Source organism: Domibacillus robiginosus, from assembly GCF_000966195.1.
In the GTDB taxonomy this organism is placed as follows: Bacteria; Bacillota; Bacilli; order Bacillales; family Domibacillaceae; genus Domibacillus; species Domibacillus robiginosus.
Genome location: NZ_LAHL01000041.1, coordinates 57,672 through 103,550, shown reverse-complemented (window position 1 = coordinate 103,550; position 45,879 = coordinate 57,672). Strand labels below are relative to the sequence as shown.

Below are 45,879 nucleotides of genomic sequence, written 5' to 3'. Positions count from 1 at the left end.
ATGGCACCAGCGCTTGTATACGGCAACACGATCGTGATGAAGCCGGCAACAGAAACAGCGGTTACAGCGGCTAAAATTATCGAGTGCTTCGAAGAAGCCGGATTCCCGGCAGGGGTGGTCAACATGGTTACCGGACCGGGCAGAACCATCGGCCAGGGGATCGCCGATCATGAAGACATCAACGGCATTACGTTTACCGGCTCTAACGGCGTTGGCAAGCAGATCGGCCAGGCAGCGCTGGCACGCGGTGCAAAGTACCAGCTTGAAATGGGCGGAAAAAACCCGGTGATTGTGGCTGCCGATGCTGATCTTGACCTGGCAGTAGAAGCCGTTGTAACCGGCGCTTTCCGTTCAACGGGCCAAAAATGTACGGCAACCAGCCGGGTTATTGTGGCAGCTGAAGTGTTTGATGAATTTAAAAACATGCTTGTTCAAAAAACAAAAGAGATTACCATTGGCAACGGTCTTGACAGCAGTACGTGGCTTGGGCCATGTGCAAGCGAAAACCAGCTGAATACGGTTCTTTCTTATATTGAAAAAGGAGTAGAAGAAGGCGCCACGCTTCTGATCGGGGGCAAACGTGCGGAAGAAGGCAGCCTGGCAGACGGATACTATGTGGAACCGACGATTTTTGACAACTGCACGCCGGATATGGCCATTGCCAGGGAAGAAATCTTTGGCCCGGTCATTGGCCTGTTAAAAGCAGAATCGGTGGAAGAGGCACTGAAGATTGCGAACGATACCGAGTACGGCTTAAGTGCTTCTATCTTTACAACGAATATCCAGCATTTGTTGTCCTTCGTTAACGATATGGAAGCGGGACTTATCCGGGTAAATGCGGAAAGTGCCGGGGTTGAACTTCAGGCTCCATTCGGCGGTATGAAGCAGTCCAGCTCGCATTCCCGTGAACAGGGAGAAGCCGCGAAAGAATTCTTTACTTCGATTAAAACCGTTTTTGTAAAATAAAATAAACCATAAAAAGAGCTGCTCCGGCATGAGCAGCTCTTTTTCTTATTTTAAATCATCAATAGAATCAATATCCAGATAAGCTGGTACAAGCCGGCAAATTTTTCTTTTGGCGGACTTCTCTTAATCTTGCAGAATTCATTTTTACAATATCCTCATCTTCAATCAGGATTTCACCAATTGTAGGATCAATCAAACGGTTAAACATACGAATCAATGTAGACTTCCCGCTCCCAGATAGCCCCATAATCACAAAAATTTCACCAGGGTAAATATCGAAGTTTACACTATTTATACCAACGGTTTTTCCTGTCTCATTTAAAATTTCCTCCTTGAATTTGCCTAGCTTTAGTAAATTAATGGCGGCTTTAGGAGATTTGCCAAAAATCTTTGAGACATTTTTCACTGGTACGTATGGATCCATCAAATTACCTCAATATATTATTGCCAATAATTATATTCCGTTTTGCCGGTTTCCCCTGTTTTATGCTTATGAAAAAGCAGGAACCTTGTAAGAGCCGTTTAAAATCTTAATTCATAATAAATGCTTAAAAAAGACGTCTAAATACAGCGATCATTTTAGGATAGGCTGATCGTCTGCAGGAAGCAGTATTTTGGGTTGAAACAACAATTGTCCTGTAAAATGAAAGGTTTGTGATTATATGAGCATTTCCAGCAGGAAAGAGAGGTAAAATCACAAAGGAGGGAACGAACAGGTACGGCATATAAAAATTGGTTTTACTCTCAAAGTTTGAAATAAACAATAATCTAAACGTTTCGTTTTGAAAGTCCTTATAAATATTAACAAAATGTTTATTAAATTCAAACGAATAAGATAAAAATCTATAAGACCATAAATATTATATTTAAAGTAATTTTATAAAAACTGATTTTATTGAATCATAAATTTAAAAAATGTATGTATGTATTTTGAAGAGAATTTTAAAGAGAACAAATTCCGTTTAAAAAAGGTCACAACAGAACAAAAAAGGACTTAAAAAGTAGAAAGCTGACTACAGAGTGATCTCCGCAGTCAGCCTGCTATAAAAAAAGGTATCATCTGCCGCTGACTGACTAATTCTCCATACAAACTATTTCTTCAAAGTAATCCCAGGTATCAATGGTTCGTTGTTTTCCAATATTCGTTAATCTATATCCATAGCCTCTTCTGTTTGAAGAGTGTTTAGAAAGATGAATTCTTTCTACGATAAATTCTTCATACATAGATTGAACGACTTTCCGGATTTTAGATACACTAATCTGCAGTTGACTTTCCAATTCTATTAAAGAAAGGGGACAATTCTGTTTTTTTAGGGCTTCAACAATTTTAAATTCCAATAAGCGTGAAATATGATATTCCCATGTTTCATCATCGCGTAAAAAGTAAATAAGACTTTCGTTTTCTGCATATTCACTATGACGACGGCGGCAGACCTGTCCTTTTTTAAATAATTCCAGCATCACTTCTTTTAACGTACGAATAGAGATCCCGCTAACCGACGATATGTCTTTTAATGTACCGCCCTTACTTGGCAGTTTATCCATTCTTTCAATAATGTAGGAAGACTCGCGTTCTGAATCTTCTTCAATAACGTAAAGATATCGCTTTCTTTTACCGGAGTATTCTTTGCTTCTAGAAAGGTAGCCCTTTTTATACAAGCGATAAAGAACCGTGGCCGTACTGGTTGGGGCAAGATTTAACAGGGCCGATACCCGTTCAGCTGAATACTTTTGTCCGGTGGACTGAAACAATTGATAGACCTGTGCCATTAATGGAGACAGTTCCTCCTGCTGGGACTCTGTATAAGCTTCTACGCCGTAATAAACGTAACGGGTGATCATTCGGCCGTTTGCTTTAGAAGTTATCTTGTGCCGTTTAACTTTCCTTTCCTGCATTAATAAATGCAGAATACTGTTTGCAGTTGCTTCTCCTGTATAAAGCAGGTTTGAAATCTCTTTTGTTGTATAAGGATGATCCGCTTCCCATAACAATTGCCAGATGGCTTCTTTTAATTTTTTAGACGATGAAACATTGGAGGTGGGTGTGTAGAATTGTTTGTTTTCCCAATTTGATGACTTGCTCATAATCCAATATCCTCCTTGTTGTTTAGCCAAGCTGTCAAACAAGCTAAAACAAACTGACGAATAACTGGCTGAATAATTATTTCCTGCTTCGTTTTGCTGTTTAAACACAGAAAGCAGCTTTTGTTTATTTACCCTTTTTTTGCTAACTTAACGCCCCTACTCTAATATAGTTAAATATAATCACTTTAGACGTTTGACTCCGGCTGGATTTTAGCAATGGTTTCCTTGTCGCACATGACGAAAAGGCGTGCCTCAATTGGAATTGGCTCGTCTAACTTCTGATTAATATGAAGGTTGGTGTGATCCGCGACAAGTGTAGCTCCCTCATCCAAAAGGTCCATAAAAGCATCCCGATATGTCATCCATTGGGGGCGTTTGTCAATTTCATAAATACTTTCTCCAACCTGCCGGCTCATTAATTCAGAGTAAATATGGGTAATGCCATGGGAAAATAGTGACCGTACTGCCGCATGGGAGATCATTTCATTCGTTGGAATAAATTCATCCACCTTTACCCGTTCAAATAAACGAATATGCTGTTGATGAACGACTTCAGCTGTTACGTGAATAGAAAGGTTCATCTGTTCTTCAAGAGAGGTAATGGCTGTTGCAATAAGCAGCGTTTTGCCGTCTACAAGAAGGGGATCTTTAGCAGCATCATTTACCTGAGGTGATTCTTCAGCGAAAATGATAACACCTTTGGCTTCCGGCAAATTTGCCCGCATTAATGTTTGTTCATCGGTTGCATCTCCTCTTATATAAAAAAGGTGTTCATCTATTAAGGGGGATTTTTCCATGTGGTCAATAAGAACAATATCTACCGTTTGGTCTGAGCGGATAATTTCCTGCACCGCAGCTTTCGATTTTTCATTCCATCCAATTAAAATAATGTGATCATTTCCTGTATATTTCATTTTTCCCCCAACCTTTAATTTTTCGATGCGGTACACAGTTTCGATAACATTTCCAATGAACACACTGACCATCCCGATGCCTGTAACATAAAGAAAAATTGTAAAAGCTTTCCCAGCATCGGTAACAGGAGCATAATCTCCAAAGCCGACTGTAGCCAGAGCGGTCATTACCCAGTACAGGGCTGTTAAATAAGAGCCAAAGGTTTCAGGCTCGATCATCAAAATGATGTATGAAGTAATCAAGATATATAGAAGAAAAAAAGGGAGAAAGATTCGGCTCCTTAATTTAATCAAGTAATAAATGAATTTTTTTAGTGACAGTCTCATTTTGCTCGTCCTTTTATTTCTATTCTGTTTTTTCCTTATGTTTCCCTTATTTATTGGCTGCTAAAACATATTCAATAATAGATTTCTTAGGGTTTACATTCTGTATAAAGCAATGTAATTTAAAAAATAATATGTCAGATAATATAACATGTATTTAGACAGCATCTTTTATTCTTTTTATAATACGGGATATCTACTGCTATTGAGGGGGATTTTACGTTGAATAAAGAGAGAATAGTGCTAATTGGAAATGGGATGGCCGGTGTCCGGTCGATTGAAGAAATATTAAAAATGAATCCGGATCGGTTTCATATTACCATTTTTGGAGAAGAGCCTTACCCTAATTATAACCGTATTCAATTATCAAAAGTTCTTCAGGGAGATACCACGATTGCTGATATTACGCTTAACGACTGGAACTGGTATGAAGACCACCATATTCAGTTATATCCGGGTGAAGCAGTTGCACGTATTGATACAGAAGCAAAATATATTCATACCACAAAAAAGCGGGCCGTCGAGTATGACAAGCTTATTATTGCGACAGGCTCCGTTCCCTTTATCATCCCGGTGCCGGGTCACGAAAAAGAAGGCGTGACGGCTTTCCGTGACATTAAAGACTGTGAAAAAATGATCGATGCCTCCAGGCAATACAAAAAAGCATCCGTGATCGGCGGCGGCCTGCTTGGCCTGGAAGCGGCACGCGGGCTTTTAAATCTTGGAATGGATGTAAACGTGATTCACCTGGCTGACTTTTTAATGGAGCGCCAGCTTGATGAAACAGCCGGCAAAATGCTGCAGAAAGAGCTCGAAAAGCAGGGCATGAATTTCCTGATGAACAAGCAGACAGCCGAGATTTTAGGTGGAGAAAGAGTAGAAGGCATCCGCTTTAATGACGGGGAAGAAATCGAAACGGATCTTGTGGTTATGGCAGCTGGTATCCGCCCGAATACGTCCCTGGCGAAAGAAAGTGGCATTGCCGTAAACCGGGGTATCCTGGTCAATGATTATATGGAAACGAATATCCCCGATGTGTATGCAGTTGGGGAGTGCGCAGAGCACCGTGAAGTGGTGTATGGTCTTGTTGCACCGCTTTATGAACAGGGCAAAGCGATGGCGGCACATATTTGTGGTACAGTAGCTGCCGGCTATGAAGGTTCGGTTCTATCGACACAGTTAAAAGTCTCGGGTGTAGACGTATTCTCGGTCGGTGAAATTGTCGAGGACGAGGAAACAAAGACCATTAAAATGTTTGATGATTGGAAAGGCACCTACAAAAAGGTTTTAATCCGCGACGGGAAAATGGCCGGTGCTGTTTTATTCGGAGACACAAGTGAAGGAAACAAGCTGCTTCGCTTAATTAATAAGAAAGCGGATGTGGAGGATTACATTGGTGCGGCAGAAGAAACCGCCGGCGGTGAAAGTCTGGTGGCATCAATGGATGACAGTGAACTGATCTGCGGCTGTAATGGTGTATCCAAGGGTGACATTGTGTGTGCCATTAAAGAAAACGGCTTAACAACAGTGGATGAAGTGAAAGGGTGCACAGGTGCGTCCCGCTCATGCGGCGGCTGTAAACCGCTTGTAGTTGACCTGCTGGCGCATACTCTTGGCGACAGCTTTGACACCTCTATCCAAAAAGAAGCGATCTGCGGCTGCACAACGCTGTCCCGCGACGAAGTGGTCGAAGCGATCCGTGAAAAAGGCCTGAACCATACAAAAGAAGTCATGAATGTGCTTGGCTGGGAAACAGACGGCGGCTGCTCCAAATGCCGTCCGGCACTGAACTACTACCTGGGCATGATTAACCCGACAGAATACGAAGATGAAAAAGCCTCTAAGTTTGTGAATGAGCGCATGCACGGAAACATTCAAAAAGACGGCACGTATTCGGTAGTGCCGCGTATGTATGGCGGCGTCACATCAGCGGATGACCTGCGGAAAATTGCCGATGTAGCAGATAAATACAGCGTGCCGCTGATCAAAGTAACCGGCGGACAGCGGATTGATCTGTTCGGCGTGAAAAAAGAAGATCTGCCGGGCATGTGGGCCGATCTGGATATGCCATCGGGCTATGCGTACGGAAAAACATTGCGAACGGTGAAAACATGCGTCGGTGAAAGCTTCTGCCGCTTCGGCACCCAGGATTCTATGAGCATGGGGATCCAGATGGAAAAGAAATTCGAGCGGATCGGCACACCGCATAAAGTGAAAATGGCTGTATCTGCCTGCCCGCGCAACTGTGCGGAATCGGGCATCAAGGATATTGGCGTCGTTGGGGTAGACGGAGGCTGGGAAATCTACGTTGGCGGAAACGGCGGAACACATTTGCGGGCAGCAGATCTTTTCTGCAAAGTAAAAACGAACGAAGAAGTAATGGAAATGACTGGCGCGTTCATGCAGTATTACCGGGAGGATGCAGTATATCTTGAGCGGACGGCAGCCTGGGTAGAGCGTGTCGGCCTGGATCACATTAAAGAAGTGCTGTCCGATAAAGCGACACGGGACGCGCTGAATGCCCGTATTGACGAAGCGCTGTCTGTTACGAAAGAGCCGTGGAAGGAAGTTATCGAAAGCGAAAAAATCCGGAAAGAACTATACGAAACAGAGCTTGTGAGCACAACTAAATAAAAGGGGGACATGAATATGGAAAAAACACTGGAAAAAGTACGGATCGCCTCGATTCATGAGCTTCCGGAGAGAATGGGCAAAACCGTCCGAATTGGAGAGCTGGAGCTGGCGGTGTTTAAACTGGGCAATGGCCAGGTCCGGGCCATTGAAAACCGCTGCCCGCATAAAGGCGGGGTGCTCGCTGAAGGAATTGTCAGCGGCGAGCACGTTTTCTGCCCGATGCACGACTGGAAAATTTGCACAGCCGATGGAAAAGTGCAGGCGCCGGATACCGGCTGTGTGTCTACGTATAAAACTGTTATTGAAGACGACGATGTGTTTCTTCTTATATAAAAAGGAAGCTATTTTAAGAAGGGGATAAAGCAATGAGTTTTGTGAAACCCGAACAGGTTGTAGAAAATATGATTAATGCTGGAAAGGTAAAAGTGAATTTATCGGTAAAAGATTTGCTGATCCGCAGTGCACTTTCCGGTTTGTTTTTAAGCTATTCTGTCACATTTGCTATGACAGCAACTCAACAGACAGGAGCTGGAATTATTGGGGCATTGCTTTTTCCGGCCGGATTTGTATTAATCATTTTACTTGGCTTGGAATTATTGACCGGTAATTTTGCACTGATTCCACTTACCGTAATTGAAAAAAAAGCAACATTCCAGCAAATGTTATCCAACTGGTCCTGGGTATTTATCGGACATTTACTCGGTTGTTTATTTTATGCTTCTCTTTATTATGTGTCTTTTCACCATGCGGCGGACCAGTCAGTGATTGAACAAATTATTAAAACAGCAGAAGCGAAAACAAATGGATATGCAGCACTTGGAGCATCAGGACTTGCCATTGTGTTTACAAAAGCCGTTTTATGTAACTGTATGGTAGCACTGGGTGCCGTGATGGCCATGACATCCAGCAGCGTAGGAGGAAAAATTGTCGCCATGTGGCTGCCGATTTTCATCTTTTTCGCTCAAGGGTTTGAGCATGCAGTTGTTAACATGTTTGTGATCCCGGCAGGCATACTTTTTGGCGCCAATATTTCGCTTGCCGATTGGTGGTTATGGAACCAAATCCCTGTTACGTTAGGCAATATTGTAGGAGGATTTTTGTTTACTGGGATGGCTCTATATACAACGCATAGGAATAAAAAAAGCTCCCTTTCGCCTGTTCTGCTTGCGAAATCGGGAACGAAATAAAGAAGATTGGCTGGCTTGTACTTTTATTTACATACAAGCCAGTCTTTTTTTGCTGAAAGAGCGAAATGAGCAGCTTAAAAAGAATTAAATTTTTATCAAAAAGTGGTTGACGAATAGCAATTGACCATTTATTATAATTCTTATAGAATTAATCGGATATAACATCCGTTAATAAACTTTATATGAACCGTGCTGATCAGACAACTGAAAGCACACGCCTTTTCAAAATGGCGTGTGCTTTTTTTGTTGCACTAGGAGGGACTGATGAAAATGAAAAGCGACTGTCACATGGTAGAGGGACAATTGAATAAAAACTGATTGGACAACCGAAGGCTCTCTGTTTTTTCTGGCAGAGGGCTGTTTTCTTTTAAAGAGGAGGAGCAAAATGAGTGTCTTAATACGAGTAGAAGAAAAAGCGTTTGGAATAGCAGATAAACGCACAGTGGTGCTTGATGATATACATTTGGACATTAATGATGGTGAATTTTTAACCATTATCGGGCCAAGCGGGTGCGGTAAAAGTACACTATTAAAAATTGCTGCAGGGCTGGATACAGAGTACACAGGCAGTGTGAACATCCATGGCCGGGAAGTTAAGAAGCCCGGTATTAGTCAGGGATTTATTTTTCAAGAACATCGCCTGTTTCCGTGGCTGACCGTAGAACAAAACATTGCGGCAGACTTGAACTTGCGTGATCCAGATGTGAAAGCAAAAGTTCAGGAACTAATTGATATTGTCCGGCTGACAGGAAATGAGAAGGCGTACCCAGTTGAATTGTCTGGAGGCATGTCGCAACGTGTGGCTATTGCACGAGCACTGCTTCGTGAACCCGAAGTTCTGTTGCTTGATGAGCCATTTGGTGCACTTGATGCGTTTACTCGTAAGCATCTGCAGGATGTGTTGATCGACATTCGGCAGCAAAAAAAAATCACAATGATTTTAGTGACCCACGACATTGATGAATCAATTTACTTGGGAACACAGCTGGCGATTCTACGGGCTAAACCTGGCCGTCTTCAAAGGTGGCTGCCCATCGAGTTACCTTTTCCACGAAACCGAACGGATACATCGTTTCAATATTTACGTCAAAAGGTATTGGAAGAATTTGAAAAAACAGAACATTCTGCTTATACAGAGGGTGCAGGAATTTAGGAGGAATGATCATGAAGAAATGGTTGTTTTTGATTATATCATCATTACTTTTAGCGGCGTGCTCTGCGAAAACGTCAGGAGAGCAAGAATTAAAAGAGATTAATATTGGTATTCAACAAAGCCTTAGCCCGCTTTGGATTGCAAAAGAAAAGAGCTGGTTTGAAGAAGTGTTTGAAAAAGAAGGTATTAAAGTAAAGTGGACTGAATTTCAAAGCGGGCCTCCTCAATTTGAAGGGCTGGCAGCAGGCAAGCTGGACTTTTCACAGGTCGGCAACTCTCCTGTTATTGGCGGTCAGGCAGCGGATGTTCCATTTAAAGAAATTGCCCTTTCACAGGATGGACTCAAAGCCAATGCGATCTTAGTGAAGAAAGAAAGTTCCGTTCAATCGATTGAAGACTTGAAAGGAAAAAAAGTAGCAGTGGCGAAAGGAAGCAGCGGCTTTGACTTTCTTCATAAAGCATTAAAAGAAGCGGGTGTATCACCAGACGATGTGGAGATCATTCAGCTCCAGCCAGATGAAGCAATGCCGGCATTTGAAAATGGGGCAGTGGATGCCTGGTCAATCTGGGAACCATTTGTCTCACTGCAAACCATTCAAAATGACGCGGAGATTTTAGCGAATGGTGAAACGCTGCATTTGTACTCACCGAGCTTCACTCTTGCGAGAAGCGGATTTGCTGAGGAGCATCCAGAAGAAGTTGAGCGTTTCCTTGATGTTTACAACAAAACGGTTGATTGGCAAAAAGCAAACAAAGAGGAAGCCATCTCTATTTACTCCGAAATTAAAGAGCTAGATAAAGATGTAGTGGAAAGCGTACTGAATAATACAGAACCACTGAATGAACCCATCACAGAAGAGATTATTAAAGCACAGCAGGAAACAGCTGATTTTCAATATGACCTTGGCGTGATTGACAAAGAAATTGATGTATCTGAAGTAGTGGATAATCAATTTATTGAAAAAGTGAAGAAGGAGGGGACGGAATGAAAACAGCAGCTTATGTCGGAGTAAGTGGACAGGAAAAAACAGCAAAAGTAAAAAAAACAAGGACCATTCCACCGTGGCTTAAAGGATTCGTTGTGCCGATCATTATGTTGGCTTTATGGCAGTATGCAGGAAGTGCCGGATTAATTTCTGAAACAGTGCTGCCAACACCGCTTGCTATTCTCGCGTCGTTTTATGAGCTGGCAGTATCAGGGGAACTGGCTGACAATATGAAAATCAGCATTGCCCGGGCAGCAGGTGGGTTTCTGCTCGGCGGAGGACTGGGTCTTTTATTTGGCATTCTGGTTGGATTTTCAAGAAAAACGGAGTCCTATCTAGATCCATCTCTGCAAATGCTTCGCACAGTCCCGCATTTGTCTGTGACACCGCTCTTTATCTTATGGTTCGGGTTTGATGAATTATCTAAAGTGCTGTTAATTGCACTTGGTGCGTTTTTTCCTATCTATATTAATACATTTCTCGGTATTCGGAGTGTAGATGCCAAGCTGTTTGATGTGGCACGTGTGCTGGAATTCGGCTGGCACCATCAAATTACACGCCTCATTCTACCGGCTGCACTGCCAAACATTTTACTTGGTGTTCGGCTGTCTCTCGGTATTGCCTGGCTAGGCCTTGTCGTGGCAGAGCTAATGGGATCGAGTGCTGGTGTCGGCTACATGATCATGGACGCCCGCCAGTTTTCGCAGACAGAAAAAGTATTTGTCGGAATTATTATTTTTGCGGTTGTTGGCAAATTAACAGATTCATTCGTTCGTCTGCTTGAACGGAAATTATTAAAATGGCGCAGCAGCTTTCAAGGAACTAATTAATAAAGGAGAGAGATAAATGGAAATTTTATGGTTTATTCCAACACATGGTGACGGTCGTTATTTAGGAACAGATATTGGTGGAAGAGAAGCAGATCATACGTATTTTCGACAGGTGGCCCAAGCGGCCGATCGGCTTGGCTACACAGGTGTACTACTTCCAACTGGAAAATCATGCGAAGATCCATGGCTGACTGCAGCTGCACTCGCAGCAGAGACTACAAGGCTGAAGTTCCTGGTAGCACTGCGCCCTGGTTTAATGCAGCCGTCTGTTGCTGCACGCATGACGTCTACATTGGACCGTTTATCCAACGGACGTGTGCTTATTAATGTTGTTGCTGGTGGGGATCCTGTTGAACTTGCAGGAGATGGCCTGTTTCTTAAACACGATGAACGGTACGAGGCGACGGATGAATTTTTAACGATTTGGCGTGGCCTGCTGGGGGGCAAGACGGTAAATTATGACGGAAAATATGTAAAATCAGAAGGCGGCGAATTATTGTTCCCACCCGTTCAACAGCCGACACCACCTGTTTATTTTGGAGGCTCCTCACCTGCTGGTCAGCAGGTAGCAGCTGCCCATTCAGATGTATATTTAACATGGGGAGAACCGCCGGCTCAAGTTAAAGAAAAAATTGATAGTGTACGCCAGCAGGCTCAAAAAGAAGGACGCACAGTCCGGTTTGGCATTCGCCTTCATGTAATTGTACGTGAAACGAATGCGGAGGCATGGGCGGCGGCAGAACGATTAATTTCTCATTTAGATGATGAAGTAATAACAAAAGCCCAGCAAACGTTAAGTCGTTATGATTCAGCCGGACAGAGCAGGATGGCTGCGCTTCATCAAAAAGGAAAAGAAGCAGATCTTGAGATCAGCCCGAACTTGTGGGCAGGAATTGGGCTTGTACGCGGTGGTGCAGGCACAGCACTTGTTGGTGATCCAGAGACGGTTGCAGCTCGTATCAAGGAATATCAAGACCTCGGAATTGAGAGCTTTATTTTTTCTGGATATCCTCATTTAGAAGAATCCTATCGATTTGCGGAGCTTGTCTTCCCGCTGCTTTCATTTGGCCAGGGTGAAGATTTAGGGCGTTCAAGAGGAAACATTGGAGAAACGATCGGCAATAGCATTTTAGCGCGTAACATAAAGAAAGAGGTAGTTCTTCATAAAAACGAATAAGATACATTAGTATTCGCTGGTATTTTAATATGAAAGCCGTCTGGACTACTAGAGGCCTTTTACGTGAAGCACATTTGTTTCACCTAAAAGGCTTCTTTTATTTTAAACGAAGGAAAGGATGGATAAAATGACAAAAGCAGTAATGATCTATGGAGGAAACAGCAAGCAGTCCCGTTTAAAAGGAATTTTGGATAAAGCAGCATCTTATTTTAAAAAAGAGAGCGTTGATACAGAAACCATTTTCGTTCATGATCTGCCAGCAGAAGATTTAATTTTAGCTAATTTCAATAGCGGACCGATTTTAAAAGCAAATAAGATAGTAGAAGAAGCTGACATTGTCGTGGTGCTGACACCTGTCTACAAAGCCGCATACACTGGCATTTTAAAAACATACCTTGATTTGCTGCCTCAAAAAGGGCTGGAAGGAAAAACGGTTCTTCCACTTGTACTCGGTGGTTCTTTTGGACATCTTTTGGTAATTGACTACGCATTAAAGCCCGTTTTGTCTGCACTTGGTGCTACTACTATTTTAAACGGTGCATACATTCTCGATACACAGGTAGAAAAAACAAAGGATTTACGATATATACTGGCTCCTGAAATTAGTGGGCGGCTCGATCGGGTGCTGTTGTTAGCAAAAGAAGAAGCAAGTCGTTCCCTGGCTGTACGTTAAAAAAAGGCTGCATAAGCGCAGTCTTTTTTTATGTACACTTTTCTACATAGTGAATATAATTTAAATAAAACAAATTGGAATACTTGGTTATGAAGGGGTGTAAGAATGAAGGTATCCAGCCGGGGAGAATACGCATTAAGAGCATTACTTGTGCTTGGACAAAAAAACGAACTTATGTCGATCAGTAACATTTCAGAAGCTACTCTTGTCACTGTAAAGTACTTAGAAAAAATTCTACTTAGCCTTAAAAAGCTTGGGTACGTTGAAAGTAAACGCGGCATCCAGGGAGGTTACTTTTTAAGCAAGCGGCCGTCAGAAATTAATATTGGCGAAGTGATTCGGCAAATAGAGGGTCCACTTTCTCCAATGAGCTGTGCCAGCATTACCGCGTATGAACCCTGTCAGCTTGAAGGAAGCTGTTTATTAAAGCCGCTCTGGGCCCTGGTAAGAGACACGATTGCTTTTGTGCTCGAACAAACAACACTGGAGGACCTATTAAAAGGACAGCTGCGTCCTATTATTCCTGTTTAATTCCAAAAAATATTTTTTGAAAAAACAGGTAGACATCATTTTCTTAATAGGCTATAATCCAATTAATCAAATAAAACAAACCGAAATACTTGGTTATAAAAAACTACATACTAAGCTGATCAGACAACTGAAGGCTCCTTGTAATCTCTATCCAATACGTTTGGCCTGAAGATGCAAAGGAGCTTTTTTTGACCAAAAGTCGACTGAAAAGGTCGAGATTAAAAAATGGAGGGATGCAGCATGGCGGAAAAACAGATTGACGAACAATGGATTGAGCGGATCGTAAAATCACTGCAGGGAATTGAATACGGGTCAGTGGAAATTATGATTCACGATTCACAGATCACTCAAATCGACCGACTGGAAAAACAGCGGTTCCCATTAAAAAAAAACCAAGTGTACGGAAAACCGAAACAAGTAAAAATTCAATAAATGCCGATCAGACAAACTGAAGGCAGACTCTTCTAACGATTTTTTGTTAGAGGCAGTCTGCCTTTTTTATATGAACATTTATTTATGAGAGAGAGGTTATAGAGATGAAACAAAAACCAATTGCTTTTAAATTATTTGCAGGAATTACGGTGACAGCCACTATTTTAGCAGGATGCAGCGGCAGTGCGGAGGAGGGAAGCGGTAATCAAGAGTCTTCTTCGAAGGAGCCGGTCGAACTTTTGAATGTGTCTTACGATCCAACACGAGAATTATATGAAGAATTTAATAAAGAATTTGCCGGTCATTGGAAAGAGGAAACAGGCCAGGATGTATCTATCCAGCAATCACATGGTGGTTCAGGAAAACAAGCTCGGGCTGTCATTGACGGACTTGAAGCAGATGTCACTACATTGGCACTCGCAGGAGACATTGATGAAGTAGCGAAGGCAGGATTAACAGCAGAAGATTGGCAAACACGCCTCGATGATAATTCTACACCCTATACATCAACAATTGTCTTTCTTGTCCGGAAAGGAAATCCGAAGCAGATCAAAGATTGGGATGATTTAGCGAAAAAAGGCGTATCGGTTATTACACCAAACCCGAAAACGTCCGGAGGCGCACGCTGGAACTATCTAGCTGCCTGGGCGTATGCGGACAAAAAGCTTAATGGAGATGAAAAGAAAATTAAACAGTTAGTCGGGGATATCTATCAAAATGTTGAAGTACTTGATTCAGGAGCTCGCGGCTCTACGACTACCTTTGTAGAACGCGGAATTGGAGATGTTTTGATTGCCTGGGAAAATGAAGCGTACCTTTCTCTAAATGAATTAGGGAAAGACAAATTTGAAATTGTAAATCCGTCTTTAAGTATTTTAGCGGAACCACCAGTAGCCGTTGTCGATAAAGTGGCTGATAAAAAAGGAACCGAAAAAGTTGCGGAAGCATACCTGGAATATCTGTATACAGAGAAAGGCCAGGAAATTGCGGCTGAAAACTACTACCGGCCTCGCAATGAGGAAGTACTAGCGAAATATGCAGACCAGTTTCCGGATATTAACCTTGTCACCATTGATGATGAATTTGGCGGCTGGAAAGCTGCACAACAAACACACTTTGATGACGGTGGAACGTTTGATGAAATTTACCAGCCAAAGTAAAGCATTCAAAGCGGCTGGCATGTGCCTGCCGCTTTAGCTACCTCTAAGAGAGATGCGGGTGACATAATGAGAGTGAAAAGATGGAAAAAACATAGTATACTTCCTGGGTTTGGATTATCCCTCGGCTTTACAACGTTATACGTAAGTTTGCTTGTTTTGCTGCCGCTGGCCATGATTTTTGTAAATACGGCTTCCATGAGCTGGGCCGGTTTTTGGGCAGCTGTTACTGAGCCTCGGGTGCTTGCTTCTTACCGGCTAAGTTTTGGCGCGTCGTTCGCAGCAGCGTGTATCAACGTTGTATTCGGCGTATTGATTGCCTGGGTGCTTGTTCGATATTCCTTCCCTGGTAAACGTATCATTGATGGATTAGTCGACCTTCCGTTTGCGCTTCCTACCGCTGTAGCCGGTATCGCACTTACCACTCTTTATACAGAAACAGGATGGGTTGGACAGTTTCTTCCGTTTAAAGTAGCGTTTACCCCGATCGGAATCATCATTGCTCTGACTTTTATCGGCCTTCCCTTTGTCGTCCGAATGGTGCAGCCTGTTTTACAGAATTTTGATCAGGAAACAGAGGAAGCTTCCGCTATTTTAGGTGCCGGCCGGCTGCAAACATTTTGGAAAGTGATTGTACCGGAAATTATACCAGCGGCGCTCACAGGATTTGCGCTGGCGTTTGCCCGGGCGCTTGGAGAATACGGGTCCGTTGTATTCATTGCCGGAAACATGCCGATGAAAACAGAGATTACCCCGCTAATGATTATGACAAAGCTTGAGCAGTACGATTATGAAGGTGCCACGGCTATTGCAGCGGTAATGCTGATCATCTCGTTTGTGCTTCTGCTGTTTATTAATGGCGTACAGTGGTGGACAAATCGCAAATACACACATTCTTAAGGAGGAACACAATGGCTGGACACATTTCACTGCAGTACGGCAGTAAACAAGTAGATAAAAAAACCGCTCGTGAGCCGCTCCTTGTACGGATCCTATTAATTACCGTGGCACTTGCTTTTTTGTTTTTGTTTCTGTTGCTGCCGCTTGCTGCTATTTTTATAAAAGCATTTGAACAGGGAATCGGGCTGTATATAGCCTCTATCACTGATCCTGACGCTGTCTCCGCTATTAAACTGACGCTGCTCGTTGTTGTATTGACGGTTCCGCTGAATGCCCTTTTTGGTATTACAGCTGCCTGGGCTATTACCAAGTTTGAATTCAAAGGAAAAAGCCTGTTAGTTACATTGATTGACTTGCCATTTGCGATATCTCCTGTGATTGCAGGTCTTGTTTTTGTTCTTTTATTCAGTACACATGGGCTATTTGGAGATTTTCTATTCCAGCATGACATTAAAATTTTATTTGCTGTGCCGGGTATTGTACTGGCCACTTTATTCGTTACGTTTCCTTTTGTTGCACGCGAACTCATTCCCCTTATGCAGGCACAGGGTTCCGCTGAAGAAGAAGCGTCGCTTACACTTGGGGCAAACGGCTGGAAAACATTCTGGCTTGTTACACTCCCAAATATTAAATGGGGCTTACTATACGGGGTTATTTTGTGCAATGCTCGGGCAGTTGGAGAATTTGGAGCTGTCTCTGTGGTGTCCGGTCATATTCGCGGGTTAACGAATACAATGCCGCTGCATATTGAAATTCTATACAATGAATACCAGTTTTCTGCTGCATTTGCTGTAGCGTCGTTAATGTCTATTTTAGCTATTGTGACGCTTATCTTGAAAAATATTGTGGAGTGGAAATCCGGCCAGCATGGCTGAAGGAGGAGCAAAGGGTGAGTATTCAAATTAAGGAAGTATCCAAAACATTCGGCTCATTTCAGGCGCTGAAAAATATTAATCTTGATATTCAAACAGGGGAACTGGTGGCACTGCTTGGACCATCTGGATCCGGAAAAACATCACTTCTTCGTATTATTGCAGGTCTTGAAGAAGCAGATAATGGTGTAATTTTGTTTGGAAATGAAGAAATGACCCATATTCGTACGACCGAGCGGAAAGTCGGCTTTGTATTTCAGCATTACGCTCTTTTTAAACATATGACCGTTTTTGATAATGTAGCATATGGACTAAAAGTACGGTCTAAAAGGGAGCGCCCATCTAAAAAAGATATAAAGAGAAAAGTAACGGAGCTTTTATCACTTGTAAAGCTTGAATCTTTTGCAGATCGATATCCATCTCAGCTGTCAGGAGGTCAGCGCCAGCGTGTAGCGCTTGCGCGGGCCCTTGCTGTAGAACCAAAAGTATTGCTTTTAGATGAGCCGTTTGGTGCGCTTGATGCAAAAGTGCGCAAGGAACTTCGCCGGTGGCTGCGCCGCCTTCATGACGAATTTCATATTACTAGTATTTTCGTTACCCATGATCAGGAGGAAGCATTAGATGTTGCGGATCGGATTGTTGTTATGAATGAAGGACGAATCGAACAGATTGGCAGCCCGGAAGAAGTGTATGAACAGCCGAACAGTCCGTTTGTTTATGATTTTCTAGGCAATGTCAACGTATTTCACGGCAGGCTTGAAAATGGAAAGTGGAGAAATGGGGACCAATCAGACGCTGAACAACAAGCACTCGCGTATGTCCGGCCGCATGATCTCGTGATTGAGCGGGAAAAGCCAACAGAGGATGCTGTACAGGCAAGGGTCATGCACGTTCATGCGGTCGGCCGCACGGTGCATATTGAATTAAAAGAAGAGGGAGCAGAACGGTTTTTAGAAGCAGAGCTGCCGAAAGAACAATACCGGGAGCTCGACCTTCAAACGGGAGAAACGGTTTTTATACGGCCAAATCAATTAAAAGTTTTCATTCCGGCAGACTATTCCATTTGAATTTTTGATCTGAAAAAAAAAAAAGAAACAAACCAGCCGGCCCGTTTCTTTTTGCTAACTTTATAATCAGCTTGTAGCGATGGTTCCTTCTACAGAAGGAGCCGCTTCTTTTTCTTTCACCGAATGGTTGCTTGCACCAATCTTCTGTTTGAAATGGCTGATAATACTTGAAGTCACCATTATAGATAAAACAGAAAGAGCACCATTTAAAATACCAATCGAATAAAAGCCATATAAAACGACAACAAAATCAAAAAGGAAATTTAATTTTCCAGGATTCCAGCCCAGCTTTTTCTGAAGAATGAGCGCGACAATGTTAGAGCCGCCAAGAGAAGCGCGGTTCATAAACATGATAGATACCCCAAATCCAATAAAAACTCCCCCAACAACCGCTCCGACAGACATAGGAATTTCAAAAGCAGGCAGCCATTTATCCAGCCCTGTAATCGCAGACAGCAGAGTGACTGACAAAATCGTGGAAATAGTAAAATTCCAGCCCATAAAGATAATCGATAACACGTAAAAGGGTACATTCACAAGAAAAAAGATCAACCCAAACGGAAGATCAGAGGCATAGCTTAAAAGCAGGGCCAGTCCTGCAGTGCCGCCTGTCATCACTCCACCATGCTGTAAAATTACGGCACCGATGCTTGTGAGCAGGCAGCCTAATATAATGTATAGAACTCTTTTCATTTCTTTCTCCTTCTCATACAGTCTCATGCAAAGTAGTTACCTTCATGATACAATCTGAATAAGGATTTATATATGCAATAATGAATATATTTGATCAAAGATATTTACAAATTGAATCGATTTTAGAGATGAAATATTCATTTTGGAAAGGAGAAGAGATGGACAAAATTGATATTGATTTGCTGGCGCTTTTGCAGGAAGATGCCCGCATGACGATTAGTGAGCTTTCAAAAAAGCTGGCTTTAAGCCGGCCGAGCATTACTGAACGGCTGCACCGGCTGCAGGAACAGGGTGTAATCAAGGGTTTTGCAGCCCGGGTATCACCGGAAAAAGTAGGGAGAGATACGCTGCTGATTGTTCAAATTAGTGACTTGAAAGTGTCAGCCAATGAATTTGAACAAATGATTTCCAGGGATTTCGATGTGATTGAATGTCACCGGGTAACAGGCCATTTTGGTTATTTTATTAAAGCGGCAGTGTCCAGTATGGATGATTTGAGAATGCTTGTGGACAGACTGATGCCTTATGGAAATGTTCATACGTCTATTATTCTTACTTCTCCCGTCACGTTTCGGCCGATTCTGCCTAAACCACAGGAGTCATAAAAAGTATGAACTTCTCAGGAAGAAGCCTCTAATAAAAACATGATTAGAACAGGTCGTTTATTGACATTTTAGTTTGTGGAAATTAACATGAAAGGGAACTTCAAAAGAAGAATGTGAGAACAGTGGTTCATTTTGAAAATAGTAATGCGTAAAACATAATATGATATGGAAATAGGTGCACGAAGAGCGTTCAGCTCTATGTGCTTAAAAGGGAAGCCGGTTTGAATCCGGCACGGACCCGCCACTGTATGGGTGTATCAGCCAAGCTGAGTCCTTTCAGAAAAGCCACTGGTTAAAACCGGGAAGGCCTGAAAGAGATATCCCAAGTCAGGAGACCTGCCTGTTTTAACATCACTGCTCGACCTACGGGATTTAGGAAGGTGGTTAGGGTGCTTACGGCCTGCTGTGTCAATCTTTTCTTTAAGGTTGAAGTCAGGTCCTTCCTTTCTCTATAAAAAGCATTTCTGACCTCCTATACGGTCAGAAATGCTTTTTTGTTTTCGCCGCTTACTACAAACACAGGAGGTGCTGAAAAAGTGAGAAACAAAAAACAAAAATGGATGCTTTTTTTGTGTGCAGCCATGATTGGAACCTTAATCTTGTCCGGATGCAGCCAGGAAAAAGGAGCAGATGCAGAAACAGCAACAGCGACAGTTGCTTTTCCGTGGAGTCCGTCTAGTCTTGATCCACATGGAAGTGACAGCTGGGAAGTCATGCGCTCAGGTACAGGAGAAACATTGATGAAGCTGGATAACGAATTAAATACAGTACCCTGGCTGGCTGAAGAGTGGAAGCGGGAAGGAGCAGCCACATGGATTTTTCAGCTTGAAGAGAATGTAACCTTTCACAATGGAAAATCAATGGATGCAGCCAGTGTGAAAGCTTCACTGCTCCGATCGATTGAAAAAGATGCAAAAGCCAAAGATTTGCTGAAAATTAAAGCGATAGAAACACCGGCCAAAAACCAATTGAAAATCGAAACAACTGAGCCAAATGCGGCTTTGCCTGCTCATTTAGCGGATCCATCGGTTATCATCGGAGATGTAGAAACCCTGGGGAAGGAGGATACGTATCCTGCTTTAACAGGACCCTTTCAAATCAAGCAATATCAAAAAGATGAGTCACTTGTTGTAAAAAGGTACGAACCGTATTGGGGAGAAAAAGCGCTTCTTTCGGAAATCACTATTCAGTTTATTCCGGAAGGCAATACAAGGCTGATGGCACTGCAATCGGGAGATGTAGACGCCGCAGTTGACATTCCGATTGACAACATCGCTGTTCTTGAAAAAAACAATCAATTTCAGGTGATGACAGCCCCATCACTTCGTACGCATATGATGCTGTTTAATTTTGATTCTCCCTTGTTTAAAAATAAAGCACTGCGAGCAGCAGTGGATGCTTTGATTCCGCGAGACGAAATAGTCGAATCTGTTATGAAAGGAAAAGCAGCAGCAGCCATTGGGCCATTTCCTGAATTGCTGCCGTTCAGCCAGGGAGAAGAAGGGAAAGCAGCAAGCTCCTTTGCAGCTCTGATGAAAAATGAAGGATGGCAGAAAAATGAAGAAGCTTTTTGGGAAAAAAACGGCAGTATGCTGGAAGTGAATATGCTGACGTTTCCACAGCGCCCGGAACTGACGGTGATGGCTGAAATCATTCAAAGCAGGCTATTGGAAAATGGAGTCAAATTGAATCTTCGCCAGGTAGAAAATATTGATGAAGCACTGGTGAAGGAAAAATGGGATGTAGCAATGTACAGTATGCTGACAGCTCACACTGGTGATCCACAATATTTTTTAAACCTGTTTTATCGCTCAGACAGCGGGTCAAATCCTAGTCATTATGCATCGCCTGCTCTTGATGGACTGATTGGCCAGTTGAACGGGACAGATAATAAAGATAAGCGCAACGAACTGGCACGCGATATACAAAAAATCATTAATAATGACCTGCCGCAGTCGTTTATTGTTCACCCGGAAACGGTCTTTGCACTGAAAAAAGGCATGACAGGGTTTTCGCCGCATCCAATCGAGTACTACTACATTACTGCTCAAATGAATATGACAAGAGAATGAAAAACATTGTTCGTTTTGGATTTGAACGTGTAGTGCAGTTGATGCTTGTTGTTTTCTTTGTTTCCTCTCTTACTTTTTGGCTGCTGCGGCTGGCGCCGGGAGATCCAGCATATTTGCTGCTGAGCGCGCATAATATACCGGTTTCCAACGAAGCGCTGACGAATCTGCGGGAAGAGCTTGGACTGACAGACAGCTTAGCGAGCCAGTATGTCAATTGGCTGCAGGATGCATTTACCTGGCAATGGGGCACTTCCTATGTATCGAGAGAACCTGTCATAAATGAACTTCTTCACCGGCTGCCAGCTACCCTGGAGCTGGCTGGAGCGGGTCTGCTTGTCATGGTGCTCGTTACGTTTTTGATGGGAATGGCTACAGCATTTTACTCCAGTGGATGGCTCAACAAAATAGGAAGAGGAGCCGCTCTTTTAGGTTCATCGATTCCTTCTTTCTGGCTGGGGTTCCTGCTTATTTATTTGTGCTCTGTCCAACTCGGTTGGCTTCCTTCGATGGGCCGCGGTACACTGGCACATCTGGTTCTGCCGGCTCTTACGCTTGGGTTAGGGCTTGGCAGCGTTTATGCCCGAGTTCTGCGTAGCAATCTGCTTGAGGCCATGGATCAACCGTTTGTTCAAGCAGCAAAAGCAAGAGGATTATCCAAAAGACGCATTTTACTTTTTCATATATTAAAACACGCTTTCCTTCCTGTCGTCACCATGATAGGAACAAGCTTTGCTTTTATGATAGGCGGAAGCATGATTATAGAATCGATTTTTTCCTGGCCTGGTTTAGGAAAATACATAATAGAAGCGATTAACAAACGGGATTATCCTGTGATTCAGGGTTATGTAGTTCTGACCTCATTTTTATTTGTTTTGATTCATATCGTCGTTGATATTCTTTACAGGTTAGTGGATCCAAGAATGCGTGTTCAGTAGGAGGAGCAAAGATGAAACATAGCGTTTATTTAAGCAACAAAAGTCTTTTAGCGGGAGTCGGATTTCTTTTGCTGATTGGTTTAGCCGGTTTTTTGGCTCCCTGGCTCGCTCCACATGATCCGCTCCTGATCAATCTATCAAACCGGCTGGCTCCTCCGAGCTGGTCTTATCCGTTTGGTACGGATCATCTGGGACGCTGCATTTTGTCACGCGTTTTATTTGGCTCACGTATTAGTGCTTTGTTTGCTTTATTCATTGTTGTTTGCACATTCGTCATCAGCCTTCCTATCGGCCTGTTCACTGGATACGTACGCGGCAGGGGAGATCATTTCTTTATGCGCTTGATCGATGGGACGCTTGCAATTCCTGATATTGTATTAACCATTGCCATTGTCGGTGTCCTTGGACCCGGGCTGATACATATGACGCTTGCGATTGTACTGGTGCGGTGGGCTGGATATGTGCGTTTTATCCGCAGTCTCGTACGAAACGCCTCCCAGACGGACTATATTTTATCCGCCAGAATGTCAGGGAATAATCATGTACGTATTATGAGGCGCTACATTCTTCCCAAGGTTTTTCCACCGCTTCTTGTTTATGGTGCACTGGATACTGGAAAAGTGGTCCTTTTAATGGCGGGCTTGTCCTTTTTAGGATTAGGTACACAGCCGCCAGCACCAGAATGGGGTGTGATGCTTCATGATGCGGTAGCTTATTTTCAAGTTGCCCCGCACACAATCATTTTTCCGGGTCTGGCCATCATGCTTTTTGTATCAGCCTGCCAGCTGATTGGTGAAGCACAAAACAAAAGCCAATTAATAGCAGGCAAACGAATAGCATGATATAAACAAGAAATATACCTCTCTGTCCAGTTAGCGTTTGTGCAGGGGCCGCTCGCATAATGACTACTACAATATAAAAAATACGATTCATGTAGATGGGGAGAGAATAGATGAAAACGCAAATAAAAAAGGATTACGATTATATTGAGCTATGGCAGGAGTTGATGAAGGAGCAGAATGGGACGATACCGAGGCGGTTAAGGGATGATCAGGCTGAAGAAGACTTTTGGTCTTCTATGGTGAAGAAAAAAGCATCGCATAAACCCGATCCGTATTCGATGGTCGTGCAGCAGGAGCTTATTCCTCTTTTAAACAGCAACGATCATGTGTTGGAAATCGGACCTGGATGGGGCAATTATACCTTTGCGATCGCCGATAAGGTTCAAAAGCTTACCTGTATCGATAGTTCCAAAAGTATTGTGCAATTTTTAGCGTCGCAGGCTGCTGCTAAAGGTGTAAATAATATGGAGCTGGTTTGTGGCAAGTGGGAAAGTGAAAAAGAAAGTGAAAGGTATGATGTCGTATTTGGATTTAATTGTTTTTATCGTATGCATGATATAGGAAATGCCTTGTTAAAAATGAATAAGTCCGCAAACCGCCTAGCCATTACAGGGATGACAACGGGTCCAGAAAAGCCGCATTATATGAAGCTGCACCAGATGGGCTATAACATTAATCTCAGACGCCGGGATTACATTCATATCTTACAAATCCTGCATCAGCTTGGTATTATGGCCAACTGCCAAATAGTGAAATTACAAAGCAAAAAAACCTATTCTTCCCATGAACAGCTAATAAAAGATAACACCACAAAGATTTTAGATCCACATTACAATGAGCAAGAAGTAAAAAGGATTATTAATCAATATGTGACAGAACAAGAGGGTGTATACGAATATACATATCCATTTCACGCTGCTTTAATGTATTGGAGCCCGATTATAAATGAGTAAAAGTAAGCAAAAGGAAAAAGACACGATCTTTTTCACATGTTGATGTTATTCAATATTAACAAGAAGGTCTCCTCTTCAGCAGACAAGTAAGAGGGGCATTCAATATGTTATAGAGGACTTGATAATAGAATGAAGCAGCCGCTATTACAGGTGGAGCGTCTGGAAATCTCATGTCGGGAAGCTGGCCGGACAAAGCCGCTTGTTCAAAACATTTCATTTAATTTGTACAAAGGAGAAATGACGGCATTAGCGGGACCAAGCGGGTGTGGGAAAAGCGTAACAGCTCATGCCATCGCCGGCATGCTGTCAAACAACTGTGTGATCAGCAATGGTTATATTTGCTACGAAGGTCAAACGATTACCAGTGGAGACGAGGCGAGCTGGCGGAAGCTTCGTGGCAGGGAAATTGCTCTTCTGATTCAGCATTCGATAAATGGGCTGGATCCGATTCGTACGGTGAAAAAGCAAATGCTAGAGACGCTGAACCAAACGAAAAAGCGGCCGAAAAAGGAGGCAGCTGCTTATCTGTATTCTCTTTTAGAACAGGTTGGTTTTGATGAGCCGGAATTTATCCTGTCGGCTTATCCATTTGAACTAAGTGGAGGAATGCGCCAGCGGGTTTTGCTCGCCATGATGCTGAGTCTGGAGCCTAAAATTTTAATCGCCGATGAACCGACTACGGCCCTGGATGTGATCAACAAAGAAAAAGTATTGACGCTGCTTAAAAACCTCCAATATGAATTAGGGTTGACGGTTTTACTCATTTCTCATGACCATGACAGCATTGACCTGTTTGCCGATCATGTGATTCAAATGAAAGAAGGAGGGGTACCCCAAAAATGATTCTTGAACTTGAAGAGGTGACGAAGAAATATCCAAAACGGACAGGACTGTTTCAAAAAAATATCTCGTTTACAGCGGTTCATTCGGTCAGCTTCTCGATTGCAAAAGGAGAAAGCGTCGGGCTGGTTGGTGAGAGCGGCTGCGGAAAAAGCACACTGGCGAAGCTCATTATGAATATAGACTTTCCGACATCTGGTTGTATACGTGTAAATAAAAAGCTGATTGAAAAAAAGACTCATGACAGGGCGTTTTATAAACAGATTCAACTAGTTTTGCAGGATTCTTCCTCTTCTTTATATCCAGGAATGTGTGTAAGAGAAATAATAGAAGAACCAGTCAGGAACTTTTTTGGGCTGAAAGGAAAAAACAGCCTGGCTTCTGTTAAACGACTGCTCGAGCTGGTCGGTCTTGATGATTCTTTTTTGCGACGCTTTCCACATGAGCTGAGCGGCGGCCAAAAACAGCGGATATGTATTGCAAAAGCGCTAGCAGTCCAGCCGGATTTAATTATCTTTGATGAAGCAGTTGCCAGCCTTGATCCACCCGCTCAAAGAGAGATCATCCATATGCTAAAAAATATTCAAAAGCAGAAAGGGCTTTCGTATTTATTTATTACTCATGACCTTCGGTCGGCACATCAGCTTTGCAGCCGTATCATGGTCATGTATCAAGGAAAAATAGTTGATACCGTGAAAGCAGACAATCATCAGCCGCCTGTACATCCATATGCTCGTTTGTTGTTTCAATCCCTGCTAAAGAAAGAAGCTAAACAGCTTATGTGAATATTAGGGGAAGTTGTACGTTTCACTGAATAGTTTGAGAAAACTCGGATTGAAATGAAAGCAAGAAGAAATGCGAAAAATCTTTACAGATGAATAAACTTTCTCCTGAGGGATAGCTGTGTATAATAGAGGTGAAATAAGGAAACACACACAAAACGGAATTCATACTTTGAATTCCTTTTTGTGTGTCCATAATCTATTATCCATGTTGTTTAATAAAGCTAACCTTTAAAGAGAAGCAGGATAAAGAATAGTGAATTCATACAATCCAGTTTTTTATTCGGCTTTCAACTATTACGCCTCATAATGAGAGTGCTTCTCGTGAAAAACATGGTCATCTAAATACTTATGGAAGAACCATTCTCCTGCTGCGATAAAGAAAGCAGAAAGAAAAGCCGCTGTTAATACATCTCCATCATTAATAAAGAGAGATTTTCCCATAAGCCAGACGACTAAAAAAGCCAGCACCGCATCTGACACAGTTGCGATTGTATTGCGCTTTACATAGTCTGCACTTGGACCATCATTATCACCGGTTTTACGGAAAAGCATTAAATCGCCAAGGATATAAGCGACAATGGTAAGAACAACACTAATTAGAAGTGTATCCCCAAATTCACCACCATAAATGCCGGTAAGAACAATGCCTAAAACAGCTGTAATCATCACAAACTTAATTAAAATCGCTTTTACATGTTCCAAGGTAAACACCTCCTTTTACGTTTGTTCTCAAAATATACCCGGGTGTTGAGAGCTTAAACAATTTTTGTTAAATCATTATGGAAACCCCACTTTTTTCCTGTGTATGGATGATGAGAAAATAGGGGTATTTTATCATTCTTGGCGAGAACACTCCCACTTTAAGTTTGCTACGTTAAGGATGAATCGCTGCTTTTTCAGTGATTCTTTTTTCTTGCTAAAAATTCGGTCAATAATCTGTTTTCTAAAGCACATATAAAAAATGATATAATGGTTAGCAAAATTAGCTTTATTTAACAGCAGGAAAGGGTTGAAAGTTGTGAACCATTTTATTTGTGAAACATGTGGAATACAGTATGAGCTTACAGACGCTCCGCCCGAGAGCTGCATCATTTGCACTGAAGAAAGGCAATATGTAAATCCGAACGGACAAGTATGGACGACCATGGAGCAAATGATAGAAAAGGGCCGCTACCAAAATGAATGTTTGCTAGAAGAAGAAGGACTGTATAGCATAACCACAACGCCAAGCTTTGGAATTGGACAAACAGCTTATCTTATACAAAATAAAGGGTTCAACTTACTGTGGGATTGCTTAACATTACTTGATGAATACACTATTAAAAAAGTAAAGGAATTGGGCGGACTTCATGCAATTGCTCTGTCTCATCCCCATTATTATTCCAGCCAGGTTGAGTGGGCAGAAGTGTTCGATATACCAATTTATATTCATAAAGATGATGAAAAATGGGTTACGAGACCAAGCGAACGAATCATCTTTTGGTCTGGGGAAACACTTGAACTGACCAAAGAGCTTGTTCTTCATCGGCTTGGGGGGCATTTCGAGGGCGGTGCGGTATTGGAATGGAAAGAGGGCTGCGGCCAAAAAGGAGTATTACTTACAGGGGATATTATTCAGATAGTGCCAGACAATCGATGGGTAAGCTTTATGTATAGTTATCCAAACTTAATTCCTTTGCCTGCAGCAAAAGTGCAGGAAATTGCCGATACAGTAAAAGGGCTGAACTTCGACCGCATGTATAATGCATTTCATCGTGTTATAAAAAAAGACGCCAATGGAGCTGTTCAAAGGTCAGCCCAAAGATATATAGCAGCACTTAACGGCACTTTATTTCATACATAATGTTGTTCATGATATAAAAAGAATCCATTTTGATCAATATGTACAAAATGGATTTTTTTATTGGAAGTAATTTCTTTGTTATATAGCATCTGTGTTGATCGATGTTTTGTTCAAAGAAACATTTGTCAAAGCTTTTTCTGCCTGCAGGCACATAAAAAAACAAAGAAGGGAAAGCGGGGTGCATGACCAAACAACCAAGTAACCACCGTGAGAATAAACGGTAAAAAAGATAAAGCTGATGTTTAACAAGTAAAGTGAAAAAGCAAAATACATAATCATACATCCTTTATAAAAAAAAGCCGCCTGAGCCACATCCGTTTCTTCTCTGCAAAATATTTTATGATGAAGAGTAAAGGAACGTATAGAAGTTAAAAGAAAAGCAGCAAAGACAGGCAAAATATAAGCATATATATCAGGCTGCAGCAGACAAACGTACAAGCTGACTAAAAGAGCTAATCCGGCAAAGGTCAAAAAAGACGCTACATCATAAAGACCTGTATGTTGTTTGGAAAGGTTCATCATATTTCCTCCTTTTATAATCAGTTCGCTGTCTTTATATACTGTCCCATTTTAATCATGTTCATAACTTTGTCACATTTTCACAAACATTTTGATCAGGAAATCATATAGAAAAGAGGAAGTTGTTCATAAAAAGGCTGCCAGATCTACAGGCGGAGGAAGAAGGTCAAAAGCCTTTTTTATGATGTACTTTTACTTCTTAAATGGATAATAAAGAATAGAAGCAATAAATGAACAGAAAAGTGGATATAATGCAAAGAAAGCGCTTTTAAGTATTTGATGAGAGGAGGTTAAAAATGACTATAACAATCGATGAAGCACTGATTATTATTGATGAAGAGCTGCTAAATCAAAAGCCAGCCTGTTATAGGATCGAGCGCAAGGACCATTATCCTAAAGTAAGGGAAAATGACGTGCTGGTCAGTCTTGGCTGTTTAGCAGCTGAATTAAAAAAGACTGGTATTAGTCCTTTTCAGGATGCAGGCTATTTACATCTTTTGCGGCTGGCGGAACAAAAATTTGAAGTAGAGTTTCAATTTGGCGGTGTGAAGCTGCCAAAAGAAGTATAAGGCAGCTGTTATTTATTTTCGATGACCAGAAGAGCCTTTAAAAGGCCTGCTTTTTTCTTAATAATATAAAAAACAGGCCTATTACAACTGCTCCGTAGAGAAAAATCCAGCCAAATTGCCAGTAAAAAAGAGAAGGTATAGATGTGATGGTATCTTCCACACTCATCATATCTAAAGAAAGGTGAAGCGGCGGCATGAACCAAATGAACGCCTCAGGCAGTATCGATTTTTTCAGCGTCACGACTGCAATGGAGAGTACCAGCACAAAAAGAACACCCCACCATGTATTTTCTTTTTTTCTCACTATTCCCCTGGTAAAAAGAACACACAGAGAAATAGAAAGCGTAGCCAAGCTGAAGTGAGCTAAAAAGCCAAGTAGTCCATGTATGGGAGAAACAGATGCGCCAAATGTATCAAAAACGATCGGATAAGCGGTGGATAAAACACTTAAACAGAAGGCTATAAATAAGCAGACAAAAATCAAAGATACATGATAGAGTGTTTGACTTTTCGCGTGCATAAGTGTGATTTGCTGCTGTCCCATGTCCTCCGCATGAAAAATTGTGATGGTGAACCAGCCCATCAGCAAAAAAAGCATCAATGCAGTAAATGAATAGCTGGCTATGATCGGATTTGGCTTATAAGCGTAATTGACAACAAGCGTTAAAATGAAAAGCGTAAGCGGGGGGATATAGCGATGTGATCGTATGTAGCTGCTCCAATGATAACGTAGTAACCCTGTCATATTCGTTTGATCTCCTTTTTCGTTAAAACTGTTGATAAAAAGCTTCCTGACTGCGGCTTATTGGAACGAGCTGTTTAATCGACGCATCATTGTACAAAAGCTCTTTCAACACATGGTCGGTATATTCCTGGTGAACGATAGCTTCTATCTTATACAGGTCCTCTTCTAGAGGTGTTTTTTGTTGAATCATTATATATTTCAACAATACCTCAGTTAGTACCTGTGCAGACACCTCAAAGACCAGCCGGTTTTTGTAGTTTTCCGTGTTTTGTAAAAAGTTAGTTTCTTTCACCTCTCCGTCTTTAATAAGCAGCACCTTATCAGTTGCTTGTTCTAGCAGGTTTGTTTCATGACAGGTTAAAACAACACTGACTCCTTTCTTTTTTAATGTGACAAGCACTTCCTCCACATCTTTTTGTGCTTTTAAATCCAGCCCGGATAAGGGTTCATCCAATAGTAAGACATCGGTTTCAAGGAGCACCGCCTGCATGATCGTCACTTTCTGTTTCATTCCTTTTGAAAATGAATTAATCTTCATCTGACGAACGTCATCCAGCTGAAAAAGGTCTAGCAGCAGATCAATGCGGTCGAGGAGCTGTTGTTTACTTATCCCGCTGATCGTGCCCATGTGAAGAAGATATTGTTCAGGTGTAAAAGGAATAGAAGAAGGAGTCACCTCCGGCACATAGCCAATCTTTAAAGGCTGTTTGTGTTTAATAATACGGCCGCTGTCAGGCCGCGCCAAACCGCCAATGATCTTCAGCAACGTACTTTTTCCACATCCGTTTTTTCCTATTAAGGCAACAATTTGATTGGCAAGGATTGAGAGGGAAGCTTCCTGTATTACCTGTTTTCCTTTGAATTGTTTGGTAATGTTTTGCAGCTCCATAAGTGAATGCATTTGTATTCCTTCTTTCTTGAAGCAGCATCATTCTTGAAAAGTGAGAAGCTAAACAAGCAATCTTCCAGTGTAATTGTTTAATGTTTCCAGTTGTTATGAAGTTACCATGCAGAGAAATCATTGTCAATACCAGGTTTTTTCGGAGTTTTCGAAGCTCAAAATGAAATCCACAGTCTGTACACTGCGGATTTTTTAATTGGTAATATTGTTTATAAATTGCTCGGCCTTCATAGAAGCTGCACCCAAGCAGATGCGCTCTGGCTGAGTGTAGAAGATAGTAAAGCGTACCTTGTATCTATCCAGATATTCAATAGGGAAGAAAGTGTGTGTTTTACAGTGTTCAACACAAAAGGGTTAGATTCAATCAGCGGGTTTCTTAATATAATGGCTTCCGGATCAAACGTATTGATCACATTTACAGGTCCGATTCCCAGGTAGTGCCCGAAGTTCTTAAGAGACTGAAGAAGCAACGGATCATTTTGCCGAAGGCGGGAAGTGATATTTAAGCCGGTCATTTTAGCTGGATTAGCACGGGAAATAGGAGAATGATCCAATACCTTTTGTAAAAGGCGGCGCTTATTCATTCTTTCAACTAAGTTTTGATCTGCTATCACCAAGCCATTCACTAACTTTTTTATGGTTATTTTGTTTTTTGCTTGTTTGTATCAATAACAAAGTAAGTAAACTATAATCAATTTTCTTTTTATTACATAAATGTAATTTAGAGAGAATACATATCAAAGTTAAATGGCGCCTATTCACCGAGGAAACAGAATAAATGAGAAAGCCTGCCCATACATTGAATAGGACAAGTCTTTGTCTTACCCTGTCCATCTATCTTTCTAAATAAAGGATGATCGAATGCTTTTTCTTTTATTTGGAACAGCCGCTGCCTCTGTCATACTAGCCACTATTGCTTTATCCAATTATACAAAAGTACTGGGGAGCATGGCTTCACTTGGTGGAATGCTTATTGGCACTGTGTTACTAGCAAGCGCTACTACATTGCCCGAGGCAACAGCAAGTATTTCAGCGGTGTTGATGGGTAACCCGGATATTGCTATAGGGAATATGCTGGGATCTAATTTGTTTAATTTGTTGATTATCGCAGTGGCGGACTTATGGTATTGGAAAAGACGTGTATATCAATCTGTAAAGCAGGAGCATACGTATACCGCTGGACTCGGTCTTCTTCTTTCGGTTTTAAGTCTTCTGGCTTTAATGTGGCAGTCTGATTATGTTGTTTTTAGATTTGGATTAGACACATTGGCTATGATCTTTATTTATTTTGTAAGTATGTATTTCATTCGAAGAACCGTCAAAACATCCGTGCGTCGTACGGACTTAGATGATTCTTTCATCGAAACTGCTGGATCGCCACTCTCTTTCAAAAAAGCAATAAGCGGCTTTTTGGGCATGGCTTTTTTAATTACGGCAATGGGGACGACGTTGTCTTTTGTCAGCAATGAAATTGTAGAAGTGACAGGAGTCGGATCAAGTTTTATCGGCAGCTTTTTACTAGCAGCAGCTACCTCAATACCGGAAGCGATTACTGTATTTGCCTCTATGCGTTTAAAAAATATAAACTTAGCTCTTGGCTCTGTACTGGGCAGTAATATCTTTAATATCCTCATTCTGCTCGGATTGGATGCTTTTTATATGGGTGGTCCTATTTTCTCGCACCGATCGCCTGTTCATCAGGCTACGGCCGCTGCTATCTCAGTGTTATCCCTTGTTTTAGTGCTGGCGCTCAGGCGTAAAGAAGAAGTGTCTGCCGTAAACTATATTCTTCCGTCACTGCTAATGTTTTTTGGTTATTTTTACGCGTTTTACAAAATATTCCTTGAATAAAAAGAGGGCTTCCTACAGCTCTTTTTTGTTTTGCAGTCATTCACATTGCAGCCAAAAATCCACAGCAGATGTATGCAACATACATAAACTTGATGTTTCATTATAAGATAACATAACAATCATAGTGATTTCTGCTATTTTATCGCGATGGATTTATAGATCGCTGCTTTAGTCGTTAGTTCTTTTTTTAAAAGAAATACACATGATCAGCAGAGGAAATGGCCGTTTAAAACAAGATGCTTAAAACAAAAAGGAGCCAGTCAATATGATTTTGACTGACTTTTTTTTGTTTCAAATTTTCGAGAGGTTTTTAATTAAAGAAATATAAGGGTGGTGCTTAATTGATTTATATGCAGTCGGTCTGCCCAGAGAATAAAAAAGTTGTAGGTAGTTCCTTCCATCTCAACCGGTTTTGGATACCGGACGATCAAAGCCGCCTGACCGTTCATTTCAGGAGGCTGGTCTTCGGATGGGAAAATAAAGCATGCCTCCTGCTGTTGAATATTTGCCCCTACTAGTCGGGGGCTTGAACCGTATGGCTGCAGTGAATGAAATGCTTCGTCACGACAGATATCGTAAATGGACTTTTGTGAAGCAACAGCGGATATTTGAAAGAAACCATCCGGCCCTTCATAACGCTCATCGCTTACTCGTTTCCATGGGGATGGATACTGAATTTGCACATGATATACAGAATTCGTATATGTTTTTTTCGATGGAGGGCGTGATGAAGGGGACCACTGTAAAGCTGTAATAAAAGCCCCTTTTACAAGCTGGATCGGAACAGGATGCTTCAAATCGACCATCCACATTTCATTGGCCGTTTCCTCCGTGCTGCATCCTGATAGATAAGCGACTTTTCGACTGTCTGGCGACCATGTAACAGGAGTGGCAAAGCAATTCGAAAGAGCTTTTGTGTGGTCGTTTTCCCCCTGTTTTCCAGACGTTCGAATCAATGAAAAATACCCGGCTTCTTCAAAAGCTGTGGCACTGTATGCAATGGCTGATGAATCGGGGGACCATACAGGAAAATAATTTTTGGCAAGCGGACCGCCTTTTATTTCAAATATTCTGCCGGTAGATAATTCTAATGTGTAAATGAGGGAGATGCTTGCACCAGGAGTAGTAAATAAAACAAATGCTTCATCAGGAGAAAGGCGTACATAGTGAAGCGGACCGCCGGTATTCTGGGTAATTTGCCTCCTGCGGGACCCGTTACTTCCCATACGATAAAGCTGGCTCACTCCAGCTTCATCCGGTGCCTGAAATAGCAACTCTGTTCCGTCTGCGAGCCATTGAACGTCGGTTGCGCCAGGCTGGCTTATTTTTTGCGATTGATGAGTGGGAAAATGGTATAGGATAATTTGATTTTGGCTGGTGTAAGTTAATGACTGGCTGTCCGGTGACCAATTTACGTATATACTTACTTCTTCTTCAAATTGATCAATTCGGGAAATGCTTCTTTCTGTTAAATGAATTACGTATAGAATTTTATTTTTTCCCACGAAGGCGACTTTTTGACTGTCCGGTGACCAGAAAGGAACGGAAAAAGGCTCTCCCAGCCCTGTAGTCACTTGTAAACTTTCTCCGTTGTCCGGGTTATACAGCCATATGTCATACGTTCCTCCACGGTTAGATGTATAGGCAATAAAGCCTCCATCGCCGGGAGGAGCATAAGGAATCAGCAGCTTCCTTCCTGGAGCCACGGTATTAGAAGAGAGGTGATTTACTTTTTTGATAAGTTCTGGATTGCTGCGTCCACCTGTTGTAACGTTAAAACGTCTGCCAATTTCGAATAAGGTTTCTCCAGACTGCACTGTGTAATATGGAGTGCCTTGAGGAACCTTTAACAGTTGTCCAGCTTGAATGGCGTATGGAGGGCGAAGCTGGTTGGCTTCGATAATAAGGGATGGCGGGATACCGAAAAATTGAGCAAGGCCGAACACGCTGTCCCCTGGTTTAACGCGAACCTTATCAATACCAGGAGGAACAGAAAGCTGCTGGCCCGCATAAATCGTATAAGGTGCTGTTAAATGGTTGGCAGCAATCAGGGATTCTAGTGGAAGCTGCCAGCGCCTTGCAATCCTATACAGCGTATCTCCAGGGCGGACTGTATAAAAAAGCTGCATATTCGAACCTCCCATTTTTATAATCAGTTTAGTGTATTACGGAAACAGGAAAAAGTGCTTGTCTCCCATTACGCAGCATTTGTTAAGTCAAAAAGTTTTCCTGACGAAAGGCCATCCTTTGCTGCGCCTCGCGTTCATTTGATGAAACGCTCGAACTGTGAAAGCTGTTTGTGAATAAAAAGGGCTTTAAAAAGAAAAGTGGAGCTAGAAAAGGGGTATGAAAAAGAGATTCCAGCCAGAAAGGAAAGCTGACACAAAAAGGCTCAAGGAAGAAAGCGTGAATGATGAATTGACGCTGAAAGTGAGCGTTTGCGGACAGCTTGAACCGCTTATCCACTTAGGTAAGCGGTTTTTTAATGCAATTAGCTTCATCCTTTGAAAACATATTTTGCACAAGTTTAGCCCATACTACCGGCTACAAATGCGAAATTTACTCAAAGGGTGGTTTTTTAGTGCTGAAAATTTTGACTGTTCCATTTGCAGAAAGCAATATGAATGAATCGGTAAACTGGACGAATGAAAGAATAGAGCATTCACTCCCCACTTTTATCGTAACGGCCAATCCAGAAATCGTGATGAAAGCCAAAAAGGATTCAAATTTTCATGAAGTGATCTCATCTGCTGATATGATTACGCCAGACGGTATTGGAATTATTTATGCATCTAAAATATTAGGCCATTCATTGAAGGAGCGGGTAGGCGGATATGACATGCTGCACGCGCTGCTCCAGCACCGAGAAAGTACAGGCGTTTCTACAAAGCTTTTTTTACTTGGAAGTACAGAAGATGTTGTAACAGCAGCAGGTGAAAAATTGAGAGAAATGTATCAATATGTACAGGTTACGGGCACACACCATGGTTATTTCGAAACAGGCTCTGACGAAGAAAGCTTCATTGTAAAGCGTATCTCTCATGAAAAACCAGACCTTTTACTGGTTGGTGCGGGCAATCCAAAACAAGAAGAATTTATTTACCGATTTCGAAACGATCTTGGTGCAAGCGTGATGATAGGTGTCGGGGGCAGTTTTGATATTTTATCCGGCCGTATTTGCAGGGCGCCGGAGTTGTTTCGAAAATTAGGATTAGAATGGTTTTACCGGCTGCTGTGCGAACCGAGAAGAATGAAAAGGCAAATGGTCCTGCCTGTTTTTGCCCTTCAAGTGCTGGCAGAGAGAATACGCAATGGCAGTGCAGCAGCAGAGGTCAGCTCAACAAAGCAGCGGGTATAATGCATCCAATTTGCGGCCAGCTGCATGAAAAAAGATGACCTAAAAACTCTTTTAGAACCTGAATAAATGAATGAGATTATGTCGATAAAAATAAATAATCACAATCATGGGTGCAGGCCCTCTATGAATGAGGTTTTGTGGACAGAGGAACCGATGGTTAAGTGAAATTTTAAGTGAAAGGCTGGGGAGGTTTATGGTTAAAGCATCATGGATTTATAAAGCCATGAAGTTTACAAAAAGTCGTTCCTTTGACTATAATACAGACGGATTTTATGAAGTGCCCCGTAAGGAGAGTCAAGCAGCCAAGGCTAGAGTATCCGTGATTACACCTGTTTATAATGCAGAAAAATATTTAAGAAAAACAATTGATTCTGTTATCGGGCAGACGATGGGGTTTAAACATATTGAGTATCTGCTAGTTGATGACTGTTCAACGGATTCTTCAAGAGAGATTTTATTAGAATACGCGGCAAAATACAATAACATTCGAGCTGTTTTTTTGGAATGTAACACAGGTACACCAGGCCAGCCGCGTAATCTGGGCATTCAATTGTCTACCGCTGACTATATCACCTTTTTAGATGCAGATGACTGGCTTGAGCCGACAGGCTTGGAGGCTCTGTACCATATTCTAGAGAAAACAGGTGATGATTACGTAGTCGGAAGAACCATACAGTTAAAGTCAGACGGCTCTAAAATTGTAGGAGAGCACGAATCCTGTAAAGAACGAAGAAACATATCACCTTACTCAATTCCCCATATTTTTCAGCATTTAGGGCCGCGGGCAAGAATGGTAAGAGCAAGCGTCATTAAAGAGAATAAAATTGTATTTCCAGAAATGAAGTTTGCAGAGGATAAACAGTTTTTTATGGATGTATTAATTCACTGTAATACGATTTCAACGACAAAAGCACCTATCTATTATTTAAATCGGTTCGACGACAATAATGCTTCTCTTACAAAACAAACAAATATTATGCAAAAAACAGACAGTAATATAAAAGTGATTCATTATATTATTGATAAAAAGTTAGAGCCAGAAAAAGAAAAAATGCTGCTGAATCGATTATATGAATTTGATTCTATCACACGTTTGTTCAACACAGGCCATTTTCAAAAAACCAAAATAAAGGCACTTTATTATAATAAATTTAACGAGATACTAAAAACGACGGATGGGCTGCGTTACGACTTCTCTGATAATTTTTTTAATCCATTAAATAAAATAGCGTATGAGCTCTTTAAAGAAGGCAAAACGAAGCAGCTTGAAAAGCTTTTTGAGTGGGAGAAAAAAGAAAAGGTAAAAAATGTTTTAATTAAAAACAATCTTCCTTACCATGTAGCACCGTTCCTGGAAGAAAAATACCGATATATCCGAGTGCCAATGCTCGCGATTTTTAAAGAAGATCGTTTTGATGAAGACAAATACTGTCTGGAGTTTAAAGTATACGGTGATTACATTGATAACATTTCGGATGTGATCATTAGAGACAGAGAAAATGTAAATCTGGAATATTCCCTGCCTGTTCAGGTAAACAAAAACGGACACGGAAAGCTGGAAGTACCTCTTGAACTTTTAAATCAGCTTCCCTCGTCCGGCTATGCAATGTTTCTCCGTTACAATGACTATAACAAAATCAATATTAGAAAACTAAATGAAAATCAAATTCGTTATCAAAATCGTGACTTCAGCTTTTACACAACGATTTATTCAAATATGGGGTTAAAAGTGAAGTAAAGTAGAAAAACGAACCGGTTCAAGAAAACCGGTTCGTTTTTTGTTTTGGAAAGACTTTTTCGACTACTTTACGGGTTGAATCTCCGTGTTCTAAATAACAAAACTTTTCAAAAAAGGAATCCAGCTTTGCAGACGGCTGAAATCCCTCTGCCTGCATATCTTTAATTACTTGAATCATTTCTTCGGTTGTCTTCACCAATGGTCCGGGCGCCTCTTTCTCAAAGTCGAAATAAAAGCCGCGAAGATGGTCCCGGTACTGCTCAATATCGTATACGTAAAAGACCATAGGCCGCTTTAAGTTACCATAATCAAAAAATACAGATGAGTAATCCGTCACTAAAAGATCCGCCATCACATATAATTCCCGAATGTCCTCATGACGGGAAACATCGTAAGCAAAACCTTTATAGGCCGTTAAATCAAGATTTTCAGAAACCAAATAGTGAAGGCGAAAAAGAATTACAAATTCCTCACCTAACATTTTTTGCATTAAATCGAGGTCCAGCTGAATATCAAAACGGTATTTCCCTTTTCCATAAAATTGATTATCCCGCCAGGTAGGGGCGTATAAAATAACCCTCTTAGAAGAAGGGATACTATATTTGTCAGCCAGCTTTTGTTTTGTTTCTCCAGCAGCGTGATAATTGATAAAGTCATTTCGCGGATACCCGGTTTCCAATACATCCTTATCAAATTGAAAAGCTCTTCGAAAAATTTCGGTTGAATAAGCATTGGGAGAAATAAGATAATCCCAGTTCTGCGCTTCTTTAATAAAGTTTTTTTTGTAATTTTCGGCTGTTGTCCCGGGTATATATACTTCATCCATATCTGCAGCCAGTCGTTTTAATGGTGTTCCATGCCACGTTTGCAGGTAAGTCGTTTGTTTTGGCTTCGGAAGCCATACAGGCATTCGGCTGTTTGTGACCCAGAAGCGGGCACGCGGCAGAATAAAAAGCCATTTGAGTGAAAACCGGCGGACATAGCGCACATTCTTATCCTTAAATTGATCAAGGCACTTTTTATCAGCACTCCAATAAAAGGTATATGGATACTGGTGCTGTTTTAAATATTCATAAATAGCACGGGGATTGTCACTAAACTGTTTCCCTAAAAAACTTTCAAATACAATGACTTTTTTGCTGGAAGGCAGCTTTCCTAGCCAATAAAATGCATGTTTGTATACCTGTTTGATCATAGGATGTCTCTTTAAAAAGACGATGCCACTATTCATCTTGCCTTTTATATTCTTTTTGAAATTGTAAGGGTAAATGCTAATGATTAACTGCCTTGCTTTTGGTGCTGGAGCAAGAGTAATGGCTTTCTTTTGCCCATTCCTTTTTCGAATCAGCGTTCTTTTTGAAAAACGGGCAAACTTGACTTTGATGGGAGACGATGCTGACATGCTATTCCCATTAGCCTCAGAATATAAAATCTCTATTCGGCCTTTTAATCTGACCGCTTCATAGTCTCGGATAAACAGCTCTTTAATCGGTATGACTGCCTCGTAGTTAATTGAAACACCATGATTATGTTCGTTTAATGAGGAAAAGCGATTACCGATCTTTAAAGGTGCTTTATAAGCATACTCGTCTTCACTTGAAGACAATACCAGCATTCCTTTTAAACGACCGGGCTGCTTACTCCATGAAGGATGAAGAAAGCATCCTTTTATAAAGAGGTGATCTTTTCCGATAAACTGAATTTGTTCAGTCCGTACGATCAAACCAGGTGATTGTAATTTAAAAGAAATATTTCCCTGAATTGTTATAAAAGGAATCAGCATTTTGCCGTCTTTTAGAAAATAAAGCAGCTCTGGCTCTGTCATACTGGCGAGCCGTATTTTCTCCTGTGAAGGAGTCATAACATATACATCCCAGTCCTGTCCTTCCTTCAACAACTGCTCCAGGTCTTTTTCTGTTAAAGAAGCCTGCAGTATATTTTTGGGAGAGAAGGGAGCCGATAAAGAATATTCTTTCTTTTTTGCTGTATACCGTTCAATAAACAGCAGTGTCCAAACTTGACTAGCTAAAGCAGACTCGGAACATACAATCTGCAAAAACAAACCGTGATCATTGAAATTGATGGAATGCAAAGCACAGCGTTGACGAAATCGCTTTTTTATATTCAGGTATGATTCCCCCCGGCCTATAAATTTCTGCTTTTTAGTATGGACCAAAGGGATAAATATATACGCTGTACAAACCTTTGACAAACACCATTTCATCGACGAGTTTTTTATTCAATTCCACTAAAAAGAGCTGCATCCTTAATAGTTTTGCTCTTCTCCGAATAAAAACAAAGTTTTTTCCTTACACTAATAATGAAAATAAAACGTTCTTCTCATAAGTAAAAGGAGGGCTTGTATATGAAAAAGGTATTAACGTATGGCACCTTTGATTTACTTCATTTCGGGCATATAAATTTACTGAAACGTGCGAAGGCATTAGGTGACTATTTGATCGTCGGCCTCTCCACAGATGAGTTTAATAAAGGAAAAAATAAACAGGCTTATCACAGCTTTGAAAATAGAAAAAATGTAGTGGAATCGATCCGCTTTGTAGACGAAGCAATACCAGAAAAAAGCTGGGACCAGAAAATTGAAGATGTCATTAAACACGAGGTTGATCTTTTTGTAATGGGAGATGATTGGAAGGGACATTTTGATTTCCTTAAAGAATACTGTGAAGTCATATACCTGCCGAGAACCATTGGCATTTCTACGTCTAAAATCAAAAAAGATTTAAAGGTAATTCAAAATGGTTAGGGAGCTAGCCATTTTTCTTTTTCTTTTTCTTTTCAAATGCGTATTTTTCCTGTTTAATGTTTTATCCATTCAAGATAAAACGACCTTTGTAGTTAGTTTTGGTGATAATAGCCGGTACGTGCTGGATGAAATACGGCAGCAGCACATTTCTGCAAAAGTGGCTGTTCTTTGTAAAAAGAATAAGGTGCATCTCTTCAAAGACTGTCCTGATATTGATTTGGTTGTGTTTGGAATCAATCCATTTTACATGATCCGCTCTATATACCATTTAGCTACATCGCGGCATGTTCTGGTGGACAATTATTACGGATTTCTAGCCGCCGTTCACTTTAAAAAAAGTGTAGAATGCATACAATTATGGCACGCATCAGGGGCATTAAAAAAGTTTGGACTCCAGGATACATCAGTCAAACAAAGAAGCCGGAGAGCAAAAAAACGCTTTTTAAAGGTGTATAGCCGATTTCATAAGGTAGTGGCCGGCTCAGATCAAATGGCTCATATTTTTATCGAATCCTTTCACCTTCAAAAATCACAGATATTACCAACAGGCGTCCCGCGAACTGATTTCTTTTTTAATAAAAAATCTCTTTATAATGCAAAGCAAAGGATAACCGATCAATATCCGGTAATTCGGCATAAAAAGGTTATTTTGTATGTTCCTACATACCGGGATCATAAACTAAAGGATTTTGTACTTGGTCTGGATATCGGAAAAATGGCTGAACAGCTTGGAAACAATTATACGGTCCTTCTGCGGCTGCACCCTGCTGTCCAAAACAACCTTACTTTTGAAGAAAAGTATCTGGATTTCGTAGTGGATGTTTCTTCGGATCAATATGAGATTAATGAGCTGCTTGCGGTGGCAGATTTTTTAATAACAGATTATTCATCGATTCCCGTTGAATTTTCGCTTCTGCAAAAGCCGATGATTTTTTTTACATATGATTTAGAAGAATATCAACAAATCCGGGGAGTGTCAGAAGGGTTTGAACGGGATCTTCCGGGGCCTATAGTAAGGGATACTGCTTCGGTTATTCACTGTATTCAAGAGAATCGTTTTGATCTCGGAGCGATTCGCAGCTACGCAGAAAAGTGGAACGCGTATTCTAATGGCCAGGCCAGCTACAATATCGTCCGATACTTGTTTCCCGAAAAAAGTCTATCCCCCAAAAAAACAGCGCCTTAAGGCTACTTTTTATTTAAAGAAACGTTATACCTGTGCATGATTATTTTTATAATATGGTTTTTTGGGCAATGATGGTAACAACGTTATTTTGCGCTTAAAGGAAGGACCACCTGTTATGATAAAGTCACTGATTACCATTGCAAGGGAGCAGATGCATTCCTTTTATCTTATCTTGAGGCTTTCAGCTTTCGAGGTGAAAAGTGCTCATACTAATAACTACCTGGGACGGTTTTGGGAAATATTAAATCCGGTTATTCAACTGGCTATTTACTGGCTGGTATTTGGCATCGGTGTCCGAGGTGGACAGCAGATTACAATGGAAAATGAGGTCCGCGTTCCTTTTTTTATTTGGATGGTAACCGGCATGGTTGTTTGGTTTTTTGTAAACCCTGCTATTTCAAAGTCTTCAAAGTCCATTTATTCGAGACTTCAATTGATATCTAAAATGAGCTTTCCGATGAGCGCCATTCCTTCCTTTGTGATTATGGCTAATTTTTATACTCATTTAATGCTAATGGCGGTTGTTATCATTGTTTTACAATTTACGAGCTTTAAGCTGTCTGTATATTACATCCAGCTGCCTTATTTTATGCTGGCTACATTAATTTTTCTCCTGGCCCTGGCTCTGATTACGTCCACACTTTCAACAATCATCCGTGACGTACAACAAATCGTTCAATCTGTTTTAAGAATGATTTTGTACGTTACACCGCTTATCTGGCATACCGATCAGCTGGTGTTACAGGGCGTGGATCTAACATTTTTACTGAAAATGAACCCGCTTTATTATCTGGTAGAAGGGTACAGAGCATCGCTATTAGGAACGACATGGTATGTGACAGAATACGCTCCTTACACACTTTATTTTTGGTCTTTAATTTTGGTTATGCTGCTGGTTGGCTCTGCTTTACATGTGAAATTTAGAAATCGGTTTGTTGATTTCTTATAAACAGGATGTGAAACGTAATGAGTGAAACCGTTGTTGTACAAAATGTATGTAAAAAGTATAAAATGCACAAATCACCGAAAGAAAAGCTTTTGGATGTACTACTGCCGAAGGGATATGGGGAAGACTTTTATGCTCTTCAGAACATTTCGTTTACAGCGAATCAAGGGGATGTCATCGGACTTGTCGGGGTGAATGGTTCAGGAAAATCGACACTTTCCAATATACTAGGCGGTGTTATACCTCCAACCTCCGGAACGATTAAAACGGTGGGACAGGCTTCGATTATCGCTATCTCATCAGGGCTTAATAACCAGTTAACTGGCCGTGAAAATATTGAACTAAAGTGCTTAATGCTCGGTTTTAAGAAAAAAGAAATTCAAGAGATGGAAGCAGAAATTATTTCTTTTACAGATATCGGAAAATTTATCGACCAGCCCGTTAAAAAGTACTCAAGCGGGATGCGCTCCCGCCTTGGCTTTGCCATTTCCGTCACCGTTAATCCGGATATTCTCATTGTGGATGAAGCTCTTTCAGTAGGAGATCAGATCTTTGGACAGAAATCAAAAAACAAAATGTTTGAGTTTAAGCAAAAAGGAAAAACCATGTTTTTTGTCAGCCATTCTATGGGGCAGATCAAAGAGTTTTGTGACAAAGCCATTTGGCTGGAGTATGGGGAAATAAAAGACTTTGGGCCGGTGACAGAAGTGATTCCGGCGTATGAATCATTCTTAAAGAAACATAAGGCGCTGACTGCTGAAGAACAAAAAAAATTCCGTGAAGAAGTGATGAGAAAGCAAAGCGGATTAAGCATGACATAGTGTAGGGCAGGTCACAGGGCATATGCAACAGGAAAACAGCAGAAAAAACGGAGTAAATGATGTATTTACTCCGGATGTTGAAAGTTAATTAAATGCCTTCACCTTCATTATATATAGATCGCTGCTCCTGGCGTATGTGCTGGATTAATTTAATGGAACCGATAGCGGCAATTAAAGCACTTAAAATCACTACTAAGTTGTATACATCCACTTCTACAAGCAAATTAATGAGAAAGTAAGAAACAACAATCGAAAAGAGGGGAGAGATCACCCATATGAGCAGGATCCGTTTAATAATTCCTTTTTGAAACAATCCAAATCCGCTTTGAGCCGTTCCCACTCCGAGAATTCCACATGTTGTTACTTGGGTAAGCGGGATAGGGAGTCCAAATATTGAAGCTGCCACGACCAGAGAGCCTCCTGTAAATGAAACGGCGCTGCCTTCTAACAACGACATGGTGGTAATTTTCTTCGCATTTGTTTCTAGCACCTTGCTGCCCATTAACAGAGCTCCAATGGAAACAAACAGAGCTCCAAGCCAGAGGCCTTTTTCAGTAGAGATGATATTTGCGCCCATTAATGGGCCAACCGCGTTGGCTACGTTGTTCATCCCGGCAGAAAATGCTTCCCAGCAGCCCCCGACTACTAATAATATAGAAAGTCCTTTGGCCCATTTACCCTGTCCTTTCAGCTGAGGCCATCGCCTCTCTGCACGGGCAATGATTTTTCCCATACAAAAAGTAATGAAAAAAGAAGCGATAGGCACGATAATCCAAAATAGTAAGATAACCAGGAGCTTTTCAGTAAATAAGCTATGGTAGGCAAGGCCGACACCTACTACAGAGCCAACCGTCACCTCACTGGTTGACAGTGGAATACCGAGCAGGTTAGAGATAAATAAAGTAAGTGTAGCACCGAGCAGGATGATAACAACGACTTTAACACTTAAAAGGTCAGAAGGAATAATGCCCTCCCCGATCGTTTTGGCGACTTCTCCGCCGCCTAAAACAGCGCCTAAAAAAGCGGCCAGAGCAACTAAAACGAGTGCTAGTCGTTTTTTTATCGCATTTGCTCCGTAAGCAGCGCCCATTGAAGCAGCTGTTCCGCTGGCACCGATATTCATAGCAAAAAATAAAGCAATGGCAATGGCTGTATACGTTAATAACATATCTTATTCCTTTCTCCTATAATTAAATTATAGAATATCTCTTTTTAAAGTAAGGTTCATTTTCATGAATATTTAAATCTAAAACCTAGTTAACTAATTGGAATTATAGGTTTGTAACTCTCATTATAAATGTATTTTTTTAAAAGACAAAGGAAATTTTCCTGCCTCATAAAAAAAAGCTGCTGAATGCTCAGCAGTCTCGATCTTAAATGAACTTTTTTACCGTCTATACCATCGAGCGATAAAAAAATTCGTTTAATCGCTTATTTAAATAATAATCATTGTCAAATATCCACCTTTTTTAATAAAGGAGTTCTATTCAGTCATACATTCACAAAAAACTGGAAGCTATGTTCAATATGCTTCAAGTTTAGTGGAATTAAAAACAATTCTTGTTTTTATATAAGAATATTGTAATCATCTTCACACGCTCCCTTTCAAATATATTATAATAAACGCAAGAGTAAGCGCTGCCAAAGCTCGCTTATATTGGAAGTTAATCAAAGAATCTTGATGTTTTGGAGACACTGGTAGATGTACAGGCAATAAAAACTTTTTGATCAATATATAAATCTTTTGGCTCCTTTTACAAGATAAATTGACAGGATGAGCAGAGATGCTTAGTATCGGGTTTAAACCGAATGGTGCAGAGCTGCAATCAAAATGACTGGAGGAATTTGATGTTGCGACAAGCAAAAAAATTTATCCATACTCCGCCGGCAAATGGGTATCCCGAATGGAATAACAATCCAGAAATTTTTCAATTAAACCGACTTCCTGCTCATGCCACACTTATGCCGTACAAAACGATAGAAGAAGCACTGTTGTGCAATCGGACGGCATCCTCCTACTATTGCTCATTAAATGGATACTGGCATTTTTCGTTTGCAGAAAATTCAGATAAACGACACCGAGCATTTTTTGACCTGACATTTGATTATTCCACCTGGGAACAGATTCAGGTGCCAGCCCACTGGCAACTGGAGGGGTATGACTACCCGCATTATACAAATCTTCGTTACCCGTGGGAAGGAAAAGAAAACATTCAGCCGCCGTATGCACCTACAGAGTACAATCCGGTCGGGCAGTATATTCGTACATTTACTGTTTCTGAAGATTGGAAGGATCAGCCGGTTTATATTAGCTTTCAAGGGGTCGAATCGGCTTTTTATGTATGGATAAATGGAGAGCTGGCTGGTTATAGTGAAGATACATTCTCACCGGCTGAATTTGATATTACGCCATATTTGCAGAAAGGCGAAAACAGATTAGCGGTTGAAGTATACCGCTGGTGCGATGCAAGCTGGCTGGAAGACCAGGATTTCTGGCGAATGAGCGGGATTTTCAGAGATGTATACCTATATTCAACACCGATCAATCATATAGAAGACTTTTTTGTCCGGACTGAACTCGATGAAGCATATGAGGATGCAGTATTAAAGATAGATGCGACGGTGACCAATTATGATCAGGACAAGACCGGTCCACTCCAGTTCGAAGCCATCCTGTATGAAGAACAGCGGCTTATTTTTGAAAGCCCTTTAATTATAGAGGTCTCTTTTAATGAAGGTGGGCGGGCAAAAATATCAGGAGAAGCGTTTGTTCGAAATCCCAAAAAGTGGAGTGCAGAAGCTCCGAATTTATATACACTTGTGCTTATACTCCGTGAGAAAACAGGCGCTGTCATTGAAACGGAAAGCTGCAAAGTCGGGTTTCGTACTTTTGAATTAAAAGACGGCCTGATGAAACTAAATGGAGAACGAATTGTCTTTAAAGGTGTTAACCGGCATGAATTTGCTTCCGACAAAGGGCGTGCAGTGAGCTTGGATGATATGCTTTATGATATTAAACGAATGA

43 protein-coding genes, 1 pseudogene and 1 riboswitch (1 of these 45 cut by a window edge) are annotated in these 45,879 nt (G+C 41.3%); of the genes and pseudogenes, 32 read left to right on the top strand and 12 right to left on the bottom strand.

Going from position 1 to position 45,879, the window contains the following annotated elements:
* The coding region (locus VP97_RS18110; RefSeq protein WP_050183479.1) for an aldehyde dehydrogenase family protein at positions 1–966 on the top strand (966 nt) is incomplete at its 5' end.
* A 103-nt stretch (positions 967–1,069) separates the two neighbouring features.
* Here the strand turns inward: VP97_RS18110 and VP97_RS18105 are convergent.
* From VP97_RS18105 to VP97_RS18095, 3 genes and pseudogenes are all read right to left on the bottom strand, one after another.
* A pseudogene (locus VP97_RS18105) lies at positions 1,070–1,390 on the bottom strand (ATP-binding cassette domain-containing protein); the annotation flags it as partial.
* A 650-nt stretch (positions 1,391–2,040) separates the two neighbouring features.
* Positions 2,041–3,051 (bottom strand): BlaI/MecI/CopY family transcriptional regulator, encoded by a 1,011-nt coding sequence (locus tag VP97_RS18100; RefSeq protein WP_050183477.1) that lies wholly within the window; start codon positions 3,049–3,051, stop codon positions 2,041–2,043.
* Positions 3,052–3,236: 185 nt separating this feature from the next.
* Entirely contained in the window at positions 3,237–4,292 is a 1,056-nt protein-coding gene (locus VP97_RS18095; protein ID WP_082220430.1) for an ion channel, read from the bottom strand.
* Between the two features lie 219 nt (positions 4,293–4,511).
* Between VP97_RS18095 and nirB the strand changes: the two genes are divergently transcribed.
* The 14 genes from nirB to VP97_RS18025 all read left to right on the top strand — a co-directional run bounded on the left by nirB (position 4,512) and on the right by VP97_RS18025 (position 17,888).
* Positions 4,512–6,923, top strand: coding sequence for a nitrite reductase large subunit NirB (nirB, locus tag VP97_RS18090; protein ID WP_050183475.1), 2,412 nt, complete (start codon positions 4,512–4,514; stop codon positions 6,921–6,923).
* Positions 6,924–6,938: 15 nt separating this feature from the next.
* Entirely contained in the window at positions 6,939–7,256 is a 318-nt protein-coding gene (gene nirD / locus VP97_RS18085; protein WP_245629933.1) for a nitrite reductase small subunit NirD, read from the top strand.
* Positions 7,257–7,288: 32 nt separating this feature from the next.
* Entirely contained in the window at positions 7,289–8,110 is an 822-nt protein-coding gene (locus VP97_RS18080) for a formate/nitrite transporter family protein (protein ID WP_050183473.1), read from the top strand.
* A 385-nt stretch (positions 8,111–8,495) separates the two neighbouring features.
* The gene (locus tag VP97_RS18075) at positions 8,496–9,263 is read left to right on the top strand and encodes an ABC transporter ATP-binding protein (RefSeq protein WP_050183472.1); all 768 of its coding nucleotides are present in this window, start codon (positions 8,496–8,498) and stop codon (positions 9,261–9,263) included.
* Positions 9,264–9,274: 11 nt separating this feature from the next.
* Positions 9,275–10,252 (top strand): aliphatic sulfonate ABC transporter substrate-binding protein, encoded by a 978-nt coding sequence (locus tag VP97_RS18070; RefSeq protein WP_050183471.1) that lies wholly within the window; start codon positions 9,275–9,277, stop codon positions 10,250–10,252.
* A gap of 104 nt (positions 10,253–10,356) precedes the next feature.
* On the top strand, positions 10,357–11,079 hold the full coding sequence (locus tag VP97_RS18065) for an ABC transporter permease (RefSeq protein ID WP_425388491.1): 723 nt from the start codon (positions 10,357–10,359) through the stop codon (positions 11,077–11,079).
* Between the two features lie 16 nt (positions 11,080–11,095).
* On the top strand, positions 11,096–12,256 hold the full coding sequence (gene ssuD, locus VP97_RS18060; RefSeq protein WP_050183469.1) for an FMNH2-dependent alkanesulfonate monooxygenase: 1,161 nt from the start codon (positions 11,096–11,098) through the stop codon (positions 12,254–12,256).
* A gap of 127 nt (positions 12,257–12,383) precedes the next feature.
* Entirely contained in the window at positions 12,384–12,929 is a 546-nt protein-coding gene (gene ssuE, locus VP97_RS18055) for an NADPH-dependent FMN reductase (protein ID WP_050183468.1), read from the top strand.
* Positions 12,930–13,034: 105 nt separating this feature from the next.
* Positions 13,035–13,460, top strand: a complete 426-nt coding sequence (locus tag VP97_RS18050) for an RrF2 family transcriptional regulator (protein WP_050183467.1) — start codon at positions 13,035–13,037, stop codon at positions 13,458–13,460.
* 240 nt (positions 13,461–13,700) lie between these two features.
* Positions 13,701–13,892 carry a YezD family protein gene (locus VP97_RS18045; RefSeq protein ID WP_050183466.1) on the top strand — a complete coding sequence of 64 codons (192 nt, stop codon included), beginning with the start codon at positions 13,701–13,703 and terminating at the stop codon, positions 13,890–13,892.
* Positions 13,893–13,996: 104 nt separating this feature from the next.
* Complete coding sequence (locus tag VP97_RS18040) at positions 13,997–15,052, top strand: sulfate ABC transporter substrate-binding protein (protein ID WP_050183465.1); 1,056 nt, start codon at positions 13,997–13,999, stop codon at positions 15,050–15,052.
* 66 nt (positions 15,053–15,118) lie between these two features.
* The gene (gene cysT / locus VP97_RS18035; RefSeq protein ID WP_050183464.1) at positions 15,119–15,949 is read left to right on the top strand and encodes a sulfate ABC transporter permease subunit CysT; all 831 of its coding nucleotides are present in this window, start codon (positions 15,119–15,121) and stop codon (positions 15,947–15,949) included.
* A gap of 11 nt (positions 15,950–15,960) precedes the next feature.
* Positions 15,961–16,824, top strand: coding sequence for a sulfate ABC transporter permease subunit CysW (gene cysW, locus VP97_RS18030; RefSeq protein WP_050183463.1), 864 nt, complete (start codon positions 15,961–15,963; stop codon positions 16,822–16,824).
* A gap of 14 nt (positions 16,825–16,838) precedes the next feature.
* Positions 16,839–17,888: a sulfate/molybdate ABC transporter ATP-binding protein gene (locus VP97_RS18025; RefSeq protein ID WP_050183462.1), complete on the top strand. Its 1,050-nt coding sequence runs from the start codon at positions 16,839–16,841 to the stop codon at positions 17,886–17,888.
* A gap of 66 nt (positions 17,889–17,954) precedes the next feature.
* Here VP97_RS18025 and VP97_RS18020 read toward each other — a convergent pair whose 3' ends face one another.
* On the bottom strand, positions 17,955–18,581 hold the full coding sequence (locus VP97_RS18020; protein WP_050183461.1) for a YitT family protein: 627 nt from the start codon (positions 18,579–18,581) through the stop codon (positions 17,955–17,957).
* A 158-nt stretch (positions 18,582–18,739) separates the two neighbouring features.
* Between VP97_RS18020 and VP97_RS18015 the strand changes: the two genes are divergently transcribed.
* The 7 genes from VP97_RS18015 to VP97_RS17985 all read left to right on the top strand — a co-directional run bounded on the left by VP97_RS18015 (position 18,740) and on the right by VP97_RS17985 (position 25,613).
* Positions 18,740–19,186, top strand: a complete 447-nt coding sequence (locus VP97_RS18015) for an Lrp/AsnC family transcriptional regulator (RefSeq protein WP_050183460.1) — start codon at positions 18,740–18,742, stop codon at positions 19,184–19,186.
* A 156-nt stretch (positions 19,187–19,342) separates the two neighbouring features.
* Positions 19,343–19,544, top strand: a riboswitch (cobalamin riboswitch).
* 178 nt (positions 19,545–19,722) lie between these two features.
* Positions 19,723–21,258 (top strand): ABC transporter substrate-binding protein, encoded by a 1,536-nt coding sequence (locus tag VP97_RS18010; RefSeq protein WP_245629932.1) that lies wholly within the window; start codon positions 19,723–19,725, stop codon positions 21,256–21,258.
* Complete coding sequence (gene nikB, locus VP97_RS18005; RefSeq protein WP_050183459.1) at positions 21,255–22,193, top strand: nickel ABC transporter permease; 939 nt, start codon at positions 21,255–21,257, stop codon at positions 22,191–22,193. The genes VP97_RS18010 and nikB overlap by 4 nt, the downstream gene beginning before the upstream one ends.
* Positions 22,194–22,204: 11 nt before the next feature.
* Positions 22,205–23,035 carry an ABC transporter permease gene (locus VP97_RS18000; protein WP_050183458.1) on the top strand — a complete coding sequence of 277 codons (831 nt, stop codon included), beginning with the start codon at positions 22,205–22,207 and terminating at the stop codon, positions 23,033–23,035.
* A 110-nt stretch (positions 23,036–23,145) separates the two neighbouring features.
* On the top strand, positions 23,146–23,988 hold the full coding sequence (locus tag VP97_RS17995; protein ID WP_050183457.1) for a class I SAM-dependent methyltransferase: 843 nt from the start codon (positions 23,146–23,148) through the stop codon (positions 23,986–23,988).
* Positions 23,989–24,117: 129 nt separating this feature from the next.
* On the top strand, positions 24,118–24,831 hold the full coding sequence (locus VP97_RS17990; RefSeq protein ID WP_050183456.1) for an ATP-binding cassette domain-containing protein: 714 nt from the start codon (positions 24,118–24,120) through the stop codon (positions 24,829–24,831).
* Positions 24,828–25,613, top strand: a complete 786-nt coding sequence (locus VP97_RS17985; RefSeq protein WP_050183455.1) for an ABC transporter ATP-binding protein — start codon at positions 24,828–24,830, stop codon at positions 25,611–25,613. Before VP97_RS17990 ends, VP97_RS17985 begins: the two co-directional genes overlap by 4 nt.
* Before the next feature lie 294 nt (positions 25,614–25,907).
* Here the strand turns inward: VP97_RS17985 and VP97_RS17980 are convergent, their stop codons facing one another.
* Positions 25,908–26,315 (bottom strand): YndM family protein, encoded by a 408-nt coding sequence (locus tag VP97_RS17980; protein WP_050183454.1) that lies wholly within the window; start codon positions 26,313–26,315, stop codon positions 25,908–25,910.
* Positions 26,316–26,631: 316 nt separating this feature from the next.
* On the opposite strand from VP97_RS17980, the gene VP97_RS17975 reads away from it, so the two are divergent.
* Positions 26,632–27,456, top strand: coding sequence for an MBL fold metallo-hydrolase (locus VP97_RS17975; protein WP_050183489.1), 825 nt, complete (start codon positions 26,632–26,634; stop codon positions 27,454–27,456).
* A gap of 78 nt (positions 27,457–27,534) precedes the next feature.
* On the opposite strand, the gene VP97_RS17970 is transcribed toward VP97_RS17975, so the two are convergent.
* Positions 27,535–27,975: a hypothetical protein gene (locus VP97_RS17970; protein ID WP_050183453.1), complete on the bottom strand. Its 441-nt coding sequence runs from the start codon at positions 27,973–27,975 to the stop codon at positions 27,535–27,537.
* Between the two features lie 296 nt (positions 27,976–28,271).
* Here VP97_RS17970 and VP97_RS17965 point away from each other — a divergent pair, with 296 nt between their 5' ends.
* Positions 28,272–28,544: a hypothetical protein gene (locus VP97_RS17965; RefSeq protein ID WP_050183452.1), complete on the top strand. Its 273-nt coding sequence runs from the start codon at positions 28,272–28,274 to the stop codon at positions 28,542–28,544.
* A 37-nt stretch (positions 28,545–28,581) separates the two neighbouring features.
* Here VP97_RS17965 and VP97_RS17960 read toward each other — a convergent pair whose 3' ends face one another.
* The 3 genes from VP97_RS17960 to VP97_RS17950 all read right to left on the bottom strand — a co-directional run bounded on the left by VP97_RS17960 (position 28,582) and on the right by VP97_RS17950 (position 30,804).
* On the bottom strand, positions 28,582–29,289 hold the full coding sequence (locus VP97_RS17960; RefSeq protein WP_050183451.1) for a hypothetical protein: 708 nt from the start codon (positions 29,287–29,289) through the stop codon (positions 28,582–28,584).
* Positions 29,290–29,311: 22 nt separating this feature from the next.
* A complete protein-coding gene (locus VP97_RS17955) occupies positions 29,312–30,190 on the bottom strand; it encodes an ABC transporter ATP-binding protein (protein WP_050183450.1) in 879 nt (292 codons plus the stop codon).
* Positions 30,191–30,417: 227 nt separating this feature from the next.
* Complete coding sequence (locus VP97_RS17950; RefSeq protein ID WP_050183449.1) at positions 30,418–30,804, bottom strand: ROK family protein; 387 nt, start codon at positions 30,802–30,804, stop codon at positions 30,418–30,420.
* 247 nt (positions 30,805–31,051) lie between these two features.
* On the opposite strand from VP97_RS17950, the gene VP97_RS17945 reads away from it, so the two are divergent.
* The gene (locus tag VP97_RS17945) at positions 31,052–32,041 is read left to right on the top strand and encodes a sodium:calcium antiporter (RefSeq protein WP_050183448.1); all 990 of its coding nucleotides are present in this window, start codon (positions 31,052–31,054) and stop codon (positions 32,039–32,041) included.
* 314 nt (positions 32,042–32,355) lie between these two features.
* Here VP97_RS17945 and VP97_RS17940 read toward each other — a convergent pair whose 3' ends face one another.
* Complete coding sequence (locus tag VP97_RS17940) at positions 32,356–34,170, bottom strand: LysM peptidoglycan-binding domain-containing protein (RefSeq protein WP_050183447.1); 1,815 nt, start codon at positions 34,168–34,170, stop codon at positions 32,356–32,358.
* A 452-nt stretch (positions 34,171–34,622) separates the two neighbouring features.
* Here VP97_RS17940 and VP97_RS17935 point away from each other — a divergent pair, with 452 nt between their 5' ends.
* Both VP97_RS17935 and VP97_RS17930 read left to right on the top strand, forming a co-directional pair.
* Entirely contained in the window at positions 34,623–35,399 is a 777-nt protein-coding gene (locus tag VP97_RS17935; RefSeq protein WP_050183446.1) for a WecB/TagA/CpsF family glycosyltransferase, read from the top strand.
* Positions 35,400–35,592: 193 nt separating this feature from the next.
* Positions 35,593–37,137, top strand: a complete 1,545-nt coding sequence (locus VP97_RS17930) for a glycosyltransferase family 2 protein (RefSeq protein ID WP_050183445.1) — start codon at positions 35,593–35,595, stop codon at positions 37,135–37,137.
* A 19-nt stretch (positions 37,138–37,156) separates the two neighbouring features.
* Here VP97_RS17930 and VP97_RS23445 read toward each other — a convergent pair whose 3' ends face one another.
* Complete coding sequence (locus VP97_RS23445; protein ID WP_172656808.1) at positions 37,157–39,193, bottom strand: CDP-glycerol glycerophosphotransferase family protein; 2,037 nt, start codon at positions 39,191–39,193, stop codon at positions 37,157–37,159.
* Positions 39,194–39,502: 309 nt separating this feature from the next.
* Here VP97_RS23445 and tagD point away from each other — a divergent pair, with 309 nt between their 5' ends.
* The 4 genes from tagD (at position 39,503) to tagH (ending at position 42,854) form a co-directional block, all read left to right on the top strand.
* Entirely contained in the window at positions 39,503–39,901 is a 399-nt protein-coding gene (tagD, locus tag VP97_RS17920; protein WP_050183444.1) for a glycerol-3-phosphate cytidylyltransferase, read from the top strand.
* Positions 39,894–41,087, top strand: coding sequence for a CDP-glycerol glycerophosphotransferase family protein (locus VP97_RS17915; RefSeq protein ID WP_050183443.1), 1,194 nt, complete (start codon positions 39,894–39,896; stop codon positions 41,085–41,087). Before tagD ends, VP97_RS17915 begins: the two co-directional genes overlap by 8 nt.
* A gap of 118 nt (positions 41,088–41,205) precedes the next feature.
* Positions 41,206–42,036: an ABC transporter permease gene (locus tag VP97_RS17910; protein WP_050183487.1), complete on the top strand. Its 831-nt coding sequence runs from the start codon at positions 41,206–41,208 to the stop codon at positions 42,034–42,036.
* Between the two features lie 17 nt (positions 42,037–42,053).
* The gene (tagH, locus tag VP97_RS17905; protein WP_050183442.1) at positions 42,054–42,854 is read left to right on the top strand and encodes a teichoic acids export ABC transporter ATP-binding subunit TagH; all 801 of its coding nucleotides are present in this window, start codon (positions 42,054–42,056) and stop codon (positions 42,852–42,854) included.
* Between the two features lie 88 nt (positions 42,855–42,942).
* On the opposite strand, the gene VP97_RS17900 is transcribed toward tagH, so the two are convergent.
* Complete coding sequence (locus VP97_RS17900) at positions 42,943–44,022, bottom strand: sulfate permease (protein ID WP_050183441.1); 1,080 nt, start codon at positions 44,020–44,022, stop codon at positions 42,943–42,945.
* Positions 44,023–44,702: 680 nt separating this feature from the next.
* Between VP97_RS17900 and lacZ the strand changes: the two genes are divergently transcribed.
* Positions 44,703–45,879, top strand: the 5' portion of a protein-coding gene (lacZ, locus tag VP97_RS17895; protein WP_050183440.1) for a beta-galactosidase, LacZ type. Its footprint extends 1,952 nt past the window's final position; only the first 1,177 of its 3,129 coding nucleotides appear in the window; its start codon is at positions 44,703–44,705; its stop codon lies off the right edge, out of view.

What these genes read in the sequence shown, in the direction of transcription:
- VP97_RS18100 (WP_050183477.1), bottom strand. Translation starts at nt 3,051, where the DNA reads ATGAGCAAGTCATCAAATTGGGAAAACAAACAATTCTACACACCCACC.
- VP97_RS18095 (WP_082220430.1), bottom strand. Translation starts at nt 4,292, where the DNA reads ATGAGACTGTCACTAAAAAAATTCATTTATTACTTGATTAAATTAAGG.
- nirD (WP_245629933.1), top strand. Translation starts at nt 6,939, where the DNA reads ATGGAAAAAACACTGGAAAAAGTACGGATCGCCTCGATTCATGAGCTT.
- VP97_RS18080 (WP_050183473.1), top strand. Translation starts at nt 7,289, where the DNA reads ATGAGTTTTGTGAAACCCGAACAGGTTGTAGAAAATATGATTAATGCT.
- VP97_RS18075 (WP_050183472.1), top strand. Translation starts at nt 8,496, where the DNA reads ATGAGTGTCTTAATACGAGTAGAAGAAAAAGCGTTTGGAATAGCAGAT.
- VP97_RS18070 (WP_050183471.1), top strand. Translation starts at nt 9,275, where the DNA reads ATGAAGAAATGGTTGTTTTTGATTATATCATCATTACTTTTAGCGGCG.
- VP97_RS18065 (WP_425388491.1), top strand. Translation starts at nt 10,357, where the DNA reads ATGTTGGCTTTATGGCAGTATGCAGGAAGTGCCGGATTAATTTCTGAA.
- ssuD (WP_050183469.1), top strand. Translation starts at nt 11,096, where the DNA reads ATGGAAATTTTATGGTTTATTCCAACACATGGTGACGGTCGTTATTTA.
- ssuE (WP_050183468.1), top strand. Translation starts at nt 12,384, where the DNA reads ATGACAAAAGCAGTAATGATCTATGGAGGAAACAGCAAGCAGTCCCGT.
- VP97_RS18050 (WP_050183467.1), top strand. Translation starts at nt 13,035, where the DNA reads ATGAAGGTATCCAGCCGGGGAGAATACGCATTAAGAGCATTACTTGTG.
- VP97_RS18045 (WP_050183466.1), top strand. Translation starts at nt 13,701, where the DNA reads ATGGCGGAAAAACAGATTGACGAACAATGGATTGAGCGGATCGTAAAA.
- VP97_RS18040 (WP_050183465.1), top strand. Translation starts at nt 13,997, where the DNA reads ATGAAACAAAAACCAATTGCTTTTAAATTATTTGCAGGAATTACGGTG.
- cysT (WP_050183464.1), top strand. Translation starts at nt 15,119, where the DNA reads ATGAGAGTGAAAAGATGGAAAAAACATAGTATACTTCCTGGGTTTGGA.
- cysW (WP_050183463.1), top strand. Translation starts at nt 15,961, where the DNA reads ATGGCTGGACACATTTCACTGCAGTACGGCAGTAAACAAGTAGATAAA.
- VP97_RS18020 (WP_050183461.1), bottom strand. Translation starts at nt 18,581, where the DNA reads ATGAAAAGAGTTCTATACATTATATTAGGCTGCCTGCTCACAAGCATC.
- VP97_RS18015 (WP_050183460.1), top strand. Translation starts at nt 18,740, where the DNA reads ATGGACAAAATTGATATTGATTTGCTGGCGCTTTTGCAGGAAGATGCC.
- nikB (WP_050183459.1), top strand. Translation starts at nt 21,255, where the DNA reads ATGAAAAACATTGTTCGTTTTGGATTTGAACGTGTAGTGCAGTTGATG.
- VP97_RS18000 (WP_050183458.1), top strand. Translation starts at nt 22,205, where the DNA reads ATGAAACATAGCGTTTATTTAAGCAACAAAAGTCTTTTAGCGGGAGTC.
- VP97_RS17995 (WP_050183457.1), top strand. Translation starts at nt 23,146, where the DNA reads ATGAAAACGCAAATAAAAAAGGATTACGATTATATTGAGCTATGGCAG.
- VP97_RS17990 (WP_050183456.1), top strand. Translation starts at nt 24,118, where the DNA reads ATGAAGCAGCCGCTATTACAGGTGGAGCGTCTGGAAATCTCATGTCGG.
- VP97_RS17985 (WP_050183455.1), top strand. Translation starts at nt 24,828, where the DNA reads ATGATTCTTGAACTTGAAGAGGTGACGAAGAAATATCCAAAACGGACA.
- VP97_RS17970 (WP_050183453.1), bottom strand. Translation starts at nt 27,975, where the DNA reads ATGAACCTTTCCAAACAACATACAGGTCTTTATGATGTAGCGTCTTTT.
- VP97_RS17965 (WP_050183452.1), top strand. Translation starts at nt 28,272, where the DNA reads ATGACTATAACAATCGATGAAGCACTGATTATTATTGATGAAGAGCTG.
- VP97_RS17960 (WP_050183451.1), bottom strand. Translation starts at nt 29,289, where the DNA reads ATGACAGGGTTACTACGTTATCATTGGAGCAGCTACATACGATCACAT.
- VP97_RS17955 (WP_050183450.1), bottom strand. Translation starts at nt 30,190, where the DNA reads ATGCATTCACTTATGGAGCTGCAAAACATTACCAAACAATTCAAAGGA.
- VP97_RS17945 (WP_050183448.1), top strand. Translation starts at nt 31,052, where the DNA reads ATGCTTTTTCTTTTATTTGGAACAGCCGCTGCCTCTGTCATACTAGCC.
- VP97_RS17940 (WP_050183447.1), bottom strand. Translation starts at nt 34,170, where the DNA reads ATGCAGCTTTTTTATACAGTCCGCCCTGGAGATACGCTGTATAGGATT.
- VP97_RS17930 (WP_050183445.1), top strand. Translation starts at nt 35,593, where the DNA reads ATGGTTAAAGCATCATGGATTTATAAAGCCATGAAGTTTACAAAAAGT.
- tagD (WP_050183444.1), top strand. Translation starts at nt 39,503, where the DNA reads ATGAAAAAGGTATTAACGTATGGCACCTTTGATTTACTTCATTTCGGG.
- VP97_RS17915 (WP_050183443.1), top strand. Translation starts at nt 39,894, where the DNA reads ATGGTTAGGGAGCTAGCCATTTTTCTTTTTCTTTTTCTTTTCAAATGC.
- tagH (WP_050183442.1), top strand. Translation starts at nt 42,054, where the DNA reads ATGAGTGAAACCGTTGTTGTACAAAATGTATGTAAAAAGTATAAAATG.
- VP97_RS17900 (WP_050183441.1), bottom strand. Translation starts at nt 44,022, where the DNA reads ATGTTATTAACGTATACAGCCATTGCCATTGCTTTATTTTTTGCTATG.